General features: G+C 62.9%; 44 protein-coding genes and 2 tRNA genes (1 of these 46 running past the window's edge). 10 read left to right on the plus strand and 36 right to left on the minus strand.

Going from position 1 to position 46,382, the window contains the following annotated elements; genetic code table 11:
- From ACE04A_RS09735 to ACE04A_RS09745, 3 genes are all read right to left on the minus strand, one after another.
- Window positions 1-485: the 5' portion of a GNAT family N-acetyltransferase gene (locus tag ACE04A_RS09735; RefSeq protein ID WP_448718642.1), read on the minus strand. Its footprint begins 73 nt before the window's first position; 485 of the gene's 558 nt are visible here — the first part of the coding sequence; the start codon lies at window positions 483-485; its stop codon lies beyond the left edge, outside the window.
- Between the two features lie 113 nt (window positions 486-598).
- The gene (locus ACE04A_RS09740; protein ID WP_259252159.1) at window positions 599-976 is read right to left on the minus strand and encodes a hypothetical protein; all 378 of its coding nucleotides are present in this window, start codon (window positions 974-976) and stop codon (window positions 599-601) included.
- Window positions 977-1,226: 250 nt separating this feature from the next.
- On the minus strand, window positions 1,227-1,826 hold the full coding sequence (locus ACE04A_RS09745; protein WP_448718643.1) for a GNAT family N-acetyltransferase: 600 nt from the start codon (window positions 1,824-1,826) through the stop codon (window positions 1,227-1,229).
- A gap of 99 nt (window positions 1,827-1,925) precedes the next feature.
- Here ACE04A_RS09745 and ACE04A_RS09750 point away from each other — a divergent pair, with 99 nt between their 5' ends.
- Both ACE04A_RS09750 and ACE04A_RS09755 read left to right on the plus strand, forming a co-directional pair.
- Window positions 1,926-4,682 (plus strand): M16 family metallopeptidase, encoded by a 2,757-nt coding sequence (locus tag ACE04A_RS09750; protein WP_448718696.1) that lies wholly within the window; start codon window positions 1,926-1,928, stop codon window positions 4,680-4,682.
- A gap of 285 nt (window positions 4,683-4,967) precedes the next feature.
- Window positions 4,968-5,357, plus strand: a complete 390-nt coding sequence (locus ACE04A_RS09755) for a DUF4148 domain-containing protein (RefSeq protein WP_259252162.1) — start codon at window positions 4,968-4,970, stop codon at window positions 5,355-5,357.
- Between the two features lie 342 nt (window positions 5,358-5,699).
- Here the strand turns inward: ACE04A_RS09755 and dnaJ are convergent, their stop codons facing one another.
- The 7 genes from dnaJ to hrcA form a co-directional block, all read right to left on the minus strand.
- Window positions 5,700-6,830, minus strand: a complete 1,131-nt coding sequence (gene dnaJ / locus ACE04A_RS09760) for a molecular chaperone DnaJ (protein WP_259252165.1) — start codon at window positions 6,828-6,830, stop codon at window positions 5,700-5,702.
- Window positions 6,831-6,939: 109 nt separating this feature from the next.
- Complete coding sequence (gene dnaK / locus ACE04A_RS09765; RefSeq protein ID WP_050447234.1) at window positions 6,940-8,865, minus strand: molecular chaperone DnaK; 1,926 nt, start codon at window positions 8,863-8,865, stop codon at window positions 6,940-6,942.
- Between the two features lie 80 nt (window positions 8,866-8,945).
- Entirely contained in the window at window positions 8,946-9,350 is a 405-nt protein-coding gene (locus ACE04A_RS09770; protein ID WP_448718645.1) for a thioredoxin family protein, read from the minus strand.
- A gap of 17 nt (window positions 9,351-9,367) precedes the next feature.
- Complete coding sequence (grpE, locus tag ACE04A_RS09775) at window positions 9,368-9,925, minus strand: nucleotide exchange factor GrpE (protein WP_050447236.1); 558 nt, start codon at window positions 9,923-9,925, stop codon at window positions 9,368-9,370.
- A 123-nt stretch (window positions 9,926-10,048) separates the two neighbouring features.
- Window positions 10,049-10,285 (minus strand): hypothetical protein, encoded by a 237-nt coding sequence (locus ACE04A_RS09780; RefSeq protein WP_259252169.1) that lies wholly within the window; start codon window positions 10,283-10,285, stop codon window positions 10,049-10,051.
- Complete coding sequence (hemH, locus tag ACE04A_RS09785; protein ID WP_259252173.1) at window positions 10,275-11,399, minus strand: ferrochelatase; 1,125 nt, start codon at window positions 11,397-11,399, stop codon at window positions 10,275-10,277. Before hemH ends, ACE04A_RS09780 begins: the two co-directional genes overlap by 11 nt.
- 45 nt (window positions 11,400-11,444) lie before the next feature.
- Window positions 11,445-12,449, minus strand: coding sequence for a heat-inducible transcriptional repressor HrcA (gene hrcA, locus ACE04A_RS09790; protein ID WP_050447240.1), 1,005 nt, complete (start codon window positions 12,447-12,449; stop codon window positions 11,445-11,447).
- A gap of 141 nt (window positions 12,450-12,590) precedes the next feature.
- Here hrcA and ACE04A_RS09795 point away from each other — a divergent pair, with 141 nt between their 5' ends.
- Both ACE04A_RS09795 and recN read left to right on the plus strand, forming a co-directional pair.
- Window positions 12,591-13,490 (plus strand): NAD kinase, encoded by a 900-nt coding sequence (locus ACE04A_RS09795; protein ID WP_448718646.1) that lies wholly within the window; start codon window positions 12,591-12,593, stop codon window positions 13,488-13,490.
- Window positions 13,491-13,503: 13 nt separating this feature from the next.
- Window positions 13,504-15,165, plus strand: a complete 1,662-nt coding sequence (gene recN / locus ACE04A_RS09800; RefSeq protein ID WP_448718647.1) for a DNA repair protein RecN — start codon at window positions 13,504-13,506, stop codon at window positions 15,163-15,165.
- A gap of 127 nt (window positions 15,166-15,292) precedes the next feature.
- Here recN and fur read toward each other — a convergent pair whose 3' ends face one another.
- Window positions 15,293-15,712: a ferric iron uptake transcriptional regulator gene (gene fur / locus ACE04A_RS09805; RefSeq protein WP_259252181.1), complete on the minus strand. Its 420-nt coding sequence runs from the start codon at window positions 15,710-15,712 to the stop codon at window positions 15,293-15,295.
- 156 nt (window positions 15,713-15,868) lie between these two features.
- Here fur and ACE04A_RS09810 point away from each other — a divergent pair, with 156 nt between their 5' ends.
- Both ACE04A_RS09810 and dapB read left to right on the plus strand, forming a co-directional pair.
- Window positions 15,869-16,405: an outer membrane protein assembly factor BamE gene (locus ACE04A_RS09810; protein ID WP_279994898.1), complete on the plus strand. Its 537-nt coding sequence runs from the start codon at window positions 15,869-15,871 to the stop codon at window positions 16,403-16,405.
- A gap of 18 nt (window positions 16,406-16,423) precedes the next feature.
- Complete coding sequence (gene dapB, locus ACE04A_RS09815) at window positions 16,424-17,215, plus strand: 4-hydroxy-tetrahydrodipicolinate reductase (protein ID WP_259252187.1); 792 nt, start codon at window positions 16,424-16,426, stop codon at window positions 17,213-17,215.
- Between the two features lie 66 nt (window positions 17,216-17,281).
- Here dapB and murB read toward each other — a convergent pair whose 3' ends face one another.
- On the minus strand, window positions 17,282-18,328 hold the full coding sequence (gene murB / locus ACE04A_RS09820; RefSeq protein ID WP_485820072.1) for a UDP-N-acetylmuramate dehydrogenase: 1,047 nt from the start codon (window positions 18,326-18,328) through the stop codon (window positions 17,282-17,284).
- Window positions 18,329-18,538: 210 nt separating this feature from the next.
- On the opposite strand from murB, the gene ACE04A_RS09825 reads away from it, so the two are divergent.
- Window positions 18,539-18,614: transfer RNA gene (locus ACE04A_RS09825), tRNA-Gly, on the plus strand.
- A gap of 223 nt (window positions 18,615-18,837) precedes the next feature.
- On the opposite strand, the gene ACE04A_RS09830 is transcribed toward ACE04A_RS09825, so the two are convergent.
- The 18 genes from ACE04A_RS09830 to gspG all read right to left on the minus strand — a co-directional run bounded on the left by ACE04A_RS09830 (window position 18,838) and on the right by gspG (window position 36,646).
- The gene (locus tag ACE04A_RS09830; protein ID WP_485820073.1) at window positions 18,838-21,462 is read right to left on the minus strand and encodes a S8 family peptidase; all 2,625 of its coding nucleotides are present in this window, start codon (window positions 21,460-21,462) and stop codon (window positions 18,838-18,840) included.
- A 134-nt stretch (window positions 21,463-21,596) separates the two neighbouring features.
- Window positions 21,597-23,093, minus strand: a complete 1,497-nt coding sequence (locus ACE04A_RS09835; RefSeq protein WP_448718651.1) for a lytic polysaccharide monooxygenase — start codon at window positions 23,091-23,093, stop codon at window positions 21,597-21,599.
- Window positions 23,094-23,366: 273 nt separating this feature from the next.
- Window positions 23,367-24,911 (minus strand): lytic polysaccharide monooxygenase, encoded by a 1,545-nt coding sequence (locus ACE04A_RS09840; protein ID WP_448718652.1) that lies wholly within the window; start codon window positions 24,909-24,911, stop codon window positions 23,367-23,369.
- A 238-nt stretch (window positions 24,912-25,149) separates the two neighbouring features.
- Window positions 25,150-26,322: a sensor histidine kinase gene (locus tag ACE04A_RS09845; protein ID WP_448718653.1), complete on the minus strand. Its 1,173-nt coding sequence runs from the start codon at window positions 26,320-26,322 to the stop codon at window positions 25,150-25,152.
- A 146-nt stretch (window positions 26,323-26,468) separates the two neighbouring features.
- Complete coding sequence (locus tag ACE04A_RS09850) at window positions 26,469-27,155, minus strand: response regulator transcription factor (RefSeq protein ID WP_259252215.1); 687 nt, start codon at window positions 27,153-27,155, stop codon at window positions 26,469-26,471.
- Between the two features lie 267 nt (window positions 27,156-27,422).
- Window positions 27,423-27,902, minus strand: a complete 480-nt coding sequence (locus ACE04A_RS09855) for a type II secretion system protein (RefSeq protein WP_485820074.1) — start codon at window positions 27,900-27,902, stop codon at window positions 27,423-27,425.
- Entirely contained in the window at window positions 27,889-28,278 is a 390-nt protein-coding gene (locus ACE04A_RS09860; protein ID WP_485820075.1) for a type II secretion system protein, read from the minus strand. Before ACE04A_RS09860 ends, ACE04A_RS09855 begins: the two co-directional genes overlap by 14 nt.
- A complete protein-coding gene (locus tag ACE04A_RS09865) occupies window positions 28,253-28,729 on the minus strand; it encodes a type II secretion system protein (protein WP_259252217.1) in 477 nt (158 codons plus the stop codon). The genes ACE04A_RS09860 and ACE04A_RS09865 overlap by 26 nt, the downstream gene beginning before the upstream one ends.
- 9 nt (window positions 28,730-28,738) lie before the next feature.
- Entirely contained in the window at window positions 28,739-30,574 is a 1,836-nt protein-coding gene (locus ACE04A_RS09870) for a secretin GspD/PilQ domain-containing protein (protein WP_448718655.1), read from the minus strand.
- Between the two features lie 49 nt (window positions 30,575-30,623).
- Window positions 30,624-31,079, minus strand: coding sequence for a hypothetical protein (locus ACE04A_RS09875; RefSeq protein WP_448718656.1), 456 nt, complete (start codon window positions 31,077-31,079; stop codon window positions 30,624-30,626).
- 11 nt (window positions 31,080-31,090) lie between these two features.
- Window positions 31,091-31,663: a hypothetical protein gene (locus tag ACE04A_RS09880; protein WP_279994876.1), complete on the minus strand. Its 573-nt coding sequence runs from the start codon at window positions 31,661-31,663 to the stop codon at window positions 31,091-31,093.
- Complete coding sequence (locus ACE04A_RS09885; RefSeq protein ID WP_279994874.1) at window positions 31,660-32,187, minus strand: hypothetical protein; 528 nt, start codon at window positions 32,185-32,187, stop codon at window positions 31,660-31,662. The genes ACE04A_RS09880 and ACE04A_RS09885 overlap by 4 nt, the downstream gene beginning before the upstream one ends.
- On the minus strand, window positions 32,175-32,930 hold the full coding sequence (locus tag ACE04A_RS09890; protein ID WP_448718657.1) for a hypothetical protein: 756 nt from the start codon (window positions 32,928-32,930) through the stop codon (window positions 32,175-32,177). The genes ACE04A_RS09885 and ACE04A_RS09890 overlap by 13 nt, the downstream gene beginning before the upstream one ends.
- Window positions 32,911-34,509, minus strand: a complete 1,599-nt coding sequence (locus ACE04A_RS09895) for a GspE/PulE family protein (RefSeq protein ID WP_485820076.1) — start codon at window positions 34,507-34,509, stop codon at window positions 32,911-32,913. The genes ACE04A_RS09890 and ACE04A_RS09895 overlap by 20 nt, the downstream gene beginning before the upstream one ends.
- 41 nt (window positions 34,510-34,550) lie before the next feature.
- Window positions 34,551-34,808 carry a type II secretion system F family protein gene (locus ACE04A_RS09900; protein WP_485820077.1) on the minus strand — a complete coding sequence of 86 codons (258 nt, stop codon included), beginning with the start codon at window positions 34,806-34,808 and terminating at the stop codon, window positions 34,551-34,553.
- A gap of 18 nt (window positions 34,809-34,826) precedes the next feature.
- Window positions 34,827-35,744, minus strand: coding sequence for a type II secretion system F family protein (locus tag ACE04A_RS09905; RefSeq protein WP_485820078.1), 918 nt, complete (start codon window positions 35,742-35,744; stop codon window positions 34,827-34,829).
- A 1-nt stretch (window position 35,745) separates the two neighbouring features.
- Complete coding sequence (locus ACE04A_RS09910) at window positions 35,746-36,228, minus strand: lytic transglycosylase domain-containing protein (RefSeq protein ID WP_050447264.1); 483 nt, start codon at window positions 36,226-36,228, stop codon at window positions 35,746-35,748.
- Complete coding sequence (gene gspG / locus ACE04A_RS09915; protein WP_046803437.1) at window positions 36,218-36,646, minus strand: type II secretion system major pseudopilin GspG; 429 nt, start codon at window positions 36,644-36,646, stop codon at window positions 36,218-36,220. Before gspG ends, ACE04A_RS09910 begins: the two co-directional genes overlap by 11 nt.
- Window positions 36,647-36,985: 339 nt before the next feature.
- Here gspG and ACE04A_RS09920 point away from each other — a divergent pair, with 339 nt between their 5' ends.
- Window positions 36,986-37,639, plus strand: coding sequence for a cytochrome b (locus ACE04A_RS09920; RefSeq protein ID WP_447988067.1), 654 nt, complete (start codon window positions 36,986-36,988; stop codon window positions 37,637-37,639).
- 79 nt (window positions 37,640-37,718) lie between these two features.
- Window positions 37,719-37,794: transfer RNA gene (locus tag ACE04A_RS09925), tRNA-Gly, on the plus strand.
- A gap of 102 nt (window positions 37,795-37,896) precedes the next feature.
- Here the strand turns inward: ACE04A_RS09925 and ACE04A_RS09930 are convergent.
- The 6 genes from ACE04A_RS09930 to ACE04A_RS09955 all read right to left on the minus strand — a co-directional run bounded on the left by ACE04A_RS09930 (window position 37,897) and on the right by ACE04A_RS09955 (window position 44,904).
- Window positions 37,897-39,213: a type II toxin-antitoxin system HipA family toxin gene (locus tag ACE04A_RS09930; protein WP_448718658.1), complete on the minus strand. Its 1,317-nt coding sequence runs from the start codon at window positions 39,211-39,213 to the stop codon at window positions 37,897-37,899.
- A gap of 33 nt (window positions 39,214-39,246) precedes the next feature.
- On the minus strand, window positions 39,247-39,588 hold the full coding sequence (locus ACE04A_RS09935) for a helix-turn-helix domain-containing protein (protein WP_448718659.1): 342 nt from the start codon (window positions 39,586-39,588) through the stop codon (window positions 39,247-39,249).
- Window positions 39,589-39,753: 165 nt separating this feature from the next.
- The gene (locus ACE04A_RS09940; RefSeq protein ID WP_448718660.1) at window positions 39,754-40,359 is read right to left on the minus strand and encodes a sarcosine oxidase subunit gamma; all 606 of its coding nucleotides are present in this window, start codon (window positions 40,357-40,359) and stop codon (window positions 39,754-39,756) included.
- On the minus strand, window positions 40,349-43,369 hold the full coding sequence (locus ACE04A_RS09945) for a sarcosine oxidase subunit alpha family protein (protein WP_448718661.1): 3,021 nt from the start codon (window positions 43,367-43,369) through the stop codon (window positions 40,349-40,351). Before ACE04A_RS09945 ends, ACE04A_RS09940 begins: the two co-directional genes overlap by 11 nt.
- Window positions 43,366-43,644, minus strand: a complete 279-nt coding sequence (locus ACE04A_RS09950; protein WP_448718662.1) for a sarcosine oxidase subunit delta — start codon at window positions 43,642-43,644, stop codon at window positions 43,366-43,368. The genes ACE04A_RS09945 and ACE04A_RS09950 overlap by 4 nt, the downstream gene beginning before the upstream one ends.
- Window positions 43,645-43,659: 15 nt before the next feature.
- On the minus strand, window positions 43,660-44,904 hold the full coding sequence (locus ACE04A_RS09955) for a sarcosine oxidase subunit beta family protein (RefSeq protein WP_259252245.1): 1,245 nt from the start codon (window positions 44,902-44,904) through the stop codon (window positions 43,660-43,662).
- Between the two features lie 231 nt (window positions 44,905-45,135).
- Between ACE04A_RS09955 and fdhA the strand changes: the two genes are divergently transcribed.
- Window positions 45,136-46,332, plus strand: coding sequence for a formaldehyde dehydrogenase, glutathione-independent (gene fdhA, locus ACE04A_RS09960; RefSeq protein ID WP_485820079.1), 1,197 nt, complete (start codon window positions 45,136-45,138; stop codon window positions 46,330-46,332).
- Window positions 46,333-46,382: the final 50 nt, after the last annotated feature.

A 46,382-nucleotide genomic window follows, 5' to 3' on the forward strand; every position in this document is an offset into this window, starting at 1 on the left:
TTGAAGCCCGCTTCGCGGATTGTGCCGGCGTGTTTGAACCCCAGCTTCTCGTGCAGGCGGATGCTGCCGTCGTTCGAGGCATCAATGCCGCCGACCAGCACGTGCACCTGATTGATGCGTGCCCGCTCGATCAGCACGCGCATCATCGCTTCGCCCAGGCCCCGGCCGCGAAAACGCCCGTCCACGTAGACGGAATGCTCGACGGAATACTTGAACGCGGGCCAGGCGCGGAAGGTGCCATAGCTGGCAAACGCCATCAGCTCGCCGGCCGCGTTTTCAAACCCGACCACCGGAAAGCCGCCCTGCTGCTTGGTCTGGAACCATCCCTGCATCGCTTCGCGCGGGCGGGGCTTGTAGTCGTACAGCGCGGTGGAGTTGACGATGGCGTCGTTGAAAATGGCCAGTATCTGATCCGCGTGGCGTTCGTACGTGCAATCAACAAGGGTTGCGCCGTCGGGCGCGTGGGTGTCAGCGGGCGAGTTCATGGCGAAAAATTGTACTGTCACGGCCCGCATTTGTAGCCGCTGGCAACGGGCCTGGGCACAAAAAAAACCGCCGATCCGGCGGTTCAGTAAAGTGTTGCCGCTTCTGGCCACTCTCAGGCGGCGCGGCTCTCCACAGATCGGTTGGTGGCGGACGCGTGCCGCGGGCCGGGGCACTTGCGCCATGAAAGCTCGTCCGCATCCATGTCCAGGTCAAACAGATCATTGGCGGCCGGCCACGGATGGCTGCGCACGGCCGCGCCTTCCATCTCAAGCACATGTCCGGCAAACCCACGGGGCGAACCGCCGCATTCCGCGAAGTATCGTTGTGCGTTCAAGTCCACCACATAGGTGGTCATATCATGGGTCAGTATGGCCACGAATTGGCCGTCATCACTGGCATAGGCGTACTGAAACTGCCCTTTGATTCCGTCGCCGCTCAAGGCGCTACCGGTCAATTGGGACAGAGCACGCGTGACGATTTCGGTCAGCATGGGTCGTTCCTCCGAAAAATGCGCCGGCAGGATGCCGGCAGCGAAGGCGCGAACGACAAGCACCGGCGCCGCGCTTGCGGCGGCGTCTGGCGTTGGACGGGAAGCCGGGTAGACGGCTGTCGCGCATCCCGTCGGCAACAGCTACTACGTCTGGAAAAGCTTACACCCGCAAGCCGGACGACCTCAAATTTGCCTTGCGCACGAAGGATATTGCAGTGCAGCACCCTCTGGTGGCGCTGCTTTCCGCGCCTTATGCCGCCGCAACCGGCATGCCGCCTGGCTCTGCGTCACCGTTATTCCGACCCATCCAATGCTCGCGGCGCAGGCGATAAAGCACATGCTCACGCAGCGGATGGCCCGGGGACAACGCCGGATGATCAAACGTGCCGGCATCGGCCTGCATGCCAAGCCGCGCCATCACCGCGCGCGAGCGCTGATTGCCCACCGCCGTGAACGCCACGATTTCATCCAGCCTGATTTGTTCGAACCCGACGCGCAATGCCGCTTCAGCGGCTTCGCTGGCATAGCCACGCCCCCAAAACGGCTGCGCCAGACGCCAGCCCACTTCGACCCCCGGCGCGAACGGCAGCATCGCCGGCATGGGCTTGATACCGACAAAGCCGACGAAAGGCGCCACACCGGGCGCTTCAACGGCCCAAAACCCCCAGCCATGCTCGTCAATGCCCGCCGCCAGCCGTCCGGCCAGCGCATCGCTTTCCGGTGCCGACAGCGGCAGCAGGAACTCGGTCACGCGCGGATCCCCGTTCATTTCCGCGAACGGCTGCCGGTCATCCGCGCGCCATTGCCGCAGCACCAGTCGCGACGTTTCTACTTCCAGCGATAACGACATGTCGCACTTCCTTGTATTGCGTCTCAGGCTTGCAGCGCCTGAACCATTGCCAACGTATACACTCCAACGGATTCTGCCATGCGAAAGGAATTGTTTGCCATGCGCCTGTCCCTGTCGAAGCTGCCGCGCCCATTGGGTGCGCTGCTGTTCTCCTCCTTCCTGGCCTTTCAGGCCGGCGCCGCCGATCTTCCGGCGGGCGTCTCGGAGGCCGCCTCGGTTGAAGGCATCACTGAATATCGCTTGGCCAATGGCCTCAGGGTGCTGCTGGTACCCGACGAGTCCAAGCCGTCGACCACCGTCAACATGACCTACCTGGTGGGCTCGCGCAACGAGAACTACGGCCAGACCGGCATGGCGCACCTGTTGGAACACATGCTGTTCAAGGGGACGTCCACCACGCGCAACGCCATGGGCGAGTTTTCCCGCCGTGGCCTGCAGGCCAACGGGTCCACCTCCAGCGACCGCACCAACTACTTCGCCAGTTTCGCCGCCAACCCCGACACCCTCAAGTGGTACCTGGGCTGGCAAGCCGACGCCATGGTCAATTCCCTGATCGCCAAGGAAGACCTGGATTCGGAAATGACCGTGGTCCGCAATGAAATGGAAAGCGGCGAAAACAGCCCGTCGCGCATCCTGATGCAAAAAATGCAGGCGGCTGCCTACCAGTGGCACAGCTACGGCAAGAACACCATCGGCGCCCGTTCCGACGTTGAAAACGTGGACATCGGCCAGCTTCGCGCCTTCTATCACGAGTACTACCAGCCCGATAACGCCGTGCTGATCGTGGCCGGCAAGTTCGACCCCCAGGCCACGCTGGCGGACATTGAACAAACGCTGGGCAAGCTGCCCAAGCCCGACCGCAAATTGCCGCCCGAGTACACCGTTGAACCGGTGCAGGACGGCGAACGTTCGGTCACCTTGCGCCGTACCGGCGGCACGCCTCTGGTAGCCGCCATGTACCACATCCCCGCCGCCGGCAGCCCCGATTTCGTGCCGCTGGACCTGGCCACCGTCATCCTGTCGGATACCCCGTCGGGCCGCCTTTACCACGCACTGGTCGCCACGAAGATGGCCTCGGGCGTGTTCGGCTTCACCATGGAAAACCGCGATCCCGGCCTGGCGATGTTCGGCGCGCAATTGCCGCCCGGCAAAGACCTGGACGCCGCCATGAAGACGCTGACCAGCACGCTGGAATCGCTGGGTAAAACGCCTTTCACGCAACAGGAACTGGACCGCGCGCGCAGCAAATGGCTGACCGCCTGGGAACAAACCTACAGCGATCCCGAGCAAGTTGGCGTGGCGCTGTCCGAAGCCATCGCCGCCGGCGACTGGCGCTTGTTCTTCCTGCAACGCGACCGCGCCCGCAAGGCCACGCTGACTGAAGTCCAACAAGCCGCAACCACCTATCTGCTGCAAAGCAACCGCATCGAAGGCCGCTACATCCCCACGGAAAAGCCGCTGCGCGCGCCGCAAACGCAACGTGTGGACCTGACTTCCGTGTTCAAGGACTACAAGGGTGATCCGGACTTCAAGGCGGCATCCGCCTTTGATCCCACGCCCGAAAACATCGACAAGCTGACGCAAAGAAAGACACTGGAGCTCGCCAACGGGCCGGTTCAATTGGCGCTGTTGCCCAAGGCCACGCGTGGCAGCCGCGTGCAGGCGCAGATGCTGATTCAGTTCGGCAATGAAAAAGACCTGCTTGGCCAGCGCGTGAACTCGAGCGCTGCGGCGGATCTGTTGATCCGAGGCACGGCCAAGCTGTCGCGCCAGGAAATCCAGGACCGCCTGGACAAGCTGCAAGCCGAGCTGGGCTTCAGCGGCGGCGGCACGACCCTGAAAATCGCCATGTCGACCAAGGGCGAGAACCTGCCCGAGCTGACCGCGCTGGCTCTGGAAATCGTGCGCAACGCCAACTTCCCCAAGGAACAGCTGGACGAATACCAGCGCCAGCTTGAAACCTCGATCCAGAACGCCATGACCGAGCCCACGGCCTTGGCCGGACGCGCCCTGGCCCGCCAGGACAACCCCTGGCCCGCTGACGACCTGCGCTATGTGCCGACGTTTGAAGAATCCTTGGCCAGCGTGCGCGGCCTGAACCGCGACGCGCTCGCCAAGTTCCACGCCAAGTTCTACGGCGCCGGCAAGATCGAGTATTCCGCCGTGGGCGACTTCGAGCCCGCGGCTGTTGAAAAGGCCATCACCACAGGCCTGGCCGGTTGGAAGAAGGCGCCCGCTTACACCCGCGTGCCCAACCCGTATCGCGACATTCCCGCCAAGCAGTTCGACATCAATACGCCCGACAAGGCCAACGCCTTCTACGTGTCGCGCATGCCGTTGAAGCTGCAAGACACGGACGCGGATTACGCGGCCCTGTATCTGGCCAACTACCTGTTCGGTGCGTCGGAAACGTCACGCTTGTGGAACCGCGTGCGCGAAACCGAGGGCCTGTCCTACAACGTGCGCAGCTCGCTGTCGGTGTCGTCGTTCGAACCCAGCGCCAGCTGGACCATGTACGCCATTTACGCCCCCCAGAATCGCGAACGCCTGGAAAAGGCTATCAACGAGGAACTGGCGCGTGTGCTGAAGGACGGCTTTTCCGACAAGGAAGTGCAGGACGGCATCAACGCGCTGCTGAACTACCGCAATCTGGCCCGCGCACAAGACGACATCCTGGCCAGCACCTGGCTTGACTACCTGCAACGCGGCCGCACGTTTGAGTGGTCAGCCGAGATGGACAAGAAGATCTCCGCCTTGACGCCCGATGTGGTCAACGCGGCGTTACGCAAGTACCTGCGCGCCGACGGGTTCAGCACCGCGGTTGCGGGCGACTTCACGAAGAAAAGCACGCCCTGAACAATAGGCACCCCACAAACCCCTGCCTTGTGCAGGGGTTTTTTTGCATCAGCGGATATGCACCGGGCCATCCATCAGCTTGCCCGGGCATGCATAACCCTACGAAAAACGGGGAGATTTTCCAAAATTGAACGTATTACTCGACTATTTGGAAAGATGTTTTCAGGTATTAAGGGTTTATCCCAGGTGAGATAGCGCGCAGAATTCGGTCATCGGGAACAAAAAACGAACCACGACGGTAATGCCGAATTCGCTCCCATCCAAGATGACACGGAGGTCTCAATCATGAAAACCCTAACCACCACCCTGCTGCTATCCCTGGCTTTGGTTGGCGTTGGCGCCCAAGCCGCCGGCGTTGAACAAGCCAAGACCCGCGACCAGGTCGCGACCGAATTGCAGCAAGCCAAGGCCAACGGCCAATACACGTTTGGCGAACTGGACTACCCGCCCGCCCTGCCCCAAGCCGCCAGCTTGAGCGCGCAAGACGTGCAAGCCCAGTTGCAACAAGCCAAGATCAGCGGCGAATACACCTTCGGCGAACTCGAATACCCGCCCACCCATGCAGCGCCGGCCAGCGTGAAGACCCGCGCCGACGTCCAGCAAGAACTGGCCCAAGCCAAGGCCAGCGGCCAATATACGTTCGGCGAGCTCGACTACCCGCCGACCACCCGGTGAGCTGCTTGCTGTAGCCCGGCCGGTCTCAGGCGGCATCATGGCCTGGGACCGGTTTTTTAAGGCACAGCGGCAACCGCAGTAGCAGTAGAAGTAGAAGTAGTAGCAGTAGAGTAGTAGCAGTAGCAGCACCAAGGCCGCGGCATAAAACCGCGGCCTTTCTATTACGTAGGATGGGTGAAGCGCGAGCCCCCCGCCATCAGCATGCCAACCTCCATCGCGCGCAACCCATCAAGCAGCGCCCAACCCCACACAAATCCCCCTCAAGAACCAACAAAATCCCCCGCAAAAACCCAAAAAAAAGCCGCGACCAAATTCGCGGCTTTTTCCCATCCCCCAGCCCTATCAGCTGAAGAACTCCTTCACCCGATCCGTCCAGGACTTGCTTTGCGGCGAGTGGCGATCGCCCCCGTCGTTCAGCGACGTCTCGAACTGGCGCAGGATGCTCTTTTGGTCCTCGCTCAGGCGCACCGGCGTTTCCACCACCACGTGGCAGTACAGATCACCCGGATAGCTGCCCCGCACGCCGCGAATACCCTTGCCGCGCAAACGGAAGGTTTTACCGGACTGCGTGCCCTCGGGAATCGAAATCTCGGCCTTGCCGCCCAACGTCGGCACCTGCAATTCGCCGCCCAACGCCGCCGTGGTGAACGGAATGGTCAGCTCGCAGTGCAGGTCGTCGCCATCGCGCTGGAAGATCTTGTGCTGCTTGATGTGGATTTCCACATACAAGTCGCCCGGAGGACCGCCGTTGATGCCCGGTTCGCCATTGCCGCTGGAGCGGATACGCATGCCGTCATCGATACCGGCCGGAATCTTCACCTGCAGCGTCTTGTTGCGGCGGATACGACCCACGCCGTCGCACGCCGGGCAGGGATCAGTGATTTCCTTGCCGTTGCCGTGGCAGGTCGGGCAGGTTTGCTGCACGCTGAAGAAACCCTGCTGCATGCGCACCGCGCCCGAACCCCCGCAGGTGCGGCAGGTCTTGGGCGATGTGCCGGCCTTGGCGCCAGAGCCGTGGCAGGTATCGCAGTGTTCCCAGCTCGGTACGCGGATTTCAGTGTCGAACCCGGCCGCGGCCTGTTCCAACGTGATTTCCAGCGCGTACTTGAGGTCGGCGCCGCGGTACACCTGCGGGCCGCCGCCACGACGGCCACCGCCGCCGCCGCCAAAGATCTCGCCAAAAATGTCGCCGAAGGCGTCGGCGAAACCGCCGCCCATCCCCGCCCCGCCCATGCCGGCGGAATTGGGGTCCACGCCCGCATGGCCGTAGCGGTCATACGCGGCACGCTTCTGTTCATCGCCCAGGACCTCGTAGGCTTCCTTGGCTTCCTTGAACTTCTCTTCGGCTTCTTTGCTGTCCGGATTGCGGTCCGGGTGGTATTTCATGGCCAGCTTTCGATAGGCCTTCTTGAGTTCGTCGTCCGAGGCGTTCTTTGCCACGCCCAGAACTTCGTAATAGTCGCGTTTTGCCATGATCCGTGGGCTCAAAAAAGAGCCATCTTTTCAGTGCTACAGAATGAGTACGCCCGGTAGGCGGATTTCTCCGGCTACCGGGCGGCAGAGGCTGGTCAGCGCCCGGCCATTATTGGTCGCGCTTGACTTCCTTGAAGTCGGCGTCAACGACGTTGTCGTCCACCGGCTTCGCGTTATCGGCCGCTTGCTGCTGGCCGGCGGCTTGCTGCGCCTGCATGTCGGCGTACATCTTTTCGCCCAGCTTCTGCGATGCGGTCGACAGGGCTTCCACCTTGGCGTCGATCGCGGCCTTGTCGCCTTCCTTCAGCGTGTCTTCCAGGTCCTTGATGGCGGCCTCGATGCTTTCCTTTTCGGAAGCCTCGAGCTTGTCGCCGTACTCGGTCAACGACTTGCGGGTGGCGTGCACCAGCGCGTCGGCCTGGTTGCGCGACTGAGCCAGCTCGGCAACGCGGTGATCTTCCTCGGCGTTGGCCTCGGCATCCTTGACCATGCGCTGGATCTCGTCTTCCGACAGACCCGAGTTGGCCTTGATGGTGATCTTGTTTTCCTTGCCGGTGCCCTTGTCTTTCGCGGACACGTGCAGGATGCCGTTGGCGTCGATGTCGAACGTGACTTCGATCTGCGGCATGCCACGCGGCGACGGCGGGATCCCTTCAAGGTTGAACTCGCCCAGCGCCTTGTTGCCCGCGGCGATTTCGCGTTCGCCCTGGAACACCTTGATCGTCACGGCTGGCTGGTTGTCGTCAGCGGTCGAGAAGGTTTGCGAGAACCGGGTCGGGATCGTCGTGTTCTTCTGGATCATCTTCGTCATCACGCCGCCCAGGGTTTCGATACCCAGCGACAGCGGCGTCACGTCCAGCAGCAGCACGTCCTTGCGATCGCCCGACAGCACGGAACCTTGAATGGCGGCGCCAGCGGCGACGGCTTCGTCAGGGTTCACGTCCTTGCGCGGTTCCTTGCCGAAGAATTCCTTCACCTTTTCCTGAACCTTGGGCATGCGGGTCATGCCGCCGACCAGGATCACGTCGTCGATGTCGGAAACCTTCACGCCGGCGTCCTTGATGGCGACGCGGCAGGGTTCGATCGTGCGTTCGATCAGTTCTTCGACCAGCGCTTCCAGCTTGGCGCGCGAGATCTTCAGGTTCAAGTGCTTCGGGCCCGAGGCGTCCGCCGTGATGTACGGCAGGTTGATTTCGGTTTGCTGCGCCGAAGACAGTTCGATCTTGGCCTTTTCAGCCGCTTCCTTCAGGCGTTGCAGGGCCAGCACGTCCTTGGACAGATCAACGCCTTGTTCTTTCTTGAACTCGGCAATGATGTAGTCAATGATGCGCTGGTCGAAGTCTTCGCCGCCCAGGAAGGTGTCACCGTTGGTCGACAGCACTTCAAACTGCTTTTCACCGTCGACGTCAGCGATTTCGATGATGGACACGTCGAAAGTGCCGCCACCCAAGTCATAGACGGCGATCTTGCGGTCGCCCTTTTCGGTCTTGTCCAGACCGAAGGCCAATGCAGCCGCGGTGGGTTCGTTGATGATGCGCTTGACTTCCAGACCGGCGATGCGGCCGGCGTCCTTGGTGGCTTGGCGCTGGCTGTCGTTGAAGTAGGCGGGCACCGTGATGACGGCCTCGGTCACTTCTTCGCCCAGGTAGTCCTCAGCGGTCTTCTTCATCTTGCGCAGCACGTCGGCCGACACTTGGGGAGGCGCCATCTTCTTGCCGCGCACTTCCACCCAGGCGTCGCCGTTGTCGGCGCGGGCAATGGTGTAGGGCATCAGATCGATGTCCTTTTGCACTGCCTTTTCTTCGAACTTGCGGCCGATCAGGCGCTTCACCGCGTACAGCGTGTTGCGCGGGTTGGTCACGGCCTGACGCTTGGCAGGCGCGCCGACCAACGTCTCGCCGTCGTCCATGTAGGCGACGATCGAGGGAGTGGTGCGAGTGCCTTCCGCGTTTTCAATGATTTTGACCTGCCCGCCGTCCATGACAGCCACGCAGCTGTTGGTCGTGCCCAGGTCAATGCCAATAATCTTGCTCATGGTGGGTTACCTTGAATTAAATCTATGAAAATAGAGGAAAACTTCTTGTCCCCACATAACTGGGGTTGCTCGCAGGGTTTTCAAGACGTCTGGCTTGAATTTTCCGCAATCGGATCCTGCAAGCGCTGGATCGCCGCCGTGAATTGGGGCAATCCGGGCCAACCGGTGATGCGCCCCAACCGTTTGCCGGCCCGATACAGCACAAAAGTGGGGACACCATGCAGCGAAAAGCGCCGGCCCAATGGTTCGTCGGCGTAGACGTCAGCCTCGAACCAGGTCAAGCCCAGGCTCAACAAACTATCCTGGTGCAGCAGCGCCGCCTGCTTGAAAAGATTGCAGTTATAGCAATCCTGCCCCCACAAAAACACGCAACGCAGATCCGTTCCCGGCGCCTGGACCACGGCGGCGTCGAATCCCGCGGTGTCGACATGACGCATGCCGAACACCTGGAAGACTTGAGCCGGATCGAAGCGGGGGTCGGTCATGGCGCGCGGGGAGCGGTTCAGCCTTGGCCGGCGGACACAACCACCAGCGCCGGGCGCAACGTGCGGTCGGCAATGACGTAGCCCTTTTGCAGCAACTGCACCACGGTATTGGCGGGCTGCTCATGGGGAATCGACGAAATTGCCTGATGCAGGTGCGGGTCGAACTTGTCGCCCTGGGCCGGCGCGATGTCCTTCAGCATGTTGCGCTCGAACGCGGCGGACAACTGCTTCAGGGTCACTTCGACGCCTTCGCGCAGGGTCTGAACGGTCTGGTCGGGCTGGGCCAACGCGGCTTCCAGGCTGTCTTTGACCGGAACCAGGCTCTCGGCAAACGATTCGATGCCGAATTTGCGCGCCTTGGACACTTCTTCCTGGGCGCGGCGGCGCACGTTTTCAGCTTCGGCTTGCACACGCAGAAGCTGGTCGTGCTGCTCATTGACGGTAGCCTGGGCGGCGTCCAACTGGGCGCGCAACTCGTTCAGCTCGGCCTGAGCGTCGTCCTGGGCGGCGGGGGCCGCGTCGGCGTTTTGGCCGACTTCGGGCGTCTGATCTGCAGGCTCGTGGGGTGCCGTCATGGGGAATCCTCCAAAAAGAATGGCTTTCGCAGACATGAATGGGGGCCAATACCCCTATTTCAAGCCCGGGAAAGCGAAATATTCCCTGACGGCGCCCGCCCAGGCCGGGGCGGGCTGGGCCGCTTACTTTTTGTGGGGCTGTGCGGGCGCAACCGGGTCGCTGGCCGGAAAGCTTTCCTTCAGCGCGCGGTCAACCTGCTTGTCGTCGTCGTCCGGTTCCGGACGGATCGCGATGGGGTCGCTGGCCGGGAAGGTCTCCGCCAGCGCTTCGTCCAGGTCATGCTCGACCTGATCCTCGTCCACCGGGGTCGCAACCGTCCCCTTTTTCACATCCTTGCCGCTCTTGGGATCATGGTGCATGCGCCTTCTCCTTCAAGTCCGTGTTGACCTGGATCTTCAACGGCCAACCCTGCAAGTTTCGTTCCACCAAAGTGGCCAAGCCGGCGATCCACGCGGGATCATCGTTCAGCGCGGGTATGTACCGAAACTGCTTGCCGCCCGCCTCGATAAAGGCGTCGCGGCATTCCAGGCTGATCTCTTCCAGGGTTTCCAGACAGTCTGCCACAAATCCCGGGCACACCACATCCACCTCGGTGACCCCCGAAGCGGCCAAGGCCTTGAGCGTGGGCTCGGTATAGGGTTCGAGCCAACGGGCCGTGCCGAAGCGGCTTTGGAAAGTCACTTCAATCTGCTCGCGCGGCAGGGACAGGCGCTGCGACAGCAGGCGTGCCGATTCCATGCAATCGCGGTAATAAGGGTCGCCCAGCTCAATGGAATAACGCGGCAAACCGTGGAAGCTCATGACCAGTTTCTGCGGCTTGCCGTGGTCGCGCCAGAAGGATTCGATGCGGGCAGCCAGCGGGTCCAGCCAGAGCGGGTCTTCGTGGAACCGCTTGGTGAAGCGCAGTTCGGGCTGGTCGCGCAAGCGCGCGGCATGCCGGGTCACGGCGTCCACCACGGTGGCGGTGGTGCTGGCGGCGTACTGCGGGTACAGCGGCACGGTCAGGATGCGCTCGCAACCGGCCGCGCGCAAACGGGAGATCGCATCCGGAATGGACGGGTTGCCATAGCGCATGCCCAATTCGACCACGGCGTCGATGCCCGCCACTTCCAGCGCGGCACGCACGCCATCCGCCTGCCGCCGGCTGTAAACCATAAGCGGCGAGCCGTCCTTCAGCCAGACGCCGGCATAACGCGGCGCGAGCTTCTTGGGACGCAAGGTCAGTACCAGCCCATGCAGAATGGGCTTCCAGAGATAGCGGGGGATTTCAATGACGCGCGGGTCGGACAGGAACTCACCCAGGTATTTGCGGATGCCCGGGATATCCGGGGTATCCGGCGTGCCAAGGTTGACCAGCAGCACCCCGACCTTGCTCGGCGCGCGGGCAGGCGGGTCTTCGTTGAAGGGGTCGTCCTGCTCGGCTTCCGGCAGGTAGCGTTCAGGCCACAGATACTTGAACAGGCGAAGAAACACAAAAACTCCCCTTCCTCCGCAAGGAGGATGCAGCTTTGAATGGAACTACTGATTGTGGCTGAGCGCGTTGGACAGCAGGCGAGCGGTAATGTCCACAATGGGAATCACGCGCTCGTACGCCATGCGGGTGGGGCCGATGACTCCCAGCGTGCCCACCACCTTGCCGTCCACGCCGTAAGGCGCCGTGATGACCGAAACCTCTTCCATCGGCACCAACTGGGAATCGCCACCGATATAGATCTGCACGCCCTGCGCGCGGCTGGACACGTCCAGCAGTTGAAGCAGATCGGTCTTTTTTTCGAACAGCGAGAACATCTTGCGCAGGCGGTCCATGTCGGACGCGATGTCGGTCACGTCCAGCAGCTTGCGCTCGCCGGAAATGACCATGGCGTCGCCGTCCTCGGCGGCTTCGGCGCTGGCCTCGACCGCCGCCTGCATCAAGCGCGAGATGTCTTCGCGCAGTTGTGCCAGTTCCGTGGACAGCGTCTGGCGCACCGCGTTGAAGGATTTTCCCGCGAAGTGCATGTTGAAGAAATTGCCGGCTTCCAGCAATTCGGCTTCGGCGTAGTCGCGCTGTACGAACAGAATGCGGTTCTGGACGTCGCCGTCCGGCGTGACGATGATCAGCAACACGCGCTTGTCGGACAGCCGAATGAATTCAATCTGGCGAAACACCTGGGCGCGCTTGGGCGTCAGCACCACGCCGGCAAACTGCGTGAGGTTCGACAGCAAGGCGGCGGCCGCATTGACGGCACGGGTGGGTTCCGCGGCCGACAGCATTTCGCCGATGTTGTGAGGCTGCAATTGATACTGCTGAACGGCCAGCAGGGAATCGACGAACATGCGATAGCCCCGCGGCGTGGGAACGCGGCCGGCGGAGGTGTGCGGGCTATGGATCAGCCCCAGCTCTTCCAGATCCGCCATGACATTGCGGATGGTGGCTGGGGACAAGTCGAAGACTTTCGATAGCGTCCGCGAGCCGACAGGCTGCCCATCGGCGATGTAGCGTTCTATCAACGCTTTCAGTAGTGCGCGTGCGCGGTCATCCATAGCAGGTATTTTAGGGAATCTTTTCCAATTAAGGCGATTTTTGTCCCGCAAGCCGATATGCGGCCCCATATAATCGGCTAATCCGCCCATTCCGGGTAGATTTTGACCTTCGGGTCCCGCCTTTTTGATTCACCCGCATCCATGCACTTTCCTACCGTCGCCCTGATCGGCAGATACCAGGACACTGGCCTGGACACCCCGCTGAGAGCCCTTGCGCACGCGCTGACGCAAGCGGGCAGGCATGTGCTCATCGATGCGGACACCGCCCGCAACACGGGCCTGACCGAATACCCGGTGGCTACCCTCGAAGAGATTGGCCAGAATGCGGCGCTGGCCGTCGTGATGGGCGGCGACGGCACCGTGCTGGGCGCGGGCCGGCATCTGGCGCCCTACGGCGTGCCGCTGGTGGGCATCAACCATGGACGGCTGGGCTTCATTACCGATATTCCCTTGCAGGACGCGCACGGCGCCTTGGCCCGCGTGCTGGAAGGCAGCTTCCAGATCGAAGAACGCATGCTGCTCGAAGGCAGCGTGTGGCGCGGCGACCAGAAAATGTATTCGGCGTCGGCACTCAACGACGTCGTGCTGAACCGCGCCGGACGCGGCGGCATGATTGAAGTGCGCGTCGAACTGGACGGCGCTTTCATGTACACGCAGCGCGCCGACGGCCTGATCATCGCCACGCCCACCGGCTCAACGGCCTATGCGCTGTCGGCCAACGGCCCCATCCTGCACCCCGGCTTGAACGCCATGGTGCTGGTGCCCGTGGCGCCGCAAACGCTGTCGAACCGCCCTATCGTCATACCCGACACCGGCGTGCTGAACATGACGCTTACCGCCATGGGCCGCGTGGAAGTCGGCGCCAGCGTGCATTTCGACATGCAGACCTGGTCGGACCTGCAACCCGGCGACCGTATCGTCGTGCAGCGCGCGCCGCACACCATCCGCTTCGTGCATCCCGAGGGCTACAGCTTCTTTTCCACCCTGCGCCGCAAGCTGCACTGGAACCTGATGCCCCAAGCCACCGACAACGTAGAGTAGTAAGCGCCCCGACATGCTGCGCACCCTGCATATCCGCGACTTCGTCATTGTTGAGCAAACCGAGATCCATTTCGGCTCGGGTTTTACCGTGTTCTCCGGCGAGACCGGCGCCGGCAAATCCATCCTGGTGGACGCCCTGGCGTTGACGCTTGGCGAACGCGGCGACGCCAGCATGCTGCGCGAAGGGGCGCCGCGCGCCGACATCACCGCGGTGTTCGACACCCCCAAGTCACTGCACGCCTGGCTGGCCGAACGCGAAATAGACGCCGACGACGAACTGTCGCTGCGCCGCGTCATCGACGCGCAAGGACGCAGCCGCGCCTATATCAACGGCACGCCGGCCACCGTGGGGCAATTACGCGAGCTGGGCGACAGCCTGGTCGACATCCACGGCCAGCACGCCCATCAAAGCCTGATGCGCCCCGACGCCCAACGCGATCTGCTTGACGCCCACGGCGGCCATGGCGATCTGCGCCAGGCCGTGGGCCAGGCCTGGAAGCAATGGCGTGCGCTGGCACGCCAATTGGAAGCCGCCGAAAAAGACGCCGCTAGCTTGGCTAACGAGCGCGACCGCCTGCAATGGCAGGTTGATGAGCTTGACCAATTGGCGCTGGGGCCGGACGAATGGGACGCCCTGCAATCCGAGCACACGCGCCTGTCGCATTCCCAGTCGCTGCTGGACGGCGCCTCGCAAATCCTGGAAGGGCTGGATGGCGAAGGCGATTCCGCGCACCACCGCGTCACCGCCGCCAATCACCGCATTCACCAACTGCTGCGGCACGACCCCGGCCTGCAAGGGGTGTACGACGAACTGGAGTCCGCCCGCATCGCCATCAGCGAAGCCGTGTCCGACTTGAACAACTATGTCAGCCGTGTCGACCTTGACCCCAAGCGGCTGGCCGACGTGGAAGCGCGCCTGGGCCTGGTGTTTGAAACCGCGCGGAAATTCCGGGTCGAGCCCGACGCGCTGTGCGAACTGCGCGATTCCCTGCATGCCGAACTGACTGCGCTGCAAGCGGCGGGCGACATCGACGCGCTGCGTGCCCAGTCGACAGCCGCCCAAGCGCAATACGACGCCGCCGCCGCCAAGCTGACGACGGCCCGCCGCAAGGTGGCCAAAGACCTTGGCAAGCAAGTCACGCTGGCCATGCAGACGCTGGCCATGCAAGGCGGCAAGTTTGAACCCACGCTGACGCCCGGCGCGCCGTCCGCGCACGGCAACGAGCAGGTGGAATTCCTGGTGGCCGGCCACGCCGGCACCACGCCGCGCCACTTGGCCAAGGTGGCTTCGGGCGGCGAGTTGTCACGTATTTCACTCGCGCTGTCCGTCATCGCCAGCCGCGCGGCGCGCGTGCCTACGTTGATCTTCGACGAGGTCGACAGCGGTGTGGGTGGCGCGGTGGCCGAAGCCGTGGGCAAATTGTTGCGCGAACTGGGCGAACGCCATCAAGTGCTGTGCGTGACCCACCTGCCCCAAGTGGCGGCTTGCGCCAACAACCAGTTCCTGGTCAGCAAGGCGGAATCGCGCGGCACCACGCGCTCCAGCATCGAAGAGCTGGACGCCGCGGCGCGCGTCGAGGAAATCGCCCGCATGCTGGGCGGCATCAAGCTCACCGCGACCACCCGCGAACACGCCCGCGAAATGCTGGAAGGTTTCGGCCAGCCCGCCGCCTGACGCCGTGCGGGTTCAGGTTCTCGCATACCGAACAGACATAAAAAAAGCCCCTTCTTCTAAAAGGGGCTTTTGATCTCACTGGCCCGCAGCGAGCGCGGCCACAGACCGTGGGGCGAACGCTAGCGGTTTAGCGCCCTTTCAAGCACGTGCTGCACACGCCGTACAACACCATCGCGTGGCTTTCCAGCGCGAAACCGTTGTCCTTGGCGATTTTCTGCTGGCGCTTTTCGATGTCCGGATCCGAGAACTCGACCACCGTGCCGCAATTCGTGCAGATCAGGTGATCGTGGTGGTCGCCGTCGTTCAGTTCGAAGACGGCCTTGCCGCTGTCGAACTGGCTGCGAGCCAGGATGCCTGCCTGTTCAAACTGCGTCAGCACGCGGTAGACGGTCGCCAGGCCGATTTCGACGTTTTCGCCGATCAGGGCGCGGTAAACATCTTCGGCGCTGAGGTGGCGCAGGTCGGACTTCCGGAAAATATCAAGAATTTTCAGGCGCGGAAACGTCGCCTTCAAACCCATGTTCTTCAGTTCGCTTTGGTCGCTCATGGTGTAATCGCTCTCCGTCCGCGTAGGCATGGGCAGGTTCAAGGGTGCACCGCGAGCCGGCTCACCTGATTTCATGCCGCCTCGCGGAACTATCCTTATGAAACCTTTATGATAACGGTTTTGTCTGCTTCCAAATAATAGGGGCGCGTAGTGTCCATGATTGCACGAATTCCCTCCCGCTCGCTGAAGACCGGATTGGCCGTCGCCGCCCTGGCCATCGCCCTTGCCGGCTGCTCGGGGGACAAGTGGGGCTTCCCCTACAAAGCCGGTGTCCAGCAAGGCAACTGGATCACCCAGGAACAAGTCGCGCTGTTGCAGCCCGGCATGACCCGCGAGCAAGTCCGCTTTGCGCTGGGCAGCCCCACGCTTACCAGCGTGCTGCACGCCAACCGCTGGGACTACCCCTACTATTACAAGCCCGGCTACGGCGAAGCGCGTGAACGCAAGTTCACCGTCTGGTTCGAAAACGATCGCCTGACCCGCTGGGAAGGCGACAAGCAGCCTGACCTGCAACCCTATCAGCTGAACACGCCCAGCAGCACCGCCGACGAAAAGGCGGACAAGCGCCTGGATCAGGACGAAGCCCGGATCAAGCAAGAGCAAGACCTGGAAAAGCGTGATGCCGACGCCCCCGTCAGCCCGCTGGACCAGTACCCCGGCCAGCCCGGCAACGCGCCCGAGCCGCTCCGGTAACTTCCAAGGATTTTTTTCATGCGTATTGCAATTGCCGGCGCAAGCGGCCGTATGGGCCAGATGTTGATCGACGCCATCCTCAAGTCCTCCGACCTGCAATTGACGGTTGCGCTGGACCGCAAGGGCTCGACCTCCCTGGGCCAGGACGCGGGCGCCCCGCTGGGTCAGCAAACCGGTGTGCTCATCACCGATGATCTCGACGCACTGGCCAATGCCGATTGCCTGATCGATTTCACCCGGCCCGAAGGCACGCTCGAACATCTGCAAGCCTGCGTGAAGCACGGCACGCGCGCCGTCATCGGCACCACCGGGTTCGACGACAACGGCCGCGCCGCCATCGAAGTGGCCGCGCAAAAAATCGCCATCGTGTTCGCGCCCAACATGAGCGTGGGCGTCAACGCCACGCTCAAGCTGCTGGACATGGCTGCCCGCATCCTGAACTCGGGCTACGACGTCGAGGTGTTCGAAGCACACCACCGCAACAAGGTCGACGCGCCCTCGGGCACCGCGCTGAAGATGGGCGAAACCATCGCGTCCGCGTGGGACGTGGCGCTGCCCGACGTGGCCACCTGGAGCCGCCATGGCGACACCGGTGTGCGCAAGCCCGGCACCATCGGCTTCTCGGTCCTGCGGGGCGGCGACATCGTGGGCGACCACACCGTATCGTTCTGCGGCATTGGCGAGCGCATTGAAATCACGCATCGCTCCGGCAGCCGCGCCACCTACGCGGAAGGCGCGCTGCGCGCAGCCCGCTTCCTGGAAGACAAGCACAACGGCCTGTACGACATGCAATCCGTGCTGGGCCTCTAAGCCTGCGCCCTTCCAACAAAAAAGGATCCCCACGGGATCCTTTTTTAATGCGCGCACCGAATTGCCCTAGACCACCACCGGCTCAGGCTCCAACCTGACACCGTATCGCGCCTGCACCGACGCTTGAATCGCACGCGCCAGAGCCATGATGTCGGCAGCCTTGGCGCCGCCGCGGTTCACCAGCACCAGCGCCTGCCGGTCATGCACGCCGGCCGCTCCCAGCGCCTGCCCTTTCCAACCACATTGGTCGATCAGCCAGCCCGCCGCCAGCTTGTAGCGGCCGTCGGGCTGCGCGTAGGACACCAAGCCCTGGAACTGCTGGGCCAGACTGTCGCGCACATCCGCCTCAACGATCGGGTTCTTGAAAAAGCTGCCGGCGTTGCCGGTCACGGCAGGATCCGGCAACTTCGCTCGGCGGATGTCGCACACCGCATCGAAGATGTCCCGCGCAGTCGGCGCACCCTGGGCAAGCCGCTCGTGACGTTGCAGGTCGGGATAGCCCAGCACGGGACGCCAAGGCCGGGGCAAGGCGAAGCGCACGCTGACGATGATCCAGCGGCCCGGCGCGTCGTGCTTGAAGGCGCTGTCGCGATAATAAAAACGGCAGTCGGACGGCCCCATCTCAACAAACCGCCCCGCCGGGACATCCCAGGCGGTCAGGCTGTGAAACCGTTCTTCAAACTCAACCCCGTACGCGCCAATGTTCTGCACCGGCGCTGCCCCAACCGTGCCCGGAATCAGCGCCAGGTTTTCCAGCCCATCCCAACCTTGCGCCACACATTGCTCAACAAAGCCGTGCCAGTTTTCCCCGCCCGCCGCCTCAACCAGCCAGGCGTCCGGCAGGTCTTGCAGCAGGCGCACGCCCTTGAACGCCACCTTGGCCACCAGCCCGGGAACGCGCTCGGGCAACACCAGATTGCTGCCGCCGCCCAGCACCAAGAGGCTATCCGCGCGCCGCGCCAGATCGGACAAGGCCGGCAGTTGGGACACGTCGTCCAGCGATACGAACGCTTCGGCTCGTGACGCCAATCCCAGCGTATTCAGCGGGCTCAGGTCTTGGGCAACGGGAGTCAGCGCGTTTGGCGCCGATTCGATAGCAGAGTGAGTTGACATGGGTGCTACGGGTTATGCTATAGTTTCTGTCTTCGCTCATATTACTTGATTGAGTGTTTGGGTTTAGCCCACTGGCCATTGGTTCGGCCAAGTACCAAACTCAAATGACAAGCTCAAAAAAATCATGTAAGATGCGCGCCTTCTGATCGATAACCAAGTTGATCAGAGTGAATAAGAAACAGGTTCTGAGTAGTTCATGACGGAACCCATGCGGGAGTAGCTCAGTTGGTAGAGCGCAACCTTGCCAAGGTTGAGGTCGCGAGTTCGAGACTCGTCTCCCGCTCCAAATTCAGATTTGCAGCGTTCAAGAATCCAAGCGTTCATGAACACTGAAAGTCACCAAGAAGGGCCCGACACACGTTGTCCGGCCCTTTTTTCATTTCCGCCGCGCATTCGCGTTCGCGCGCGAGCCCCCTCCTCCTTCCCCAAAAAAAACGCCCCCGCCAGAAAACCGGCAGAGGCTGCGGTGCTTCACGCGGCAATCGCGTCAGGCTTGGTCGATGGAAGACTTATCGCTGAATCCACGCATCGCGCCAATGCGAACCCGTACCGGGTGCATAGTGCGAAGGCGACTGGCTGCACCAGCCGCTGTAGGGGAATATCTTGCATTCAAACGTCTTGCCCACGTTCACGACCTTATCACCCGCTTTGTAGATCGTGCCCGCCTTGTACTGGGGGTATCCGCCCACGGCAGGCTTCGCCAACACCGTCACGGTGTGGCTGGCCTGGACTTCGCCGCGCGAGTTGCTGACCGTCAGCGTAAAGCGGTAAGGCGTGTCCTTCGCGGTGGACGGTGCGACGAAACTGATGTCCGCCTGGTCCAGCGCCCCGGCGGAAATGCCCGCGGGCACAGTCCAGCGGTAGCGCAGGTCCGTACCGGTGGACGCCTTGCCCGACAAGACGACGCGCTCGCCGCTCTTGACCGTGGCAGGGCCGCTCAGCTTGGCTTGCGGCGCAATCACTTCGGGCACCACCTCTTTGGCCTTGGCCTTGACTACGTGGCTGGCGGTGGCGGTACGACCGCGATCGTCGGTCACGGCAAGCTTGAACGTCAGGTTACGGTCCTCGCCCAGCGGCGGGCCATAGAACGTGACGGTTGCGCCATTGCCTTGCAAAGCGATGTCATCCAGGCTCGTCCACACATACTTCAGGCCCTGGCCCGTGGAACCGGTGGCTGACAACGTGGCCACTTGCAACGCCTTGACTTCGGGCGGGCCGCTGATACGCGCAACCGGAAGCGGCACGGGTGCCGGCTCCAGATCGCAAGCTTCGGGCATTTTCCACGGCTTGCCGTACTGGGCCGAGTTCTTGTCCGGCGCGGCATCCACGTTCCAGTAGTTCTGGTGATAAACCTTGCCGTTGTACGACACCGCCTCGTTCGGCACGTTGTACACCTTGCGGGCATCCCAGGCAGGCGCGTTGGCGCACACACCGGCCGCCTTCGCCTTGACCAGCACGCCATGGTGCGTAGTGGCGCTGCGCCCTTGCGAGTCGGTCACTTTGAGCGTGATGCGGTAGGCAACGTCCTTCGTGTTTTCCGGCGCGACGAAGCTGGCCTTGACGCCTTGTTCGACGAACTTCAGCGCAGGCTGGCTGCTCCAGGCATAGGCCAGGTCCTTGCCGGTCGATTCAGTTGCCGACAGCACTACCTTGTCGCCCGCATTGGCTTGCGCCGAACCGTTGACATGCGCCTGCGGCGCCTGGCCACCGATGCTGTCGCCGCCCAGCAGTTCCGCCGCGCGGACCAGGTCGGGTTGTACACCGATGGGGCGAGCCGGATCAACGATCGGCACCGGGTTGCCGCTGTCCACCAGGATCTGCCGCATGACCTTGGGGGGAATATTGCCCAGGCCACGCTCGCGCGCCAGGCTCTGCAACCACGCCACGCTGCCTGCGATGATGGGGTTGGCGGACGACGTGCCGCTGTAAGCCGTCGTGTACAGATTGTGCTGACCGTCCTTCCAGTCCGTGGTCGTCACGCGCCCGCCCCAGCTGAAAGTGTCCACGCGGCTGCCGTATTCCGAGAACCACGCAGTACTGCCCAGCATCGGATCGGCCGCGCCCACATAAATGGCGCCTGAATCACGCTTGGTACGGTCATAGCGCCCACGGTGATAGGGATCATCCAGGTTGGCGCTGCCATTGGCCGCCGCCAGGATGACGTGCACGCCCTTTTCCTGGGTCAAATAAGAAATGGCGTCATACACCACATCCACGTGCTCCACCGGCAGGAAGCAAGCGGTGGTGGGCCCGCAGCCATTGCTGAACTTGTATTGCACGCCGATCTGCACCACGTCGCCAGCCTGCAGCACGTTGCGCAGGTCGATCATGCCGCTGGGGCTGTACTTGGTATAGCCGGCCTGGGCTTGCGGCACGATGCCGGTCACGCCATAGCCATTGTTCTGGCCGAACATGATGCCGGCCGACATGGTGTCGTGGGAATCAGGCTTCTGCACATAGCTACCGTGGTGCAGGAAAGGCTTGGGCAGGTCCAGATGATCGAAGTCCCAATGCCCGATCTCGTTGGAAATGACACGGACGTTTTCGCCATAGTGACCGGTCAGGCGCTGCGCCTCGAAGGCGTTGACGCCACCCAGCGGCCAATAACCGGGCGTGGGCGACTGCATATAGTTTTGGCAAGTCGGCGCAAGAGCGCCGTCGCACTTGCTGTAGTCCGGCGGGCCGGACGCGGCGCGCGTAATCTCCATGACGGGTTCGGCCTCCAGGCCCTCGCCCATCGACATCGGCACAGGCTCGATCTGGGCGCTTTCCACCAGCGGATTTTCCAACAACTGCTTGACCAGCAATTCCGCATCGCGGCCGCGCATCATCTCGGCGGAAATCTTGTAGTAGCGCGTGAGGTTATGCCGTTCCAGCGCGGCAATATCCTCGTGGCTGCGCATCATGGGCGACAGGGGCACCAAGGGCTCCATGCCGGGGGTCAGGCGAGTCAGCGCGTCCATCGCGTTGGCCACGTCGGGCGCAGGCGCGGTGCGCTGGGCCGGATTGGGAGCCTCGGCCTTCAGCCGAATGTAGATGGGCCGAGGCTCATCACCCTGTGCGGCGTGCCCCGGAGCGGAAAATGCCGTGCCGAGCATCAGCGCAAGCATCGATAACTGTATTTTGTTTTTCATGGCTATTCAGTGATCCGCCTTGACGGCGGATCCAACAACGCAAAAAGAAAGCCCACCTCCCATCACTGAGAGGGGGCTGGCGTCCAGCGCGGGCCAAGACGTCTACCGCCTTGGCCCGCCTCAATAACGACGGCTTACTTGATCAGGTTCCAGGCCTGGGTCCAGTAGCCGCCCTTGCCGGGCTCGTAGTGGAACGGCGACTGGCCGCACCAGTTGGTGTAGGGCCACGGCTTGCACTCGTAGACCTTGCCCAGGTTCGTCACGCGCTCATGCGCCTTGTAGGCGGTGCCGGCCTTGTAGGCGGGCGGCGTATCGCCGGTGCCGCCATTGCCGCCGGTACCGCCGCTACCACCATTGCCGCCTTCATCGACGACCGGCTTGCCCTTGACCGTCACCAGGTGCGAGGCGTCCGAAGTGCCCTTGTCGTTGCGGGTCGTCAGCGTGAACGAGTACTGCTGGTCCTTGGTCAACGTGGGCGCCACGAAGCTCAGCGTGGGCTGATCCTTCACCGCGGCGCTGATGCCGGCCGGCACCGTCCACGAGAACTTCAGATCGGTACCGGTCGACGCCGAACCCGACAACGTCACCTTCTGGCCCGCTTGGACATTGACCGGGCCGATGATGCTCGACTGCGGCGGGATGACCACGGGATCCGGCTTGATATCAGCCGCTTCCTTGGTGACCACGAAGTGGTACTTGTTGCCGTCCATCGAATACACGTGCGACTTGTCCACGCCCACGATCGGCGTCACGGTCTTGCCGTCGGCGCCCAGTTGGCCGACACGCACGCGCTTGGACGAGCCGTTGACGGCATTGCCCAACACTTGCGTCCAGCGCTCGCCTTGCACGGCGTTCTCGTCCAGCGGCACGCGCAGTTGTTCCAGGTATTCGCCGTTGCGCTTGGGGTCGGCCAGACGCCAGACCAGCGTTTCACCCACCTTGGTTTCGCCAATCGAATACAGCGCGCCGATATCGGACGGCTTGATGACGTTGCTGACGCCTTCGATGTTCACGTCGCCGCAAGCGCGGTAGGACTCGCCCGAGGTGACGCCATCACCCACGTGGTTGGTGTTCCAGACGCTCATGATCAGGTGGCGACCCGTCTTGCCGGCGGGTAGCGTGCAGCTGTATTCCTGCTCACGGCCTTCGCCCGCAGCGGCCGGCGTGAAGTCGCGCTGTTCGCAGAACTTTTCGAAGTCGGAAAATTGCAGCGGCTTGGTCGAGTCGTACGGCATCTTCGTGATGAAGAATTGCAGCGACTTCGTGCGGTGGGCGACGGTGTGGTTCCACTTCAGCGTGACATTGCCATTGGCGTCCGGCTTGAGCGTGGTGATGGGCCATTGGGCCAACGCGTTCAGGCCGCGATGCGATGCCTTGGTGCCGCCGTCGCAAAGGCGATCGCCCGGGGTGGTGGCAACGGTCTTTTCGCCGCCCGGCTTCTGCCAGACTTCACGCCAGTCGTACACGCTGCCGCCCTGCGCCTTGAATGCGGCGCAACCTTCGCTCTGACTGCCCGCGTGGCAATGCAGGATGCGCGCCTTCGGATGCGACATGGTGCCGTGAGCCAGGACCGAACCGGATACGGCCGCCAGTACCAGGCCGCCCACCAGAGTTAATTTGAATTTCGCCATTTTTTTATAAACACTTCAGAGTGAGGTTGAATAAATCACCTTCCATGCAGCACGCAGGACAAGGTGAATTCATTCTCGGCCGGAAGCCCTTTGATAATCAAAGTTGATAAACGATTCCTTAAAGCACTTTCCCCACACTCATTAAGAAAATAATCTGGCGGCAAAAAAAAATCCCCCGCGCTTTCGCACGAGGGACCAGGAACTTCATTTTTCCGCGTTATTTACTGCGGATTTTCAAGCAGTTTCAGCTCAGACTGAGAACAGTGAAGGGAATTACTTCACCAGGTCCCAAGCTTGCTGCCAAGCCAGGCCCTTGCCGGGAGCGTAGTGCAACGGCGAAGCGCTGCACCATGCGGTCACGGGCCAGATCTTGCACTCGTAGACCTTGCCGCCGTTGGTGACCTTGTCGCCAGCTGCGTACGTGGTGCCTTCCTTGTAGGCCGGGTACTGGCCGGTCTGGCCGCCGTTGCCGCCATCGGTACCACCGTTGCCGCCTTCGTTACCGCCGGTGTTGCCACCGTCAGTGCCGCCGCCGATTTGGGCTTGCTTCTTGACCAGGACCGAATGCGTCTTGCTCGACGAACCCTTTTCGTTCGTGACCTTGACGGTGAACGAGTAGGACTTGTCTTGCGTCAGCGCCGGAGCGGTGAAGCTCAGGTCAGCCTGGTTCAGCGCCGAAGCGGTGATGCCAGCCGGAGCGGTCCACTGGAACTTCAAGGTGCCGCCACCGTTGTTCGAACCCTTGGCCGACAGCGAAACGCGCTCGCCAGCATTGGCCGTTGCCGGGCCAGTCAGTTGAGCCGTGGGCGCATTGATGACGACGGGCGGCGGATCCACCGGCTCGGAAGCCTTCTGGTCAATCGCGAAGCCAACCTTCTTGTTCAGGCCATAGACCTGGTTTTCGGTATCGCTTTGCTGCGGCAAGACTTGGCCGTTGGACTGCATCTTGCCGACCTTGATGACGGACGACTTGTTGTTGACTTCCTTGGCCAGGGCGTACATCCACTGGGCGGCCTTTTCTTCACCGGCCTTGACGATGATCGAATGGCTTTCCAGATCGCCGGCACGGCTCAGATCGAACACGCGCAGGGTCATCTTCGAGCCGACGTTGACTTGGCCGCCTTGCAGCGCGCCGCTGGCTTGCCATTGCACGTTGGCAGGCATCACTTCCACGTTGGAGCAAGAGTAGAAGCCTTCCTTGGCGTCGCTCGGGTCACGTTGCCACACGCTGTAGATCACGCGCTTGCCGGTAAAGTGGGCGGGAATCTTGACATCCAGGGGCGTAACGGCGTTCACGACTTCCGGGCGCGGCAGAAAGCCGGTATCGCCGATCAGTTCCAGATCTTCCCAGCGCAGGCCGCGCTTGGGGTCGTAGCTGTCTTTGCTGATGTAGGTCTTGAAGTACGTGGTGATGTGCGGTGCCGTTTGCAGGTACTTGAACTGCGCATTGCCGTTGGCGTCAGGCGTAACTACCGTGGTGGGCCACTGGTGATCGCCATCCAGCGCCTTCCAGCTTTCCTTTCCGCCCGCGCACAGCAGGCCATCAGGGATGAGATCCTTGTGGTTGTTGAACACGCCGCCGATCAAGTTGGACTGCCAGTTTCCAATAAGGTCGTTCGATTTGCCGCAACCGGAGAACTTGGGATTATTCCAAGGAGTATCAAACTTGTGGCAAGCATATTCCCGGCTCGGGGGATCGATCATGGAACCGTGAGCCGAAGCGGTCGTCGGCGCCATGGCCATGAGCACAGCCTGCGTCAGCGCCGCGACCGGCAAGCCAAGCTTGGCGGCTGCACCGCGCAATGTGGTTTTAGTCATCAAATATCCTATGTTTAGTGGATTGTTTTTCGCATTCTCATGAACCGGAAATCACACGGAACCCGTGAAAGCGAAGCCATTATTCCCGGCGCTGGAAAACGGCAAAACCTTTCTCAATACACTATTAAAAGCAGGTGTTGCATCCTTGCCGCATCGCATTGATGACGCGGTAAAACGCGATAAATCACGCAATACAGAACGTCCAGACGGCCAAAAAAAGCGCCACGAGGGCGCTTGTTCACGAGGCGGGATTTAGGCCCGTTCGATAACCGGACCGCGTTTCCTGGCGATTGCCTTCCGCGCACGGAATCGGCATCAATGGAAATGTGAGTGAAAACTCGCTTCCCTTCCCAGGACGCGAGCTGACCGACAATTTTCCGCCGTGCGCATCCACCACCGTGGCCACCAGCGCCAAGCCCATGCCCACGCCGTCACGGCTGCCGGGCTGCACCTGAAAAAACGCCTCGCACAGCTGCGGCATGACCGAATCCGCAATGCCGATACCCTCGTCGATCACACTGATGCGGGCCATATCGCCCTGGCGCTTCAGGCACAACGTGATGCGTGTGGACGGGTTGGAATACTTGATCGCGTTGTCCAGCAGGTTGATGACGGCGCGTTGCAGCATGCAGTAGTCGCCTGATACCCACAGCTTTTCCCCGCATTCGCGGATATGCACGTCGATGCCCTTGCGCTCGGCCAGCAACAGGGTTTGGTCGGCGGCTTCCTGGCCCACATCAAGCATCGAGACCGGTAGGAAATTCGCTTTATCCAGGCGCTCCGCGCGGGAAAGATGCATGAAGTCTTGCGCCACGGTCAGGCTGTACTGCGCCAGGTCACGCACCGACTGCGCAAAGGCTTCCTGCTTCGGGCAGTCGCTTTCGGCGCTTTGCTTTTCCACCATCACCAGGATCGTCGACAGCGGGCTGCGCAGGTCATGCATCATTTGCAGCATCACTTCGTTGTCGCGAGCGCAGTTCGGCTTGGCGTGGGTTACGGCAGGCGCATCCACCGGCGCGGCCGTGCGGGCCAAGACACGTTCACGGCGCGCGCCCCGCGTGGCCATGCGCCAGCGGACTACGCTGATGTACGCCAATGCCACGCCCACCACGGGCGCCACCATCGGCGTCCAGCGGCGTGCCGTGATCACGACAAAAGCGGCCAGCAGCCAAAACCCGATCAGCCAACCCAATGCCCGCAAGCGCATTTTCGATTGGCCCGCGATCACGCTGAACAACGCCAGGCCCGCCAAGATGCCGAAGTCCGCCAGCACGCCGGGCGCGGCCGCAGTCAGGGGCTGCCCATCGCTGGGCATGGCAAAGCACAGCAGGATGATGCCCAGGTTGCAGAACAGCAGCGCATCGTTTTTTCTGGCGCCCAGGCGCGTATAAGGCCAAATCAGGAATTTCATCGTCACGCTCGAAAGGTGGGTCGCGATGCGGCAAGCACGCGGTCGGACCGGCAGCGCACGTCAGGCGCGGACTGCGATTGGAAGGGGGAAGTTGCGTGTACTGCCGAAGCAGCGCGGCGGACTGGCCAGGGCGAATGCCCGCTGGCTCAATACATGCGTTCGAGGCGGTAGCCGTAGTTGTACACGGTAGCGATCACATAGCCATTGCGCGAGCGCAGGCCCAACGCCGAACGCAGATTGCTGACGTACGTCGCCAGACTCGCGTCGTATTTACGGTCAACGGTGCCCCAGATCTGCTGGCACAAGGCGTCCTTGGTGATGATGCGGCCGGGGCTGCGAAACAACATCGTGGCCAGATCGAATTCCCGCGTGGGCAGGGTCACGGGGCGTCCATCCACCGTCAGCGTCTTGGCTTCCAGGTTGAAGGCGAAATGGCCAACCTGAAACTGCAACGCGGAGGCTTCGCCGCGTTGCGACTTGCGCAACTGGGCGCTCATGCGGGCCAGCAATTCGCGTTCGCGAACCGGTTTTTGCAGGTAGTCGTCGGCGCCCATGTTCAGGGCCTGCACGATGCTCTCTTCGTCGTCGCGCTGCGTCAGCATCAAGATGGGCATGTTGGGCGCAAGGTTGCATCGCGCCCACTTCAAGACGGCCAGGCCCGATGCGCCAGGCACTTCCCAGTCCAGCAGCACAACGTCAACCTTCTGTTGTTGCAATAGCGCGATGAAGCCATCGCCGTCGCGGCGGGAGAAGGCCTGGTGGCCGTGGCTTTGCAGCAGCTTGGTGACCCACTCGACTTGAGTGGGCGAATCTTCAAGAATGGCGACAATCATTGAGTCCGATCTTATGTAAGCGCAATTCCCGAAGACTTTTATTATTACGGCAATCACATTGATACCCCGGCAGAATGATTTCATGCCGGGATAGACACAACAATAAGAAATTTCTCAAAGCCAAAACTGGAAAGCCAAATGTCAATATATGAAAATAAAACCTTAATATGCGGCTACTTCTTCGTGAAAGACAAAAGATAACCCGGTGATTATCAACAAATTCCTGGCGCGCCTTTAACCACCGTTTAGAAATCGCCAAGCAGGCTTTTAATTAATCCCCATGAAGACAAATTTCCAATCCTGATAGCTGGATTTTCCCGACATATCCCCCAGCTCCGCGGCAAACACGTCCTGTTTGATCGGTTTTCGTTCCGACAGGCTATATACCCCCATGATTCCCCCATCCGGTGATTTGACGATGCCCCACTCGGTGCCGCCGGTAATCGGGTCGGCATAAAGACGGCGCAAATGGCGACGCGTGAACGACACGCGGTCGTCCTTGAGCAGCGCGTCCATGGTTTTGGGATACGCCGGCGCGGTGCCGGACAGGTAATACGAGGCCAACGCTCGTTGATATTGCTGACCGACGAAAAGCAGTTCGGCCTCCTGGTCGCGCAGCTTCTGCATCGACCATGGCTGCACCACCGCGGTCAGCCCGGTCGCCACCGCCATCACCAGCATCAGCACCATCAGATAGCCGAAGCCCGCCTGACGGTGCGACAACGCACCGCGATCACCACCGCGCATAGTCCAACCCATCCAGCCCCCTGCCGGTCGCGCCGCTGATTACATCGTTCACGCCCGGCGCATCCCCGTTCTGCGGCAACCAGCTGTCGCGTTTGCCCGTCACCGGGTCCATGGGAAGCTCGCGCAGGTATTTGTCGGCGACAAGCACATCCAGCGAATCGGGATTGTTGCCATGGTCGGCGCGGTAATCGTCGATAGCGTGACGAATCGATTGCAGGTTGTGACGCAACACCGTTTCGCGCGCGCGGTCGTTGCTTTTTAAAAACGACGGCGCTACCAGCGACATCAGCGCACCGATGATGGCCATGACCGCCATCAGTTCAATCAGCGTAAAGCCGGCGCAGCCGCGCTTACCAATCTTTGTACGGAACGCCATTGAGACCTCTACGTTGACTTTTTGAACGCACATCGAACACATCACGGCCCGATGAGAATGAGTCGGCCGAACTGTCATAGCTTCGGGTGTCCCAGGTGTCGGCCGCCGAGCGGTTTTCGCAGTTCTCGCACATGGGATCGGCCGGCAGGCGGCGCAGGAAATACAACATGCCGCCATTGGGGTCCGTCTTGTTCTGCACGCCCTTGACCAGGGCTTCCAGGTCTGGCGGGTAGCCGCTGCGGTCCAGCGGCTTGTCGACCTTGCCTTCGCGGCTGGCCTGGTAATAGGCGTCTATCGCGTCGCGCATGGTGTGCAGGTTCTGGCGTAGCTCGCGCTCCAGCGCGCGCTGCTTGACCAGCGATGAGAACGGCAGCGCGACGCTCAACAGCAGGGCCAGCAAGGTCATGGCCGCCATCATCTCGATCAGCGTGAAACCCGATTGCTTGCGCATGACCCTTCCTTAGAAAGGCGGCTTGGTCAGCGCCGCATCCAGCGCCGGGGCAACACCCGCCGCAGCCGGAGCTTCCGCCGGGGCGGGAGGAGCCTGCGTGGTCATCGGCATCACGGTGACCCGTGCTTCCGTGCCCGACGGAAAGTAGCTGTCGGCCGCCGACGGCAACGCCATCGAGCGTTCGATGTGCGGCGTCAGGAGCAGCACGATCTCGGTGTTCTGGTCCGTCTTCTTCTGGCCACCGAACAGGCTGCCCAGCCAGCCCATCACGCTCAGTCCGGGCACACCGCTGCTGCTGCGCGTTTGCTGCTGGTTGACCAGCCCCGCCAGCACCTGGGTTTCACCGTCACGTGCCGTCATCACGGTTTCCGCGTTGCGCGTGCTCATCGGGTAGACGATGCCGCCGCCCGCCGTCTTGACCTCGCCCTTCAGGTTGCTGACTTCCATGCTGACCTTCACGCTGACTTCATTGCTCAGGCTGATGCGCGGCTCCACTTGCAGGATCAGGCCCACGTCCTGGTAGTTCACGGATTCCGTCACCACGCCATTGGCGTTGGTCGTCGTCACGACGGGGACCTTCTCACCGATCTTGATGCTGGCCTTTTCCATGTTGCGCACGCGGATCTTCGGATTCGCCAACACCTTGGTCTTGCCACGCTTTTGCAGCAGGTTCAGCGCGGCCGACAGGTCATTGCGGCTGGTCACGCCGATCTTCCCCTGGTTCAGCCCCAGCAGATCGCCCACCGTGATCCTGCCGTTTTCGCCTTGCGGCAGCACGGAAAAGCGCAAGTCGCTGGGGTAGTCCACCCCGATTTCAAGCTCGTCGCTGGCGTTGACTTCCAGCACTTGCACGTCCATCGTCACTTCGGACTGCGCGATGTCCAGCGCCGCCACCACGCGCTCCACCACCGCCATGACTTCCGGGGTGTCGCGCACCAGCACGGCATTGGCGCGTTCGTCCAGATGCACGTTCTTGGGCGCGCTGATCTGCCGCAACGCGGCCAGCACATGCGTGGCATCCGCGTGGTTCAGGTAAAACACGCGCACCATCAGCTCGCGGTATTCCTTGTCTTTGTCCGGACGCGACGGGTAGATCAGCAAGGTGTGGGCATCCAGCACCTTCTTTTCCAACTGATTGGTGCGCAACAGCAGGTTGATGGCATCTTCCGCCGTGGTCTGCCGCGCCATGATGCTGGCCGGCATGCTGGTCTGCACGTCCGGGTCCAGCACGAAGTCCACGCCCGCCGCCAGCGAAATGGTGTCCAGGATCTGCACGATGGGCTGCGCCTTGAAGTTCAGCGTAACGGGCTTGCGCAACGCATCCGCCAGGCGCGGCTTGACCGACTGACGTCCCACGTCGCGGCGCTGCAGTTGCGTACGCAGCGCTTCGGCCGACGGAAACCCCGGCTGCTCCTGCAGGATGCGGTTGACCTTGTAGAGCGCCTCGCGCGGGTGGTCGAATTGAAGCCTGACCGCTTCGGCCAGCTCGGCGTTCAGATGCACACGCTGCTCCAACTGCGTCTTGAGCTGTTGGGCGCGCATATTGCCGGGGGTGATCGTCAACAACTCCATCACGTCCTGCAGGGCGGCCTCGTCATCGCCCGCTTCCATCTTGACGCGTACCCGTTGCAGGATCTCGCGCGACAGCGCGACGCCGTCACGCGCCACATCCTTGCCCGCCTCGATATCGTTGGGGTTCTTGTCCAGCTTTGCGCGGCCGGCGGCCAGGCGGTCAGCGGTCGACGCGGGCTCGCCGCCCAGCGCGCGCTTCAGGGATTCCGGGGCCGCGCATCCACCCAGCAACAGGCTGAGGAACGCGGCCAATACAACAGGTTTTGCAATCATGATGTCTTGCCATTCCCAAAATAATTTTTCGTTTCGATGAGCGTCTTGCTCATTGCGCCAGCGGCGCCAAGTCCACATGCAGCTCCCGACCCTGCGCATCCAGCAGCACCACGCGCTGCGGTTCCAGCGCCTTGAACCGGTACTGCGACGCCACCATGCCGCCGGGCCACACCGCACCGGCGATGTCGCAGCGTTGGCACAGCAAATAGGTTTGCTCTTGATGCGCCAGCACCACGATGCGGCGTCCGGTGTCAGACCATTCGCCAATGGCCATGAACGCCGGTATGCTGGCCGCGCCGTTACCCTCGGGCGTGGTCGGCAGGGCAAGGTCAAGCGCCGGGACCTCGGCCTGCGCCGTGGCGGCGTCGGCGGCGTCGCCCTGCGCCTGCGCATTGCCACGATCCAACAACGAGGCCCAGCTTTGCGACGGAAACAGATCCACTTCGCGTGCCGGCTCGGCCAGCACGGCGGCGCCGGGCGCCAGGGCGACAAACACCGCGGTCATCCATCGCTTCATCACACCACCCCCAACATGCTCAAGCGCATCTTCACGTTCACCAACATGTTCTCCGGCCGTTGCCGGTCCAGTGACAGCGACTCCAGGCGCAGCAGCGGCTCATCGGTCAGCTTGCGCAAGCCCGCGCTCAGGTCCTGGTAGGAACCCACGGCGGTGATGTCCACCGACGTACGGCGCAACCGGCCTTGGATGGTCTCTTCGCCTTGATACTGGATGTCGACCAGCAACAAGCCCGACCGCACCAACTGTTCCATCACGGCCAGCTTGCGTTCGTCCGGGTCCAGGCGCAGTTGCACGCGCAGTTCGTCCATGTCGTTGCCGGACGGAGCCACGTGCGGGGTGCAGGCATTGATCTCGGCATGCAGTTCCAAGGCACGTAGTCGCAGCTCACCCTTCTCCGGCCACAACACCACAACGAAATGCACGATCAAGACCCACAAGGCCACCAGCGCCAGGAGCCCGCCACGCCCGAGCCGCTCGGCCCAGCACTGCCAATGCCACCGCAAACGCGAACCGGCTTCGCGCTGGCGCAGCGCGGCAAGGCGGCGACGAATTTCGGTAATGGATTTCATCGCAGCTCCACCCGCACCGTAGACATCGTGGCCAGGTTGGGATCACCCGACTTGATACCGTGGCGAACTACCGTGGCGCGCATGTCGGGCTCGGCGTTCAAGCGGGCCGCAAAGGCGAATACTTCGGTCAGGTCCACCGTCATCAATTCAAGCTGGACGGACTTGCCAGCCCCCTCGATCTTCAGGTTCATCACGGCCAGGCGCGGGCTCCAGGCGTGCTCGATGGCGCGAAGCAGGACGGGCCGCAGCCGGGTCTCGGCGCGTTGCGCGGAAACCATTGCATCAACCCTCTTTTCCTCCGGCGACTGCGCCAGGGCACGGCGCTGCTCGCGTTCGTGCTGCATGCGACGCTCGACCAACTGGCTCTCCGAGCGGGTAACTTCCACGCGCAACGCCCACAGGTCCCATTCCCGCCATGCGCTCAACAGCGCCACGCACAGCAACAGCAGCACGACGATGGCGGCCCACGGTTGTGTGGCGCCGCGCTTGGTGAAATCCAGCTTGCTCATCTTCAGACCGGGCATGATCGCGCTCCCAACATGGCGTGCGGAAAGCCCAGCCAACGTGCTTGCGGCGGCAAGGACAGATCCGCCGGCTCCAAGGTTGACGTCCAGTTGCATTCCGGCACGATGGGCTGGTTGCACAGCGCCTGCGCGCCGGCAACCGCAAAGGCGTGCGACTGGCCGGGCGACCGCTGCAAGGTAATCATGTCGTCCCACCCCTGCGCCGACGGCCACAGGCACGTCACTGCGCTGGCCTCCGCCAGCACCAGGCAGGCGCCTTCGGTGCGCGCGGGGCGGTGATAACGTTGCAGGCTTGCGGACAGCAGGTCGCGGCAGGCTGCCAGCGCCCACTTCTGTTCGCGTAGCTTGCCTTCCAGCGCATCCAGCATCAGTGCGTCCGCCGCGACGGCCAGCCGCGCATGCCCATGGCGCGCCGGCCCCAGCCGCACGCGCGTCTGCACGGTGATACCGCGTTCGCGCAGCAGCGCCTGGGCGTAGCCGCGCCAGTGCGTATCGCCGCCGGGCAGGCCCGGCTGCCAGGGCAGCAGCAGGGTGTGCGTCCACGGGTAGCCCAGCCAGACATGCACGCGGTTGCGCCACCACGGCCGCAGCCGCGCGCAGGTGGCGAGCAAGGCGACCACGGCCTCGGCCGGTTCACCGCCGTGGCCACACTTCAGACGGTCATCCACCGCCTTCGTCGGCGACAACAGGCTGACATGTTCAGCATCGATCAGAACGGCTTGATCATTCCATAGCGACCGCACGGCAAACCTCCTGATAAGTCGTCAGTCCGTGCGCGATGGCCTCGTGGGCGGCGTCGCGCATCGATTGATAATCGGCGCATTGCGCCAGCGCCTCTTGTCGACGCTCGGGCGAGCGATCCAGCAGCGCGGTCTTCATGCGGCTATCCAGGCGCAAGACCTCGGCCAGCGCAATGCGGCCCAGGAACCCCGTGTGGCGGCAGGCTTCGCAACCCGGGCCGGCACGTGCCTCGCCCGGCGGCGCGCAATGCGGACACAAGCGCCGCACCAGCCGCTGCGACACGACCCCATTGAGCGATTCCAGGAAGGTCGCGGGTTCCACATCCATGTACAGAAAGCGGTCGATCACGCTGAACGCATCGTTGGCGTGTACCGACGACAGCACGCGGTGGCCGGTCAACGCCGACTGCACGGCAATGGCCGCCGTTTCGGCATCGCGGATTTCGCCAACCAGGATGGTGTCCGGATCGTGGCGCAAGATGGATCGCAGGCCGCGGGCGAAGGTCAGACCCTTCTTCTCGTTCACCGGAATCTGCAGAATGCCGTTCATCTCGTATTCCACCGGGTCTTCGATGGTGATCAGCTTTTCGTCACCGCTGTTCAGTTCCGACAAGGCGCCATACAAGGTGGTGGACTTGCCGCTGCCCGTGGGGCCGGTGATCAGCGTCAGCCCATAGGGCAATTGCGCCAGCGCACGGATGCGGCGCGCCGTTTCCGCCGGAAAACCCAAGGTATCCAGGCTGAGCTTGTCGCCGCGCTGCGAGCGGTCCAGCAGACGCAAGACGGCGTTCTCGCCATGGTTGCCCGGCATGATGGACACGCGGAAATCCACTTCCCGCCCTTGCAGCACTACCTTGAAGCGGCCGTCCTGCGGCACGCGCTTTTCAGCGATGTCCAGGCTGGACAGCACTTTCAGACGCGACATCACTTGGTTCGCGGTGACCTGCCCCGGCACCTTGCGGATGCGCAGCATCACGCCGTCGATGCGGTAGCGGATCAACAGCCCTTCCTCGTCCGACTCCAGATGGATGTCGCTGGCGCGGCTTTGCAGGCCGTCGTAGAGCGTCATGTTCACCAGGCGGATCACCGGGCTTTCGTCCTTGGCCAGCGAGGCCAGGGAAATCGATTCGACCGCCTTGGCCAGCGAGTCGTCCGCCATGTCCACGGACACGCCGTCCAGCACGCGCGCGGTGGCCTCGGCCTGCTTCAACCAGGCATCCACCACGCCGGTGGGACACACGGCAAAGCGCAGCGCATGAGCGGACAGCATGGCTTGCAGCTTCAGGCGCGCTTCGCGCGAGAACGGCGCGGCCATGGCCAGCAGGAATTCGCCATCCACCTGCAAGGGCGCCACGCGGCACGCCATGGCGTCCGCCAGCGGCAACACGTCAAAGCGCGGCGCGGCCTGGCGGCATTGCTGCGCGGTCAAGGGCTCCATGCCCAAGGCCTGCGCCAACACCGGCAGCAGTTGCGGGCGGCGCGCCAGTTCCTCGTCCAGATAGTCGGCCAGGGACAGGCTCAGTTCCGCCGCGCGCTCGCGCCACAGCCACCATGCCTCGTCGGCCACGGTCGTGCTTTCCATTGCGCCATCCTCCTGACTGATTTCGAATTCGTGCATTACGTTCATCCCAGACTCCCGGCCATCTCGAAGATGGGCATGTACAGCAAGATGACGATGGTGCCCACCAGCCCGCCGACAACCAGCATCAGCAGCGGCTCGAACACCTTTCCAAATACTTCGATGGCGTGATCCAGCGTGCCATCGTGGAACTGCGCGATGCGTTCGCACATGCCGCCCAGGTCCCCGCTTTGCTCGCCCACGCGCAGCAGCCGTTCGGCTACCGCTGTCGTCAAGCCATGGCGCGCCAAGGTTTCCGACACGCTGCGGCCCGCCCCCAATTACTGCAACGCCAGGTCCAGGCGTTCGCCGTAGGCGGGCGGCAGGATGCGGTCGGCCAGTTCAAAGGCCTGCAACGCGGGGGTGCCGCCTTCAATCAACAAGCCGACGGTGCGATAAAAGCGCGCCAGCACGAACAGGTTGCCCACGTCGCGCAGCTTGGGCAGCCGCCAGAACAGATTCATCAACGCCGCCTTCACCGTCTGCGTGCGCAGCGCCAACGCGGCGGCGAGCAGGCTTGCGCCGATGCCCGCGCCCAGCAAATGACCGTCGGACTGCACCAGACGCGCCCACCACAACATGGCCTCGGCGGTGGCCGGCAAGGTGCGCATGCTTTCGAATACGACCGCAAAGCGCGGCACGACAAAAAACAGCATGAACAGCAAAATGCCAAAGCCCACCGCAATGACCACCAGCGGGTACACCAGCGCGCCCACCACTTTCTTGCGGATGTTCTCGATCCGCGTTTCGTAGTACTGATAGCGCCTGAGCACCACCGGCAATTGCCCGCTGCCTTCGGCCGACGCCACGGTTGCCACCAGCAGCGCCGGATACACCAAGGGCTGCGCCTCCATCGCCTTGGACAGCGGCTGGCCCTGATACAGCGAGCGCAGCAGCTGGCCCAGCGAAGCCTGCAACGCCTTATTGCCCTTGCCAGCCTTGTCGCTCAGCGCCTCAAGCGCTTCGATCAAGGCCAGCCCGGCGTCCAGCAACGTGGAAAGTTCTTGCAGCAGCAGCCCAAGCGAAAAGGCCTTCTTGCCGCGCGGCTTGATGCCACGGCGCACGGCCGAACGTTGAATGTCCAGAACCATGCCGTCGGCATCGCTCAACTGCGCGCGTGCCTCGTTTTCGCTGGAGGCGCGCACGGTGTGCACGCGCAGCGTTCCTTGCTTGAGCAAACGGATCCGGAACTCATTCATATCAACGCTCCGCGTGTTGCGACTGGCGATAGCGGGCGTCGCGCGCCTGGCTCAATTGCAGATAGTGTTGCCACACGCGGCTCACGTAGCGCTTGCGTGCCGCTTCGCGATTGGCCGCGCCGCCGGCGTTGTACGCCCCGACCGCGCGCCAGGTGTAGCCGTAGCGCTTGACGAAGCCCGCCAGGATTTCGGCGCCCACGTCGATGGACAGACAGGGTTCGTCCAGCAAGCGCTGGCGGGTGATGCCGCGCTTGGCCAGGCCGGGCAGATGGATGCTGTTGATCTGCATCAGCCCGACATCCTGAGTGCCGTTGGTGTTGTTGTTGATGGCGCGAGGGTTCAGGGACGACTCCACCTTCGCGATCGAATACAGCAGCAGCGGGTCCACGCCATGGCGGTCGCCTGATTGCTGCCAGCAACTGGCGGCGGCGGCGGTGGACAACGTCATCCCGACGAGCACGGCCGCCGCCGACTTAGAGGCCATAAACCAGCTCACCGCTGCCTCCCGCCCGGCCTTCCTCGCCGAAAGAAACCACTTCAGCGTCCGAGCTGCGCCCGGGCACGTTCAAGACATAGGGGCGGCCCCACGCATCAGCAGGCACATCCTTGGCCAGGTACGGGCCATGCCAGTTGGGCGCGCCCTGGGGTGCCTTCACCAAGGATTCAAGGCCCTGCTCGGTGGTGGGATAGCTGCCCACGTCCAGGCGGTATTGCGTCAGGGCGTCGCCCAGCGTCTTCATTTGCGCCTGCGTGGCGCGCACCTTGGCGCGATCAACCTGAGAGAACAGCTTCGGGCCGACATAGCCGGCCAGCAACGCGATGATCAACAGCACGACCAGCAATTCCAACAAGGTAAACCCCTGTTGCAGGCCAAGACGGCGTCGGAAGGTAAGAGTCTTCATGAGTCCACTTTTTCTGATTGAGCGATCACCGCGCGGCGGCGACCTGGAGTGAAGTGCGGGCAGAGGCGAGCATCGTGAGGAACGATGCGGGTCCGAGCGCCGGCGTGACCGGACGCTTCAAAGGCGGAAAAATCTCTACGCAGGCCGGCATATTTCCATGCGGGCGATAGGCCAACAACGTTTCTAAAGAGAGCCTCAATCGCCTGCCAGAGGGGGCAGGACGGGCTTCAAGAAGTGTTGAGGAAGATGGCGCGGCGGCAGGGGCGGCGCTTCAATCTCGCCTCTCAGGCCATGCCCCGCCGCAAGCGGGAGCAGGCTGGCCCCGCTAGAAGGAAGACCATGCAATCCCCCCCCGCCGCCCTGGCCACTCAGGCCTACACGAAAGCGCAGATCGCCCTGCATTGGCTAAGCGTCAGTTTGATGAGCATCCTGGTGCTTGCCGGTGAATTGCGCCATCTGCTGACAGCGCAGACGGGCGTGTCCATGCGCTCGGTGATGATCGTGCACATTGGTTGCGGCATGGCCCTGCTTTTGGTCACGCTGGTGCGGACGGTAGTGCGCATCACGCGCCGCCGCGCCGTGGGCGACGGCTTCTGCATGCAGGACGCCTGCGCCCACGCGGTGCATCTGTGCATCTACGCGTTCATCTTCGCGTCGTGTCTTGTGGGCTGGGTCGTCGTCAACGCGAAGGGCCTGGCCGTGCCCGTGCCCTTCACCAGCCTGGAGTTCCCCCGGCTGGTCTCGGCCGACCCCGCCCTGGTCGCCACGACGGTATGGCTTCACAACATGCTTACCTGGGCGCTGTACGGCCTGCTGGCCTTGCACATTGTTGCGGCGCTTGGGCATCACTACATCGTGCGGGACGACACGCTGGCTCGCATGGCGTGGCGCCGCCCGGCGCGCCGGCTAGCCGACAAGGGGCCGGCCAAACCCGCGCGCGCGCGTTCGCCACGGCAAGCCCAAACGGCCGGCGTGCATTTTTCAAAAAATTAGGTATACTTCCGCCTCGCTTGCAAAAAAACGACGTCGAAAGACAGTGCGGCAAGCGAAGAGCAAGCAAAGAAACACCCCTGCGGGAGTAGCTCAGTTGGTAGAGCGCAACCTTGCCAAGGTTGAGGTCGCGAGTTCGAGACTCGTCTCCCGCTCCAGGATTTTTTTCCATGGAGATCAATAGATTCCATGGTGTGTAGAGAAAAGGAGCTTCGGCTCCTTTTTCTATTTCTGGACCTTCTCTGAGCCTCGCGCTCAACTCAGGAGAGAGCGCGCCGCGTCACGGCACTGCTTACCTCGTCCAAATGCCGAAACGCTGAAGCAATCTTGTCGCACTCTCGTGCACAAACCCCATACTGCTCGAAGCACATCCTCCACTCCCGCACAACAGTCCAGACCTGAGCGATCAGCCTACCTGCACGCTCCTTGCTGATCGAGAACCGTTGGCAACCTGCCAGCGCGTTATCAATCGATGCGATCCGTCCTTGCGGTCCGATTTCAAGATGCAGCAGACGCTCGGTGGCATGCGATGGCCGCGGCAGCACATCATAAAGAGGACTTAGTCGCCAACCCGGCAATCGGGGATCCCAGATGAATCCATGGTTGCGCAGGTGATCGTCGTCATTACTCACAAAGATGTTGAACACCATGCGCTTGAACAATTCCTCGTTGTCGGCGCGGATGACCGAAGGATGGCAGTACCGGCGTATCCCCGTGGCCAAGTCAGCGTAGGCTTTGGTATGCGATTCTGTCTCGTCGCACCCCAGCAGGGTCAGCCCACTGACAAAGGGCATCCGGCGCTCAGTCCGGCTCGTGGCAGGCGCCAGCGAAAGATCGCTATCCACCTGCGGCGTCGCTCCCCGGTCAAGCCAAAATCGATCGAAGCGGCGGATCATCATGACCCAACGACCGTTCAACATACGGGTCTCCACCACAGGAACATCGAGCCCCGCTTCCGTGGCCAACCGCAATGACGCAGCCTCAATCAGAGGCACGTCGAATGTATCGGTCTTGCTAGGAAACTTGGCGAGAACCAGGTGCCCCGCGTCATCCCGAACGGATGCCTTTGGTCTGGCACCGCCCAGCGCGGTGCCTTGCACGAAGATCAGCTCAAGACTGGCGGGAACCGGCAAGCCTGCCTCGATGCGCTCCGCCGCTTCCATCAAGTACTCGATCGCATGGACATTGCCTACCGCGCCGGTCGCGGGCGTGTGGATGTCTGTACGAATATCCAACGCGCCCACACGGTCACTTCCCGCATGCAACAGATACTGTGATTCCGGCAGGCTATTGGCCGGCATCTTCAGCTTGGCTTCGATGACTCTACGTCCCCAGGCATCTGGCGCCGCATCGCGAATACCGCCAAACCCCGTCAAACCGTTGACAGGTAGAAGCCTGCTGCCTTTTACCGGTTCACCATGGATGCCCAGGCTCACAGGATCAACTTCGATCGCATCGGGCCGATCCAGATACCGCAGGCCATAGGCGAAACTCGAGGCAAGCAGCGCCGACCCTTCCTCCGTCAGCGTGAGCTGACCACAAGGAGCCCAACCTTCCCCCAGATAGGCGAAAGTCATAAGTAGCTGGTCTTTGACCATCGATATTGGCCCCTAAAAGTCCAGGCTTTGCAGTTCCGAGGCCGACAGGCCTCTCACGCGCTTGGTCGCCTCGCGCGACTGCAGCGCCTTGAGTGCCGGGTCCGTTTCCGCCAGCAGGCTCGCCAGAGTTGCCCCCGGCGCAATCGCATCCAGGTAGCGAAGCACCTGACCGAATGCCAAGCCGGGATCGCCCTTTTCGATTCGGTAAGCCGTGTTGCGGGACAGGCCGGCGCGTATAGCGGCATCTGCCTGCTTGATGTGGCGGGCAAGTCGCAGACGTGCCAGAAGCTGGCCAATGTGGGCCGCCTGCTGGACAAGCTCAGGGGATAGAGCGGAAGCCTGGGATACTTTCATGCTCGTAAAATCATTTATTAGCCGTATAAAGATTGTTTTTACGAGCATATTAACGTTTGGCAGCGTGTTTGAGCAATATGATCGTAAAAACGATCTTAATTGGTTTAATAACGTTTTTTAGGTACTTTCGATGAGTATTGCTGCCAGGATTACCCCGCATTTCCTCTATTCGAACGGTTCAACTTGGTATTCCCGCCCCGCCTCCAACAGCATGCGTCCGACATAGTCCGCGAAGCTGCGGCGCACCACCACTTCAACGCCACCCTCATCAAGCGCGCGCACCATGACGCCGGCCTTGAAATAGTGGCTTTGCGCGCATTGGCCAGGGCCGAAGACGCGCGGATGCAGATCCAGCGGGCAGCCTTTTGCCAGCACGTCGCGCGCGTGCTCGCCCGTCAGTCCCAGCACCGTGTACCCGCTACTGACGTCCACCACGCAGGCGGACAAGCCCTGTAGCACCGGGCGCAACGTTTGCTCCAGCGCGGGGCGTGCGGGCGCCAGCGATTGCAACCACCATTCATCCGGCCCCATCCAGGCCAACAGGTGTCGGTGGCCATGCGCCACGGTGTTGGGGGCCAGGGGAGGCGCCGTGCCCAGGGCGCGTTCTAGCGCCTTCGCAAAGTCTGGCGACCGCGCGTTGCCGCGCAGCACGGCCAAGTCCAGGAATGGCCTTTCAAGAAGTTCCAAGCGCCGGGCGTCTGCCGTCTGGGCAGTTCGGTGCACGGAATCCAGCCCCTTTAGAGGCGATTCCAGATACGTTTCAGTCCACATGCTGGCGTGCTCCTTCGGGGTCGTAGAACACGGGGCTGCCGATCGTGGCCGGCACGAAGCCGCCGCCGGGCAACGCCACCTCGACCTGCTGCCCCATGCGTTGCAGGCCGTCCTGCACCAAACCAAGCGCGATCGAACGATTCAAGGTGGGGCTCATATAGCTGGATGTGATGTGGCCGACCATCGGCATGATCGGCGCTATCGGCGCGTGGCTCGCCCGGTTCATGATCTGGCTGCCTTCCGGCAGCACGATGGCCGGGTCCCGCGACAGCAGGCCGACAAACTGTTTGCGCTTGTCGCTGGCCGTGTGTTCGCGCAAGAGCGAGCGTTTACCCAGGCAGTCCTTGGACTTGGCGACCATGCCGCCCATGCCCAGATCCTGCGGCGTCACGGACCCGTCCGTGTCCTGGCCCACGATGATGTAGCCCTTCTCCGCGCGCAGGACGTGCATGGCTTCGGTTCCGTAGGGCGTGATGCCGTATTCGTGCCCAGCTTCCATCAAGGCATTCCACACGTGTTGACCCAGATTGGCGGGCACGTTGACCTCGTAGGACAGTTCCCCCGAAAAGCTGATGCGCATGATGCGCGCCGGGGTGGACCAGCCGGCGCCGGCTACCGTGCCCTCGCGAAACGTCATGAAGGGAAACGCCGCATTGGAAAAATCAATATCGGGGCAGACCGCGCGCAGCACCTCGCGCGACCGCGGCCCCGCCACCGCGAAAGTGGCGAAATGGTCGGTGACGCTGGTCAGGTGCACATCCAGATGCGGCCATTCTGTTTGCAGCCAACGTTCCATCCAGGTCAGCACGCGCGCCGCGCCGCCGGTGGTGGTGCTCATCAAGTAGTGCTGTTCGCCCAGGCGCATGGTGACGCCGTCGTCGAACACCATGCCGTTTTCATCCAGCATCAGCCCGTAGCGGCCTTTTCCCACTTCCAATTTGGTCCACATATTGGTGTAGACCCAGTTCAGCAAGGTGGCGGCATCCGGGCCTTGCACGTCGATCTTGCCCAAGGTGGAGGCATCCAGCATGCCAACGCCATTGCGCACGGCCAGGCATTCGCGGGCGACGGCAGCCTGCATGCTTTCGCCCGCCAGCGGAAAATACCAAGGCCGCTTCCAGTTGCCCACATCTTCGAATGCCGCCCCTTGGGACACGTGCCATTCGTGTATGCAGGTCTTGCGGATGGGGTCGAAAAAGTCACCCAGCTCGCGGCCCGCCAGCGCGCCAAAGGTAACCGGGGTGTAGTTGGGCCGGTAGGTGGTGGTGCCGGTCTGCGCGATGGTCTGGCCCAGCGCGTCGGCCAACACGGCCGCGCCATTGATGTTGCCCAGCTTGCCCTGGTCGGTACCGAATCCCATGGCGGTGTAGCGCTTCACATGCTCGACCGAGTGATAGCCCTCGCGCACCGCCAGGTGGATGTCGGCCACGGTCACGTCGTTCTGGTAATCAACGAACTGCTTGGCGCCGCGTCCGGGCCGCTGCCGGCTCGCTACCTGCCAAATCGGCAGCAGCGGATCTTCGGCGATATCGGCGGTGCGCCACGATAACGGCGTCGCGCCGTTCAGCCCTGCCCGCGTTGCCGCGAGCTCGCCCGCCATGGCGCCGCCATGCAGCGCCTGCGCCAGCGAAAAGTCCCCGTTGGCCGCGCCCGCGCTGACCTGCGCCTGCCGTGAACCCTCGGGAACAAAGCAGGCCCGGGCATCGTCCCAGCGCGTCTGACCGCCCGACTGCGCGTGCAAGTGCAAGGCCGGGTTCCAACCGCCCGACACCGCTACCAGATCGCAGGGCAGCTTGGCGTTCGGCGGGCCAGCCTGGCCGGCGGTATACGACGCCACCACCACGCCGGACACCTGCCGCCCGCCGCGCGCCTGTAGCACCACCGATTCATTGCGAACCTCGATGCCCGCGCTGCGCACCGCATCGGGCAGCGCGCCGCGCCCCGGCGGCCTCGGATCAATCACGGTGACGTTCGCGCCTTGCTCACGCAGATCGAGCGCGGTGCGGTAGGCGCCGTCGTTGTTCGTATAGAGCACCACCCGCCGCCCCGGCAGCACGGCGTAGCGGCGCACATACGTGGACACCGCCGACGCCAGCATGATGCCCGGCAGGTCGTTATTGCCGAACAGCAGTGGCCGCTCGTGTGCACCGGTGGCCAGCACGACTTGCCTGGCGCGCACTTTCCATAGCCGTTGGCGCACGCCCCGACGCTGCGACAGGGGTAGATGGTCGGTGACTTGTTCGCACACCGTCACCAGATTCTGGTCGTGATAGCCGAACGCCGTGCTGCGCGTCAGGATGCGGACGTCTTTCATGCCTTGCAGCTGGGCCTGTGTCTGGCGGATCCAGTCCAGGTTGGCCGCGCCATTGATCAATGCCGGACTGGACAGCAGGCTGCCCCCCAGTTCCGCCTGGTTGTCGACCAGCATCACGCGGGCGCCAGTCATTGCCGCCGCCATCGTCGCGGCCAGGCCAGCCGGCCCGGCGCCCACCACCAAGACGTCGCAATGGGCGTAGCGCTTGTCGTAGTGGTCTGGGTCAGGTTGCCCGGGCGCGCGGCCCAAACCACCCGCTTTGCGGATCAGGCGTTCGTAGTGGGGCCACCAGCGCCGGGGCCACATGAAGGTCTTGTAATAGAAGCCCGCAGGGATGAAGCGGCCGAGCCGCTGAAACACCGCCATGCGATCGCGCTCCAGGTCGGGAGCCGCGTTGACGCTGACGGCGCGCAAACCTTCGTAGAGTTCGATCGTGGTGGCGCACGGGTTGGGCACGGTGTGACCGTCTTCTTCCAACTGCACCAACGCGTTCGGTTCTTCGACGCCCGCCGTCATGATGCCGCGCGGCCGGTGATACTTCCAACTGCGCGCCACGAAATGTTCGCCGTTGGCCAGCAGCGCCGATGCCAGGGTGTCGCCCTGGCACCCGAAGTACGTGCGGTTATTGAAGGTGAACTCGATGGAAGACGCGGGGTCGATGCTGACGCCGCGTGCAAGCCGATTGGGCTGCGTCATTTGCGATCTCCGGCCGCTTGCTCGAACGTGTGAAACGCATGGAACTCATGGCTGATGGTGTCGCGTTCGGCCAGAAACCAGCGCCGGCACCCATGCGCATGCTGCCACTGCTCGCGCGCCCGGCCGCGCACGTTCTTGCGCATGAAGGCGTAGTCCGCCCATTGGGCATCGGTGAGCGTGTCGCAATCGGTTGGGCGCACGATATCGGCTTCGCCGCCGCAAGTGAATTCGGTTTCGGCGCGCGGGCCGCAGTAGGGACAAGTCAGCATCAGCATGATCAAGCTCCGCAATCAGTGCGCGACGGCGGCGGCGCCGTGCTCGTCGATCAAATGGCCGGTTTGGAAGCGGGCCAGGGAAAAAGGCGCATTGAGCCGGTGCGGCGCATTGTTGGCGACTGTGTACGCAAACACCCACCCCGACCCCGGCGTGGCCTTGAAGCCGCCCGTGCCCCAACCGCAGTTGAAGTACAGCCCCTTGACGGGCGTCGTTGAAATGATGGGGCAGGCGTCGGGCGACACATCCACGATGCCGCCCCATTGGCGGTTCATGCGCACCCGGCTAAATGCGGGGAACATCTCGACGATGGCCTGCAGCGTGCTTTCTATCAGGTGGAAGCTGCCGCGCTGCCCATAGCCGACGTACTGGTCGATGCCCGCGCCGATGACCAGATCGCCTTTGTCCGACTGGCTGATGTAGGCGTGCACGGCGTTGGACATCACCACCGTGTCCAACACCGGCTTGAGCGGTTCGGACACCAGGGCTTGCAGCGGGTGGCTTTCCAATGGCAGCCGGATGCCCGCCATGTCCGCGATCACGCTGGAATGGCCTGCCGCCACCACGGCGACCTTGGCGGCCTGGATATACCCACGGCCCGTCTCCACGCCACGCACCTCGCCGTTTTCGCGTCGAATGCCGGTGACCGGGCAATTTTCAATAATGTCCACGCCCAGCCGATCGGCCGCGCGCGCATAGCCCCACGCCACCGCGTCATGGCGCGCCACGCCGGCGCGGCGTTGAAACGAGGCGCCCAGCACGGGGTAGCGGCAATCCAGGTTGATGGCCGGCACGATTTCCTTGACCTGCGCTGGCGTCAGCCATTCGCCGTCGATGCCGTTGTAGCGGTTGGCGGTGATGCGGCGTTGGGTGTCGCGCACGTCTTGCAGGTTGTGCGCCAGGTTCATGACGCCGCGCTGGCTGAACATGACGTTGTAGTTCAAGGCCTGCGACAGCCCTTCCCATAGCTGCATCGACTTTTCGTACAACTGGGACGATTCATCCCACAGGTAGTTGGAGCGCACGATGGTGGTGTTTCGAGCGGTGTTGCCCCCGCCCACCCAGCCCTTTTCCAGCACGGCGATGTTTTTCAGCCCGTGCTCCTTGGCCAGGTAGTACGCGGTGGCCAGGCCGTGGCCCCCGCCGCCCACGATCACGATGTCGTAGACGCGCCGGGGCTCCGGACTGCGCCAGGCGCGCGGCCAGCGATCATGGTTCGACAACCCATTGCGGATCAGGCTGAACAGGGAATAGCGGCTCATCGTGGCTCCTAGGCAGGGTCCCATTCTTCTCTGAAGGCGCGCGCCGCACCTTCCCCCGCCGGACGGGAACTTGCCTGATCCCGCCAATGGCCGGGTGGCCAGGGCGCCTGTCGCGTACCCGCTGGTTCGTGTCGCGCCGGGCTGCGTTGCCCGCTAGCCGGCTTGCCAAAATCGGCCATTGGCGGGCACGGGCCCGCATCCATCCGGCCCGGCCGGCAGGGAGACGCAGACATGGCAGCGAACAGAGGCGTGGTGTATGTGGGCGACGGGCGAGTCGAAGTGCAGTCGATCAGCTTTCCAAAACTGGTGGACCCACGTGGCCGCAAGATCGAGCACGGCGTGATCCTGAAAGTGGTGTCCACGAATATCTGCGGATCCGACCAACACATGGTGCGTGGACGCACCACGGCGCAGAAGGGCCTGGTGTTGGGGCACGAGATCACCGGCGAAGTCATCGAGGGGGGCCGCGACGTTGAAACGCTGAAGGCGGGCGACCTGGTTTCAGTGCCGTTCAACGTGGCCTGCGGCCGCTGCCGCACCTGCAAGGAACAAGACACCGGCGTCTGCCTGACCGTGAACCCGGCGCGCGCGGGTGGCGCGTACGGCTACGTGGACATGGGCGACTGGATAGGCGGCCAAGCCGAATACGTCATGGTGCCGTATGCCGACTTCAACCTGCTGCGCTTCCCCGATCGCGACCACGCCATGGCCAAGATCCGCGACCTGACCTGTCTGTCGGACATCCTGCCCACGGGATTCCACGGCGCCGTCAGCGCGGGCGTTGGCCCCGGCAGCACCGTCTATGTGGCTGGTGCGGGGCCGGTGGGCATGGCCGCCGCCGCCTCCGCCCGCCTGCTGGGCGCGGCGGTGGTCATCGTGGGCGACATGAACGCCTTGCGGCTTGAACATGCGCGCAAGGTCGGCTTCGAAACGGCCGACCTGTCCCTGGACGCCACGCTGGGCGAACAGATTGCGGCGCTGCTGGGCACGCCGGAAGTGGATTGCGCCATCGACGCCGTGGGCTTCGAAGCGCGCGGACACGGCGCTACCGGGTCGCAGTCGGAAGCACCCGCCGCCGTATTGAATGCCTTGATGGATGTGACCCGGGTGGCCGGCCGCATCGGCATCCCCGGCTTGTACGTCACGGACGACCCGGGCGCCGAGGACCCCGCCGCCCGTCGCGGCAGCCTGTCGGTACGCTTCGGCCTGGGCTGGGCCAAGGCGCATAGTTTTCACACCGGCCAGACACCGGTGCTGAAATACAACCGCGCGTTGATGCAAGCCATTCTGTGGGACCGCATCAATATCGCGCAGGTGGTGGGGGTTCAGGTCATCACGCTGGATGCCGCGCCCGATGGCTACGCGGCTTTCGATGCGGGCGCGCCGAAGAAATTCGTGATCGACCCGCACGCCATGCTGCCCGCCTGATGTCCCCCCCCCCGCCCCCCCCCAGCCTCGAATGAAGCGCCGCTCGCTGC

The organism is Achromobacter colocynthidis (assembly GCF_057334535.1).

Coding starts and splice junctions, on each gene's coding strand:
- ACE04A_RS09740 (WP_259252159.1), bottom strand. CDS start 976: ATGCTGACCGAAATCGTCACGCGTGCTCTGTCCCAATTGACCGGTAGC.
- ACE04A_RS09745 (WP_448718643.1), bottom strand. CDS start 1,826: ATGTCGTTATCGCTGGAAGTAGAAACGTCGCGACTGGTGCTGCGGCAA.
- ACE04A_RS09750 (WP_448718696.1), top strand. CDS start 1,926: ATGCGCCTGTCCCTGTCGAAGCTGCCGCGCCCATTGGGTGCGCTGCTG.
- ACE04A_RS09755 (WP_259252162.1), top strand. CDS start 4,968: ATGAAAACCCTAACCACCACCCTGCTGCTATCCCTGGCTTTGGTTGGC.
- dnaJ (WP_259252165.1), bottom strand. CDS start 6,830: ATGGCAAAACGCGACTATTACGAAGTTCTGGGCGTGGCAAAGAACGCC.
- dnaK (WP_050447234.1), bottom strand. CDS start 8,865: ATGAGCAAGATTATTGGCATTGACCTGGGCACGACCAACAGCTGCGTG.
- ACE04A_RS09770 (WP_448718645.1), bottom strand. CDS start 9,350: ATGACCGACCCCCGCTTCGATCCGGCTCAAGTCTTCCAGGTGTTCGGC.
- grpE (WP_050447236.1), bottom strand. CDS start 9,925: ATGACGGCACCCCACGAGCCTGCAGATCAGACGCCCGAAGTCGGCCAA.
- ACE04A_RS09780 (WP_259252169.1), bottom strand. CDS start 10,285: ATGCACCATGATCCCAAGAGCGGCAAGGATGTGAAAAAGGGGACGGTT.
- hrcA (WP_050447240.1), bottom strand. CDS start 12,449: ATGGATGACCGCGCACGCGCACTACTGAAAGCGTTGATAGAACGCTAC.
- ACE04A_RS09795 (WP_448718646.1), top strand. CDS start 12,591: ATGCACTTTCCTACCGTCGCCCTGATCGGCAGATACCAGGACACTGGC.
- recN (WP_448718647.1), top strand. CDS start 13,504: ATGCTGCGCACCCTGCATATCCGCGACTTCGTCATTGTTGAGCAAACC.
- fur (WP_259252181.1), bottom strand. CDS start 15,712: ATGAGCGACCAAAGCGAACTGAAGAACATGGGTTTGAAGGCGACGTTT.
- ACE04A_RS09810 (WP_279994898.1), top strand. CDS start 15,869: ATGATTGCACGAATTCCCTCCCGCTCGCTGAAGACCGGATTGGCCGTC.
- dapB (WP_259252187.1), top strand. CDS start 16,424: ATGCGTATTGCAATTGCCGGCGCAAGCGGCCGTATGGGCCAGATGTTG.
- murB (WP_485820072.1), bottom strand. CDS start 18,328: ATGTCAACTCACTCTGCTATCGAATCGGCGCCAAACGCGCTGACTCCC.
- ACE04A_RS09830 (WP_485820073.1), bottom strand. CDS start 21,462: ATGAAAAACAAAATACAGTTATCGATGCTTGCGCTGATGCTCGGCACG.
- ACE04A_RS09835 (WP_448718651.1), bottom strand. CDS start 23,093: ATGGCGAAATTCAAATTAACTCTGGTGGGCGGCCTGGTACTGGCGGCC.
- ACE04A_RS09840 (WP_448718652.1), bottom strand. CDS start 24,911: ATGACTAAAACCACATTGCGCGGTGCAGCCGCCAAGCTTGGCTTGCCG.
- ACE04A_RS09845 (WP_448718653.1), bottom strand. CDS start 26,322: ATGAAATTCCTGATTTGGCCTTATACGCGCCTGGGCGCCAGAAAAAAC.
- ACE04A_RS09850 (WP_259252215.1), bottom strand. CDS start 27,155: ATGATTGTCGCCATTCTTGAAGATTCGCCCACTCAAGTCGAGTGGGTC.
- ACE04A_RS09855 (WP_485820074.1), bottom strand. CDS start 27,902: ATGCGCGGTGGTGATCGCGGTGCGTTGTCGCACCGTCAGGCGGGCTTC.
- ACE04A_RS09860 (WP_485820075.1), bottom strand. CDS start 28,278: ATGGCGTTCCGTACAAAGATTGGTAAGCGCGGCTGCGCCGGCTTTACG.
- ACE04A_RS09865 (WP_259252217.1), bottom strand. CDS start 28,729: ATGCGCAAGCAATCGGGTTTCACGCTGATCGAGATGATGGCGGCCATG.
- ACE04A_RS09870 (WP_448718655.1), bottom strand. CDS start 30,574: ATGATTGCAAAACCTGTTGTATTGGCCGCGTTCCTCAGCCTGTTGCTG.
- ACE04A_RS09875 (WP_448718656.1), bottom strand. CDS start 31,079: ATGACCGCGGTGTTTGTCGCCCTGGCGCCCGGCGCCGCCGTGCTGGCC.
- ACE04A_RS09880 (WP_279994876.1), bottom strand. CDS start 31,663: ATGAAATCCATTACCGAAATTCGTCGCCGCCTTGCCGCGCTGCGCCAG.
- ACE04A_RS09885 (WP_279994874.1), bottom strand. CDS start 32,187: ATGCCCGGTCTGAAGATGAGCAAGCTGGATTTCACCAAGCGCGGCGCC.
- ACE04A_RS09895 (WP_485820076.1), bottom strand. CDS start 34,509: ATGGAAAGCACGACCGTGGCCGACGAGGCATGGTGGCTGTGGCGCGAG.
- ACE04A_RS09905 (WP_485820078.1), bottom strand. CDS start 35,744: ATGAATGAGTTCCGGATCCGTTTGCTCAAGCAAGGAACGCTGCGCGTG.
- ACE04A_RS09910 (WP_050447264.1), bottom strand. CDS start 36,228: ATGGCCTCTAAGTCGGCGGCGGCCGTGCTCGTCGGGATGACGTTGTCC.
- gspG (WP_046803437.1), bottom strand. CDS start 36,646: ATGAAGACTCTTACCTTCCGACGCCGTCTTGGCCTGCAACAGGGGTTT.
- ACE04A_RS09920 (WP_447988067.1), top strand. CDS start 36,986: ATGCAATCCCCCCCCGCCGCCCTGGCCACTCAGGCCTACACGAAAGCG.
- ACE04A_RS09930 (WP_448718658.1), bottom strand. CDS start 39,213: ATGACTTTCGCCTATCTGGGGGAAGGTTGGGCTCCTTGTGGTCAGCTC.
- ACE04A_RS09935 (WP_448718659.1), bottom strand. CDS start 39,588: ATGAAAGTATCCCAGGCTTCCGCTCTATCCCCTGAGCTTGTCCAGCAG.
- ACE04A_RS09940 (WP_448718660.1), bottom strand. CDS start 40,359: ATGTGGACTGAAACGTATCTGGAATCGCCTCTAAAGGGGCTGGATTCC.
- ACE04A_RS09945 (WP_448718661.1), bottom strand. CDS start 43,369: ATGACGCAGCCCAATCGGCTTGCACGCGGCGTCAGCATCGACCCCGCG.
- ACE04A_RS09950 (WP_448718662.1), bottom strand. CDS start 43,644: ATGCTGATGCTGACTTGTCCCTACTGCGGCCCGCGCGCCGAAACCGAA.
- ACE04A_RS09955 (WP_259252245.1), bottom strand. CDS start 44,904: ATGAGCCGCTATTCCCTGTTCAGCCTGATCCGCAATGGGTTGTCGAAC.
- fdhA (WP_485820079.1), top strand. CDS start 45,136: ATGGCAGCGAACAGAGGCGTGGTGTATGTGGGCGACGGGCGAGTCGAA.